56 protein-coding genes and 2 pseudogenes (1 of these 58 only partly in view) are annotated in these 56,413 nt (G+C 68.4%); 35 read left to right on the top strand and 23 right to left on the bottom strand.

What is annotated here, in order from left to right; translation table 11 throughout:
- From O5O46_RS24120 to O5O46_RS24095, 6 genes are all read left to right on the top strand, one after another.
- Positions 1-255, top strand: the end of a protein-coding gene (locus O5O46_RS24120; protein WP_269857641.1) for a CYTH and CHAD domain-containing protein. Its footprint begins 1,350 nt before the window's first position; the window shows 255 of its 1,605 coding nt (coding positions 1,351-1,605); its start codon lies beyond the left edge, outside the window; it ends in the stop codon at positions 253-255.
- Between the two features lie 695 nt (positions 256-950).
- Positions 951-1,556: a GTP-binding protein gene (locus O5O46_RS24115; RefSeq protein WP_269857640.1), complete on the top strand. Its 606-nt coding sequence runs from the start codon at positions 951-953 to the stop codon at positions 1,554-1,556.
- 69 nt (positions 1,557-1,625) lie between these two features.
- Positions 1,626-2,030, top strand: coding sequence for a hypothetical protein (locus tag O5O46_RS24110; RefSeq protein ID WP_269857639.1), 405 nt, complete (start codon positions 1,626-1,628; stop codon positions 2,028-2,030).
- On the top strand, positions 2,027-2,788 hold the full coding sequence (locus O5O46_RS24105) for a transcriptional regulator (RefSeq protein WP_269857638.1): 762 nt from the start codon (positions 2,027-2,029) through the stop codon (positions 2,786-2,788). The genes O5O46_RS24110 and O5O46_RS24105 overlap by 4 nt, the downstream gene beginning before the upstream one ends.
- Positions 2,789-2,822: 34 nt before the next feature.
- On the top strand, positions 2,823-3,257 hold the full coding sequence (locus tag O5O46_RS24100) for a roadblock/LC7 domain-containing protein (RefSeq protein ID WP_269857637.1): 435 nt from the start codon (positions 2,823-2,825) through the stop codon (positions 3,255-3,257).
- 92 nt (positions 3,258-3,349) lie between these two features.
- Positions 3,350-3,727 (top strand): hypothetical protein, encoded by a 378-nt coding sequence (locus tag O5O46_RS24095; RefSeq protein WP_269857636.1) that lies wholly within the window; start codon positions 3,350-3,352, stop codon positions 3,725-3,727.
- Between the two features lie 230 nt (positions 3,728-3,957).
- Here the strand turns inward: O5O46_RS24095 and O5O46_RS24090 are convergent.
- Positions 3,958-4,562: pseudogene (locus O5O46_RS24090) on the bottom strand (response regulator).
- Between the two features lie 595 nt (positions 4,563-5,157).
- Here O5O46_RS24090 and O5O46_RS24085 point away from each other — a divergent pair.
- Positions 5,158-5,406: a hypothetical protein gene (locus O5O46_RS24085; RefSeq protein ID WP_269857635.1), complete on the top strand. Its 249-nt coding sequence runs from the start codon at positions 5,158-5,160 to the stop codon at positions 5,404-5,406.
- Between the two features lie 11 nt (positions 5,407-5,417).
- Positions 5,418-6,623 (top strand): SPFH domain-containing protein, encoded by a 1,206-nt coding sequence (locus O5O46_RS24080; RefSeq protein WP_269857634.1) that lies wholly within the window; start codon positions 5,418-5,420, stop codon positions 6,621-6,623.
- 565 nt (positions 6,624-7,188) lie between these two features.
- Here the strand turns inward: O5O46_RS24080 and O5O46_RS24075 are convergent.
- The gene (locus O5O46_RS24075) at positions 7,189-7,722 is read right to left on the bottom strand and encodes a hypothetical protein (protein ID WP_269857633.1); all 534 of its coding nucleotides are present in this window, start codon (positions 7,720-7,722) and stop codon (positions 7,189-7,191) included.
- Between the two features lie 605 nt (positions 7,723-8,327).
- On the opposite strand from O5O46_RS24075, the gene O5O46_RS24070 reads away from it, so the two are divergent.
- Positions 8,328-8,768, top strand: coding sequence for a hypothetical protein (locus O5O46_RS24070; protein WP_269857632.1), 441 nt, complete (start codon positions 8,328-8,330; stop codon positions 8,766-8,768).
- Between the two features lie 159 nt (positions 8,769-8,927).
- Here O5O46_RS24070 and O5O46_RS24065 read toward each other — a convergent pair whose 3' ends face one another.
- Positions 8,928-9,257, bottom strand: coding sequence for a hypothetical protein (locus O5O46_RS24065; RefSeq protein WP_269857631.1), 330 nt, complete (start codon positions 9,255-9,257; stop codon positions 8,928-8,930).
- A 307-nt stretch (positions 9,258-9,564) separates the two neighbouring features.
- Here O5O46_RS24065 and O5O46_RS24060 point away from each other — a divergent pair, with 307 nt between their 5' ends.
- Positions 9,565-9,774, top strand: coding sequence for a hypothetical protein (locus O5O46_RS24060; RefSeq protein WP_269857630.1), 210 nt, complete (start codon positions 9,565-9,567; stop codon positions 9,772-9,774).
- Between the two features lie 456 nt (positions 9,775-10,230).
- Positions 10,231-10,512 (top strand): hypothetical protein, encoded by a 282-nt coding sequence (locus tag O5O46_RS24055; RefSeq protein ID WP_269857629.1) that lies wholly within the window; start codon positions 10,231-10,233, stop codon positions 10,510-10,512.
- 46 nt (positions 10,513-10,558) lie between these two features.
- Here O5O46_RS24055 and O5O46_RS24050 read toward each other — a convergent pair whose 3' ends face one another.
- The 3 genes and pseudogenes from O5O46_RS24050 to O5O46_RS24040 all read right to left on the bottom strand — a co-directional run.
- Positions 10,559-10,705: a hypothetical protein gene (locus tag O5O46_RS24050; protein WP_269857628.1), complete on the bottom strand. Its 147-nt coding sequence runs from the start codon at positions 10,703-10,705 to the stop codon at positions 10,559-10,561.
- Positions 10,706-10,901: 196 nt separating this feature from the next.
- Entirely contained in the window at positions 10,902-11,474 is a 573-nt protein-coding gene (locus O5O46_RS24045; RefSeq protein WP_269857627.1) for a class IV adenylate cyclase, read from the bottom strand.
- 27 nt (positions 11,475-11,501) lie between these two features.
- A pseudogene (locus O5O46_RS24040) lies at positions 11,502-12,206 on the bottom strand (DnaB-like helicase C-terminal domain-containing protein); the annotation flags it as partial.
- Positions 12,207-12,252: 46 nt separating this feature from the next.
- Here O5O46_RS24040 and O5O46_RS24035 point away from each other — a divergent pair.
- The gene (locus O5O46_RS24035) at positions 12,253-12,432 is read left to right on the top strand and encodes a hypothetical protein (RefSeq protein ID WP_443072609.1); all 180 of its coding nucleotides are present in this window, start codon (positions 12,253-12,255) and stop codon (positions 12,430-12,432) included.
- 185 nt (positions 12,433-12,617) lie between these two features.
- The gene (locus tag O5O46_RS24030) at positions 12,618-13,739 is read left to right on the top strand and encodes a right-handed parallel beta-helix repeat-containing protein (RefSeq protein WP_269857656.1); all 1,122 of its coding nucleotides are present in this window, start codon (positions 12,618-12,620) and stop codon (positions 13,737-13,739) included.
- A 300-nt stretch (positions 13,740-14,039) separates the two neighbouring features.
- Here O5O46_RS24030 and O5O46_RS24025 read toward each other — a convergent pair whose 3' ends face one another.
- From O5O46_RS24025 to O5O46_RS24010, 4 genes are all read right to left on the bottom strand, one after another.
- Positions 14,040-14,828, bottom strand: coding sequence for an ABC transporter permease (locus O5O46_RS24025; RefSeq protein WP_269857626.1), 789 nt, complete (start codon positions 14,826-14,828; stop codon positions 14,040-14,042).
- Positions 14,825-15,802, bottom strand: coding sequence for an ATP-binding cassette domain-containing protein (locus O5O46_RS24020; RefSeq protein ID WP_443072608.1), 978 nt, complete (start codon positions 15,800-15,802; stop codon positions 14,825-14,827). The genes O5O46_RS24025 and O5O46_RS24020 overlap by 4 nt, the downstream gene beginning before the upstream one ends.
- Positions 15,803-15,877: 75 nt before the next feature.
- A complete protein-coding gene (locus O5O46_RS24015) occupies positions 15,878-16,726 on the bottom strand; it encodes a DUF4097 family beta strand repeat-containing protein (protein WP_269857624.1) in 849 nt (282 codons plus the stop codon).
- Between the two features lie 83 nt (positions 16,727-16,809).
- Positions 16,810-17,328, bottom strand: a complete 519-nt coding sequence (locus O5O46_RS24010; protein ID WP_269857623.1) for a hypothetical protein — start codon at positions 17,326-17,328, stop codon at positions 16,810-16,812.
- Positions 17,329-18,206: 878 nt separating this feature from the next.
- On the opposite strand from O5O46_RS24010, the gene O5O46_RS24005 reads away from it, so the two are divergent.
- The 7 genes from O5O46_RS24005 to O5O46_RS23975 all read left to right on the top strand — a co-directional run bounded on the left by O5O46_RS24005 (position 18,207) and on the right by O5O46_RS23975 (position 25,663).
- Positions 18,207-18,818 carry a hypothetical protein gene (locus tag O5O46_RS24005; RefSeq protein WP_269857622.1) on the top strand — a complete coding sequence of 204 codons (612 nt, stop codon included), beginning with the start codon at positions 18,207-18,209 and terminating at the stop codon, positions 18,816-18,818.
- Between the two features lie 447 nt (positions 18,819-19,265).
- The gene (locus O5O46_RS24000; RefSeq protein WP_269857621.1) at positions 19,266-19,496 is read left to right on the top strand and encodes a hypothetical protein; all 231 of its coding nucleotides are present in this window, start codon (positions 19,266-19,268) and stop codon (positions 19,494-19,496) included.
- A 558-nt stretch (positions 19,497-20,054) separates the two neighbouring features.
- The gene (locus O5O46_RS23995; RefSeq protein WP_269857655.1) at positions 20,055-20,435 is read left to right on the top strand and encodes a lipocalin-like domain-containing protein; all 381 of its coding nucleotides are present in this window, start codon (positions 20,055-20,057) and stop codon (positions 20,433-20,435) included.
- Positions 20,436-20,548: 113 nt separating this feature from the next.
- Complete coding sequence (locus O5O46_RS23990; protein ID WP_269857620.1) at positions 20,549-21,424, top strand: fumarylacetoacetate hydrolase family protein; 876 nt, start codon at positions 20,549-20,551, stop codon at positions 21,422-21,424.
- 100 nt (positions 21,425-21,524) lie between these two features.
- Positions 21,525-22,445, top strand: a complete 921-nt coding sequence (locus tag O5O46_RS23985) for a VOC family protein (protein WP_269857619.1) — start codon at positions 21,525-21,527, stop codon at positions 22,443-22,445.
- Between the two features lie 17 nt (positions 22,446-22,462).
- Positions 22,463-24,115, top strand: a complete 1,653-nt coding sequence (gene mhpA / locus O5O46_RS23980; RefSeq protein ID WP_269857618.1) for a bifunctional 3-(3-hydroxy-phenyl)propionate/3-hydroxycinnamic acid hydroxylase MhpA — start codon at positions 22,463-22,465, stop codon at positions 24,113-24,115.
- Positions 24,116-24,376: 261 nt separating this feature from the next.
- Entirely contained in the window at positions 24,377-25,663 is a 1,287-nt protein-coding gene (locus tag O5O46_RS23975) for a PucR family transcriptional regulator (RefSeq protein ID WP_269857617.1), read from the top strand.
- Positions 25,664-26,212: 549 nt separating this feature from the next.
- Here O5O46_RS23975 and O5O46_RS23970 read toward each other — a convergent pair.
- The 3 genes from O5O46_RS23970 to O5O46_RS23960 form a co-directional block, all read right to left on the bottom strand.
- Positions 26,213-27,052 carry an SAM-dependent methyltransferase gene (locus tag O5O46_RS23970; RefSeq protein ID WP_269857616.1) on the bottom strand — a complete coding sequence of 280 codons (840 nt, stop codon included), beginning with the start codon at positions 27,050-27,052 and terminating at the stop codon, positions 26,213-26,215.
- Positions 27,053-27,256: 204 nt separating this feature from the next.
- Complete coding sequence (locus tag O5O46_RS23965) at positions 27,257-28,030, bottom strand: SDR family NAD(P)-dependent oxidoreductase (RefSeq protein ID WP_269857615.1); 774 nt, start codon at positions 28,028-28,030, stop codon at positions 27,257-27,259.
- 321 nt (positions 28,031-28,351) lie between these two features.
- Positions 28,352-29,164, bottom strand: coding sequence for a maleylpyruvate isomerase family mycothiol-dependent enzyme (locus tag O5O46_RS23960; RefSeq protein WP_269857614.1), 813 nt, complete (start codon positions 29,162-29,164; stop codon positions 28,352-28,354).
- 289 nt (positions 29,165-29,453) lie between these two features.
- On the opposite strand from O5O46_RS23960, the gene O5O46_RS23955 reads away from it, so the two are divergent.
- A complete protein-coding gene (locus O5O46_RS23955; RefSeq protein ID WP_269857613.1) occupies positions 29,454-30,359 on the top strand; it encodes a cyclase family protein in 906 nt (301 codons plus the stop codon).
- A gap of 233 nt (positions 30,360-30,592) precedes the next feature.
- The gene (locus O5O46_RS23950; protein WP_269857612.1) at positions 30,593-32,149 is read left to right on the top strand and encodes an FAD-dependent monooxygenase; all 1,557 of its coding nucleotides are present in this window, start codon (positions 30,593-30,595) and stop codon (positions 32,147-32,149) included.
- Positions 32,150-32,223: 74 nt separating this feature from the next.
- On the opposite strand, the gene O5O46_RS23945 is transcribed toward O5O46_RS23950, so the two are convergent.
- A complete protein-coding gene (locus tag O5O46_RS23945; protein WP_269857611.1) occupies positions 32,224-32,376 on the bottom strand; it encodes a hypothetical protein in 153 nt (50 codons plus the stop codon).
- A gap of 403 nt (positions 32,377-32,779) precedes the next feature.
- On the opposite strand from O5O46_RS23945, the gene rho reads away from it, so the two are divergent.
- On the top strand, positions 32,780-33,949 hold the full coding sequence (rho, locus tag O5O46_RS23940) for a transcription termination factor Rho (RefSeq protein WP_269857610.1): 1,170 nt from the start codon (positions 32,780-32,782) through the stop codon (positions 33,947-33,949).
- A 1,158-nt stretch (positions 33,950-35,107) separates the two neighbouring features.
- Here the strand turns inward: rho and O5O46_RS23935 are convergent.
- Positions 35,108-36,394, bottom strand: a complete 1,287-nt coding sequence (locus O5O46_RS23935) for an MFS transporter (protein ID WP_269857609.1) — start codon at positions 36,392-36,394, stop codon at positions 35,108-35,110.
- A gap of 484 nt (positions 36,395-36,878) precedes the next feature.
- Positions 36,879-37,520 (bottom strand): MBL fold metallo-hydrolase, encoded by a 642-nt coding sequence (locus O5O46_RS23930; protein WP_269857608.1) that lies wholly within the window; start codon positions 37,518-37,520, stop codon positions 36,879-36,881.
- A 72-nt stretch (positions 37,521-37,592) separates the two neighbouring features.
- On the opposite strand from O5O46_RS23930, the gene O5O46_RS23925 reads away from it, so the two are divergent.
- A complete protein-coding gene (locus O5O46_RS23925; protein WP_269857607.1) occupies positions 37,593-38,093 on the top strand; it encodes a MarR family winged helix-turn-helix transcriptional regulator in 501 nt (166 codons plus the stop codon).
- A 245-nt stretch (positions 38,094-38,338) separates the two neighbouring features.
- On the opposite strand, the gene O5O46_RS23920 is transcribed toward O5O46_RS23925, so the two are convergent.
- Positions 38,339-40,432, bottom strand: coding sequence for an NEW3 domain-containing protein (locus O5O46_RS23920; protein WP_269857606.1), 2,094 nt, complete (start codon positions 40,430-40,432; stop codon positions 38,339-38,341).
- A gap of 1,044 nt (positions 40,433-41,476) precedes the next feature.
- Between O5O46_RS23920 and O5O46_RS23915 the strand changes: the two genes are divergently transcribed.
- From O5O46_RS23915 to O5O46_RS23900, 4 genes are all read left to right on the top strand, one after another.
- On the top strand, positions 41,477-41,626 hold the full coding sequence (locus O5O46_RS23915; protein WP_269857605.1) for a lasso RiPP family leader peptide-containing protein: 150 nt from the start codon (positions 41,477-41,479) through the stop codon (positions 41,624-41,626).
- Between the two features lie 134 nt (positions 41,627-41,760).
- Entirely contained in the window at positions 41,761-43,680 is a 1,920-nt protein-coding gene (locus O5O46_RS23910; protein WP_269857604.1) for an asparagine synthase-related protein, read from the top strand.
- The gene (locus O5O46_RS23905) at positions 43,677-43,934 is read left to right on the top strand and encodes a lasso peptide biosynthesis PqqD family chaperone (protein ID WP_269857603.1); all 258 of its coding nucleotides are present in this window, start codon (positions 43,677-43,679) and stop codon (positions 43,932-43,934) included. Before O5O46_RS23910 ends, O5O46_RS23905 begins: the two co-directional genes overlap by 4 nt.
- Positions 43,931-44,380 carry a lasso peptide biosynthesis B2 protein gene (locus O5O46_RS23900; protein ID WP_269857602.1) on the top strand — a complete coding sequence of 150 codons (450 nt, stop codon included), beginning with the start codon at positions 43,931-43,933 and terminating at the stop codon, positions 44,378-44,380. Before O5O46_RS23905 ends, O5O46_RS23900 begins: the two co-directional genes overlap by 4 nt.
- 474 nt (positions 44,381-44,854) lie before the next feature.
- On the opposite strand, the gene O5O46_RS23895 is transcribed toward O5O46_RS23900, so the two are convergent.
- Positions 44,855-45,430: a DinB family protein gene (locus O5O46_RS23895; protein WP_269857654.1), complete on the bottom strand. Its 576-nt coding sequence runs from the start codon at positions 45,428-45,430 to the stop codon at positions 44,855-44,857.
- 99 nt (positions 45,431-45,529) lie between these two features.
- On the opposite strand from O5O46_RS23895, the gene O5O46_RS23890 reads away from it, so the two are divergent.
- The 4 genes from O5O46_RS23890 (at position 45,530) to O5O46_RS23875 (ending at position 48,759) form a co-directional block, all read left to right on the top strand.
- Positions 45,530-46,540: a helix-turn-helix transcriptional regulator gene (locus O5O46_RS23890; RefSeq protein WP_269857601.1), complete on the top strand. Its 1,011-nt coding sequence runs from the start codon at positions 45,530-45,532 to the stop codon at positions 46,538-46,540.
- A 230-nt stretch (positions 46,541-46,770) separates the two neighbouring features.
- The gene (locus tag O5O46_RS23885; protein WP_269857600.1) at positions 46,771-47,244 is read left to right on the top strand and encodes a flavodoxin family protein; all 474 of its coding nucleotides are present in this window, start codon (positions 46,771-46,773) and stop codon (positions 47,242-47,244) included.
- A 172-nt stretch (positions 47,245-47,416) separates the two neighbouring features.
- Positions 47,417-48,406, top strand: a complete 990-nt coding sequence (locus O5O46_RS23880; protein WP_269857599.1) for a pirin family protein — start codon at positions 47,417-47,419, stop codon at positions 48,404-48,406.
- On the top strand, positions 48,403-48,759 hold the full coding sequence (locus tag O5O46_RS23875; protein ID WP_269857598.1) for a tetratricopeptide repeat protein: 357 nt from the start codon (positions 48,403-48,405) through the stop codon (positions 48,757-48,759). The genes O5O46_RS23880 and O5O46_RS23875 overlap by 4 nt, the downstream gene beginning before the upstream one ends.
- A gap of 65 nt (positions 48,760-48,824) precedes the next feature.
- Here the strand turns inward: O5O46_RS23875 and O5O46_RS23870 are convergent, their stop codons facing one another.
- Both O5O46_RS23870 and O5O46_RS23865 read right to left on the bottom strand, forming a co-directional pair.
- Positions 48,825-49,064 (bottom strand): hypothetical protein, encoded by a 240-nt coding sequence (locus tag O5O46_RS23870; RefSeq protein WP_269857597.1) that lies wholly within the window; start codon positions 49,062-49,064, stop codon positions 48,825-48,827.
- Positions 49,065-49,221: 157 nt separating this feature from the next.
- The gene (locus O5O46_RS23865) at positions 49,222-49,635 is read right to left on the bottom strand and encodes a DUF6010 family protein (RefSeq protein ID WP_269857596.1); all 414 of its coding nucleotides are present in this window, start codon (positions 49,633-49,635) and stop codon (positions 49,222-49,224) included.
- Positions 49,636-50,051: 416 nt separating this feature from the next.
- Between O5O46_RS23865 and O5O46_RS23860 the strand changes: the two genes are divergently transcribed.
- Both O5O46_RS23860 and O5O46_RS23855 read left to right on the top strand, forming a co-directional pair.
- Positions 50,052-51,119, top strand: coding sequence for an SAM-dependent methyltransferase (locus O5O46_RS23860; protein ID WP_269857595.1), 1,068 nt, complete (start codon positions 50,052-50,054; stop codon positions 51,117-51,119).
- Between the two features lie 294 nt (positions 51,120-51,413).
- Entirely contained in the window at positions 51,414-51,758 is a 345-nt protein-coding gene (locus tag O5O46_RS23855) for a hypothetical protein (RefSeq protein ID WP_269857594.1), read from the top strand.
- Between the two features lie 84 nt (positions 51,759-51,842).
- On the opposite strand, the gene O5O46_RS23850 is transcribed toward O5O46_RS23855, so the two are convergent.
- Positions 51,843-52,064, bottom strand: coding sequence for a LysR substrate-binding domain-containing protein (locus tag O5O46_RS23850; protein WP_443072607.1), 222 nt, complete (start codon positions 52,062-52,064; stop codon positions 51,843-51,845).
- Between the two features lie 354 nt (positions 52,065-52,418).
- A complete protein-coding gene (locus O5O46_RS23845; protein WP_269857593.1) occupies positions 52,419-53,201 on the bottom strand; it encodes an alpha/beta fold hydrolase in 783 nt (260 codons plus the stop codon).
- Between the two features lie 268 nt (positions 53,202-53,469).
- On the opposite strand from O5O46_RS23845, the gene O5O46_RS23840 reads away from it, so the two are divergent.
- The gene (locus O5O46_RS23840; RefSeq protein WP_269857592.1) at positions 53,470-54,414 is read left to right on the top strand and encodes a helix-turn-helix domain-containing protein; all 945 of its coding nucleotides are present in this window, start codon (positions 53,470-53,472) and stop codon (positions 54,412-54,414) included.
- A gap of 342 nt (positions 54,415-54,756) precedes the next feature.
- On the opposite strand, the gene O5O46_RS23835 is transcribed toward O5O46_RS23840, so the two are convergent.
- Entirely contained in the window at positions 54,757-56,316 is a 1,560-nt protein-coding gene (locus O5O46_RS23835) for a flavin-containing monooxygenase (protein ID WP_269857591.1), read from the bottom strand.
- Between the last annotated feature and the right edge of the window lie 97 nt (positions 56,317-56,413).

Below are 56,413 nucleotides of genomic sequence, written 5' to 3'. Positions count from 1 at the left end.
GTGTTCGGCAAGTCCGCCAAGCGAATCGCCAAGCGGGCCAAGGCGGTTCAGGACGTACTGGGCGCGTACCAGGACGCCGTCGTCGCCCGGGCCGCGCTGCCCGGGCTCGCCGATCAGGAGCACGGCGCGGGTCGCGGCACGTTCCTGTTCGGGGTGCTCCACTGCCATCAACTGCGCGAGGCGGAAAAGCAGTTGGCGCGGCTGCCCAAGCTGTGGCGCAAGGCCGCCAGGCCGAAGTCCTTTCGACTGCGGTGACGGCCGCGGGCGGCGGGAGACCGCCCACGGCGGTGGCGGAGGCACGGCCCTGGGCCTGGCAGGGTTCGCCCGACCAGGCCCGCTCCGCCAAGTGCCGTGCCACTACCCCTTAGCGGTGGGGGGTGTGTCCGAACATGGGAACAGCCAACTCCGCAACAAGCCATGCGAAAAACAGGGCGACGGCCACCACGAGAACCGCGGTCGTCACAGTGACGGGATGGCGGATAACAGGCCTCTTCACGGCTTCCTCCGTCCTTCGTCCGGGCCGGCGTTCATAGCCGATCTTGTGGCTCACTCCTCCCCACGGAATCGCGGCCTATCCCTGTGAAGCCGCCAAAGGCGAACCCTGGCGGTCGGCGTTCCAAACGTCCGCCAAGACAGCAGCGCCGCGACACGAGCCCATGCCAGCGAACAAAACCGCGCAGATTCGATGGCAGGGCGATCAACAATCAGAGAAGGAATGACACCGGGACGGCCGCCAGTTCACACTTCCCGTCACATTGTGAATCCTCTGTGGATGACCGGCGGAGGGTTGGTACGACTACTGCCCTGACGCACGGCATCGGTCACACGTGCTGCGCACTTCCGTTCGCATACCAACGATCAAGGGCGGTGAGCGAGATCAGCGGGACGCTTCGCTGGCGCCACACCGAGGCATGCCGTCCTTCGGCTTCACCAGAGGCGGCTGACCAGACATGACACTGCTCGAAAGGCGCTCAGCGGACTTCGCACCCTCCAGTGCTGTGGTGCTCCGCTCCACCACCTCGGCGAAGATCGTGGTGGCCGGTGGCTTCGGGGTGGGCAAGACCACGTTCGTCGGGGCCGTCTCGGAGATCAGCCCGCTACGCAGTGAGGCCGTGCTGACCTCCGCCTCGGCGGGCATCGACGACCTGACCCACGCGCCGGAGAAGACCACGACGACCGTGGCGATGGACTTCGGCCGCCTCACCCTCGACGACGACCTGGTGCTGTACCTGTTCGGTACACCCGGCCAGGACCGCTTCTGGTTCATGTGGGACGACCTGATGCGCGGCGCGATCGGCGCGGTGGTCCTGGTGGACACCCGGCGGCTGGCCGACTGCTTCCCGGCCATCGACTACTTCGAGAACTCCGGCCTGCCCTTCGTCATCGCGCTCAACGGGTTCGACGGCCACCAACCCTACGCTCCTGACGAGGTACGAGAGGCGCTGCAGATCAGCCACGAGGCACCCGTCGTGAGCACCGACGCACGCCAGCGCCAGCAAGCCAAGGACACACTCATCGCCCTCATGGAACACGCTCTGCTGACCCGACTGCGCTAGCGCGCCCTGACGGCCCGCGCGGCATCGGATGCTTCGACCATCAATCCGCGATAGACACAGGGAAGACTCGTGCCCGGAATCGAAGAGTGCCTGTCCGACGCGATGACGCTGCCGGGCGCGCGCGGCGCCGCCATCGTCGACTGGAGCAGCGGACTCGCCCTCGGCACCGCCGGGGACGCGCCAGGTGGCGAACACGAGGTAACCGCCGTGGAAGCGGCGGAACTTGCCCGGCTGGCCACCGAGCAGACGGCCTTTCGACCACCTGTGGAAGCCGCAGCGGAGGTGCGCTGCGCCAGCCCCTTCGTGGAGGACGTCATCGTCACAACACGTACGGACTTCCACGTACTGCGGTTCATCGAGACCAGCTTTGACGGCAGTGTCTTCCTGCACCTGTGGCTTGACCGCCACGAGGGCAACCTGGCCCTGGCCCGGTTACGCCTTCGCAGCCTGGCGACGGAGCTGGTGCTGGTATGACGTCCAGTACGGCTGCGAGCCTGTTACGGCTCGCGGCAGAACGCGCCACCGGCGCCCTGATGGGTAGGGCTGGAACGCTGTTTCTCGTGGACGGCGCGGTGGTGCACGCCGAGAGCCCGGCCGCCACCGGAGTCGACGTCCTGCTGACCACCGGCGGGCGGCTCGCCTATGACAGCTGGCAAGCCGCGGTCGATCAGGCCGGGGCACGTCGCAGCGTCGGCCGCTTCCTGGCGGACAGCGGTCTACTGGCCGTCGGCGAGCTGGAGATATGCCACCTGTCCGCACTCTTCGACGCCAGTTACTTCGTTCTGAGCGATGAGGGGGCCACACGCTTCCGCCACGGCGCCGAGCACTGGTTCGGTCCACTACGTCCCGTGCGCGCGAGCCTGGTCGAACGGGAGAGCCGGCGCCGCAGACAACTGCTGGAGAACCTGTGGCCCTTCCCGCAGGTGGACACCGAACCCGTGATGCCACGCCGGGTCGCCGAGTCTCCCGCGCTCAGCCACCGGTCACGTCAAGTGCTCGACCTCGCGAACGGCGAGCTAACCGCCAGTCACATCGCTCAACTACTGGGCCGCCCCACGTTCCACGTCCTGGTCGACGTGCGGCGGCTGGCCGCCATAGGGCTGGTCGACACACCGTCCGCCACACCGCCAGGTCCCGTTGCCCCTGTGGGGCCCTGGACCGCCGATGCCCCGGTCGATCCCGATGTGGAGTTGCTGCGCCGGGTCCGCGACGCCTTGGAGGCAAGACTGTGAAACGTGGTTCCGTCCGTTCGATGTCCGCCGCGTCATGAGGCGCCTGTCGCGTCAAAGCGCCGAAGGCAACCAGCACTTGACGGTGCCAGCAGCAGTGAACGACGAGCTGCGCAGCCTGAGGGCGCGGGTACCGCACCTCACCGGGGCGCTGGTGGCGAGCGTCGACGGGTTCGTACTGGCGCGTGACGCGGCCACCTCCGAGGCGGAGGGCATCGCCGCGCTGACCGCTGTCGCCCTCGGGGTGGGGATACGACTCGCCGAGGTGACAGGGCAGGGCGGCTTCCGTGAACTGCTGGTGCGAGGTGAGCAGGGCTACGTCGCCACCTACGCGGCCGGAGCCTCGGCCGTGGTGACGGTACTCGCGCAACCAAGCGTCAACGTCGGCCGACTCCATCTGGAGGCGCGCCGCTCCACCGTCCGCGTGGCGGAACTGGTCGACGCCGCACTCGCCCAGTCAGACAAGCCCTGATGCGCCGTCAACCCACCGGGGACTTACGGCAGTCAACGCGGCTGCCTCGGAAGCATCAGGGGCATCTGCCAACGAAAGGAAGATCCCGCAACATGGCCAGTAACATCGAACCCATTCTGAAGGACGCGATGACCTCCATCGAGGGCGCAATCGGCGTGGCGCTCGTGGACTACACGAGCGGTATGGCGCTGGGCACCATCGGCGGCGGCAAGGACCTGGACCTGACCGTCGCCGCCGCCGGCAACACGGACGTGGTCCGGGCCAAGGTCCGCACGATGGAGATGCTCGGCCTCAAGGACGAGATCGAGGACATCCTCATCACCCTGGGCACCCAGTACCACCTCATCCGGCTGCTGAACAAGCGGCAGGGCCAGGGCATGTTCCTGTACCTGGCCCTGGACAAGGCACGTGCCAACCTGGCGATGGCCCGACACCAACTGAAGGGCTACGAGGGAGAGTTGGAAGTCTGACGCACAGCGGAAGATCGCCGCCGCGGCCATTTGACCGCGCTACGGCGTCCCTCTCCGCCAGCCCGCCACCGGGGATGCCCGGTGGCCGTCAGGCGGTGTCAGACGGCAGGAAAGCGAAGGTCTGGCACCGCCGTGATACGGAAGGGGGCGGATCCGGTGCACGGATTCCAGCCCGCCTGGGGCGAGTTCAAGGGGCGGGAACAGGCGGCAGCAGCTCACGGGACAGCAGCTCAGGTGTCTTCCGGGTCATTGGCGTCGTGAACAAGCCACGCGATCTGGACGCGGTTGTTGAGACCGAGCTGGGTGAGGATCCGGGACACATGTGCCTTCACTGTGGGAAGTGCCATGTGCAGCTTCTGGGAGATCTGTGCGTTGGAGTGCCCTTGTCCGATCGCCCGGGCCACTTCCCGCTCGCGTTCGGTCAGTGGTGCCAGGTGGGCCCGCGCGGTGGCGGCTCGGTCGTCCTGTCCGCTGTCGTCCGCTACTTGCCGCATGAGTTGGCGGGTGACGCAGGGGAGAGCACCGGGTCGCCGGCGGTCACCGTTCGGATGGCCGCGACGATATCCGGCGGCGGGGTGTCCTGGAGGAGGAATCCCGCGGCTCCGGCGCGCAGTGCCTGCAGTACGTGTGTGTCGGTGTGAAAGGTCGTCAGGCCCAGTACTTCCGGAGCGTCCGGCTGCGCCCGCAGCTCCCGGGTGGCGGTCAGTCCGTCGACGCCGGGCATCCGGATGTCCATCAGCACCAGGTCGGGTCTTGAGGTGGCGGCCAGCGTGGGTACCTGCGCGCCCTCGGACGCCTCCGCCACGACTTCGATGTCGTGGGCGCCGCCCAGCATGAGCCGTAGCCCGGCCCGAACGATCGGGTCGTCGTCGACGAGCAGGACACGGATCACCTGCGCTGCCTTCCCTCACTCGTGGCCTGTGGGCGCGGTGTCTGCCACACCGACGACACCGCTGCCCAGTACTCGGCCTGGTCGCCGTACTCCCCCCGAACCAGCGAACCAGTGCTGGCGCCGCCGCCGTCCGCGCCACGCCCGACGCGCCGGCACACCGTCATGGACGGCGGTCCAGGCACCATCCGCGAACGTCATCGCCCGGCCGGGCGAGTAGGCCGACATCCCATTCCGGCCCACCGGACACTCCCCCGCCGTGGCAGCCGCCACCAGCTCCAAAAGCCCGGGCGACGACCGCAAGGTCGCAGCCAAGCAGGCGGACGCGTCGTCAACTCCGCTGCATCGGGAGCTGTTTCGAGGACGGCGATGGTTGGGGAGGACGCCGTGATCGGCGTGCTGTGAGCGGCGTGGGGAACCTGGAACCTCAGACTGTCGACACGCACCAGGGCGCTGGGCAGCCGACCTAGGGTAGGCCGACGGTCGCCGTAGCGCTATGGTCTGGCTTTCAGGATCGAAATGGATGAGGGGGCGGCCGTCAATGGCGTCGGACGAGGCCGTAGTCGGCTGTACAGGTGTGCTGCTTATCGGTACGCGCGGACCGGCGGGCCCTGGAGAGGTGCTGGCGCGGGTCAGAGGCGGCACTGAGACCTTCCTCGCCTGGTCCGCCGAGCCCCTGCCGAAGGGGGCGACCGTGCTCGTAGTCGAGTCCCGTGGCACGCGCCAGGTCGACGTCATCGAGTGGGCCGATCCGTTGGACGCGTTCGTCGGCGATGCCGACGCCGGTTGAGGAGACGAAGTATGTTCGGTTACCGCGTGCCCGCCCCCGATGAGGCCATGCTGATCTCAGGAGGCCGGCGTGGACAGGGGGGCGCGCCGTTCCGTGTCGTGACCGGGCACGGCAAGTTCGTGCTCCCGATCTTCCGTAAGACCCGCTTCCTGACGCTGGCGATGTGCGAGGCGGAGGTCGCCGAGACCTGCGTGACCCGGCAGGGCATCGCGCTGACCGTGCGCGCTGTGATCGCCTTCAAGGTCGGCAACGACACAGAGAGCATCGTCAACGCGGGCCAGCGGTTCCTCTCCGACCAGGACCAGATGTCGGTGCTGACCGGCCGGATCTTCGCGGGTCACCTACGCTCCATCATCGGCTCAATGACGGTCGAGGAGATCGTCACCGAGCGGCAGAAGCTCGCCATCGAGGTGCTGGAGACCTCGAAGGCGGAGATGGCGAAGATCGGTCTGATCGTCGACTCGTTGCAGATCCAGTCGATCGACGACGGCGACACCGGCTACATCGAGGCGATGTCCGCCCCGCACAAGGCGGCCATTCAGCGGCAGGCCCAGATCGCCCAGGCGCAGGCCACGCAGCAGTCGGTCGAGGCGCAGCAGGAGGCGGCGCGCAACCAGGCGGAGTACGCCCGGCAGACCGCCGTGGTGCAGGCGCAGTACAGCGCCGAGGTGGACCGCGCGCAGGCCCAGGCCGCGCAGGCCGGGCCGCTGGCGCAGGCGCACGCCCAACAGGAAGTGCTCGCCGCGCAGACGGAGTTGGCGCAACGTGCGGCCAAGCTCCGCCAGCAGCAGTTGGTCGCGGAGGTCGTGAAGCCAGCCGAGGCCGAGGCCGAGCGGATCAGGGTTCTGGCGATGGCCGAGGCGGAGCGGATGAAGATCCAGGCCGAGGCCGCCGCCTCGTACGACCGGGTGGCGCTGGACCGGATGCTGATCGACCAGCTCCCGCAGATCGTCAAGGAGGCCGCCAGCGGCCTGGCAGGTGCCAACGTCAACGTGCTCAACGGCGCCGACGGACTGGGCGAGATCGCGGCCGGCCTGGTCAGCCAGGGCCTGACAATCCTCGACTCGGTCAGGCGGAACCTGGGTACGCCCGACGACCGCGAGCAGAAGGACGACGGCTCCCGCAAGCTCGACAGCGGCCCCGTCGAGATCCAGCGGATCCTGGGGTCGACCGACAACCGCGGCGACAAGGACGCTGGCCCGGCCGACGCTCGGTAGTGGGATCGGCCACGCGGAGCCCTACCGGATTTCCGGCGCTGAGGTGAAAGCTCCCGCGGATGATCGTCAGGCTGCGGGACGTGGGGCTGCGGTGACGTCGTAGCCGAGTTACTGGGTGGCAGTCCGCTGCGGTGGGGTCGAGTGAACGCTCCGCACTTGCACGGGAGTTGGCGCGGACTGCCACCGCCACTGCCACAGAGATCTCATCGCGCACAGTTTGACCGCGACTGGTCGCCGTCCGGCAGTACCCTCAGCTGCGCTTCGAAGCGGTAGCCCCCACCTGTGCCTTGGTCGGTTCGATGAAGTCACCCAGCCTACGGGCGACCAGCCGGTCGACTTCTCCTTCACGACAACTGCCGGGGTGCGTTTCACAGTCGTCGCCATCGGCTAACGCGGCTACCAGGACAGCATCGGTTCCGCACCGCTCCAACGCATCGACAACTGCGCGGGTGCCGTGGTGAGTTCTGCGGCCAACGAACTCACCACGACAAGGACCTCGCACGGCTAGCAGGATGAACGGATATGCGGGGCCGTGACAGACACCGCACCGGTCACCCGAGGTCGGTCAGTCCAGCCCCAGGCTGGACTCGGCGGTCGTCCAGTCGTTGGCGATCGCCTGCCGGGCATCGTCCAACGTGACCGTGTCGTTGCAGACCGCCCTCTTCAAATCGTTCTCCACCTTGTCCTTGTCGGCCGAAGTGCCCCCTCCTGCGTCGTACCGAGGCTCGGGCCACAAGTTGTTCGGGTCCTTGGGCGCGCCGCCGAGTTCCAGCGGGACGAGGTGGTCCTCCTCGTAGTCGGCGGTGGAGGTGTCGCTGTACCCGTAAGCCGCGATCTGCTGCACCTTGAGCTTGTTGGTGTACGAGGCGGGCGGCCGAACGGTGGACGTCCAGCCCGACACGCATATGGTGGAGTCGATGGTGTCCTGCGTGACGTCGGGGTTGTATGCGCCCGGCGTACAGGACGGATCAGGCAGCGGCAGGTAGGACTGGGAGCAGGACGCAGTGGAGGCCTGCGCGGGGCGGGCACCATAACCGACACCCGCGGATACCAGCGTCAAGGCGCAGGCGACCAGGGCGAGTTGATGTATTCGTGTCATGTGGGGGGATCTCTTCCACGAAGGTTCCGACCTCGGCGCCGGAAGTTGTGCACATGACACACTCGAAAGGGGCTACGCGGGCAGACTCCAGGGCGTGAATTCCCTGCGACCGCCCCGCATCAGCGAAGCCAACACCCCGTACGGGAACAAGCCACGGTAGGAGACGCTGTGGCCGGGGCGAACTTCAGACGCACGGCACCGCCATGTGCTCCGAAGCCTTGCGAGCGCCCAGATAGCCCGTAATTTTGAACGCCAGTTCGTGAGAGCCCGTTCCCGGCGTGGGCCTGCCGCAGCACTACCTTGGTGGCGGCCACGACACCCTGCTCGGGCTGGCTCCACTGTGCCTTGCTCCTCGCCGAATGGCCGAGCCGGTCCAGTTCTGGCTCTTCAGTCTGCCTCTGCGCGCCCCGATGACAACGCTCGTCCGGCTCGCGAAGCTCCGCTGGCTCATCGAGCACGACTATCGATAGATGAAAGAAGCCCTGGGGCTTGCCTACATCGCTCAACCTCTACATCAACGTAGGCCCCTCAAGGGGCCACGGGCCCACCCGGCCGCCTGCCCGCGTCCGGCAGGGGCCGACCCCGTGTATATCAAGGGGCACTCAATGGATCCGCTGCCCGTGGACGAGTACACCGGCATGGCGAACCTCCGAGAGGCCTTCTACATCCTGTCAATCGGCGGGCACGACGGCGTCGCCATCCCAGAAGGGCCCGGCTGGGTCACCGTCACACCCGGCGGCGGCAGCGTAACGGTCGTAGCCGCCACCGAGTGGGACGCCTTGAAGATCACATTCGCTGCTTACGACGAAAAACCTGAGCCCCTGCCCGTCGACTGGACGCACACCGAAGAATTCGCCTTCACCGCCAACGACCGCCCCGCCGACTACACCAGCGGCACCTCCACCTCCAGCATGGTCGAAAACCCTCTGCCGCCCGAGTACTTCTTCGCCCGCGAAGGGGAACCCCCGTACCACTGGAACGCCCGGCTCCACGTCGCCGCCTACGAAGTCGAGGAACACGCTATCCAGTTCTGGCGCCGCGGCTGACAGCGGCCACGCCCGAGAACGCGCCCGTCACGCCGTCCGGCTCGGCTCCCACACCCCGACGTCCGGCACAGCGTCACCCTTGGCCGTCCGCCGCAACCGGGCCGGCCATCGCTCCCCACGGCCGGGCTGGCCGGCGGCCTGGCCGAGCCGTCGGCAACGTCACCAGCGGTCGATGCCCATGGTCCGCGCCGCGTCGTGGATCGCCACGTAGTGGTAGGTCGACATGCCCGACCTCTTCACCGGGACGTTTCGGTCCTTGGCCCGGAACTCGTCCCGCGAACAGGCCAGCAGGGTGGTGCCGTACCTGACCGGCACGTCGCGCGTGCCGTGGATGGGGTGCGACTTGGCTGCGGTCTCACTGCCAGCCCTTGCCAGGATGCTTCGGGCCTGGTTGTACGCGGCCGCACTGATCGTATTCGGGTTCGCCGCCAGACGGGCGCCCACCGCGTGGTCGCCGACGGTGTCCGACGCGGCAGAACGCGCGTTCACCCTGCAAAACACCCTCGCCGCCTGGCCGCTCTTGGCAGTGGTGGCGCCCGCGGGCGAGACGGCTACAGCGAGGGCTGCCGCTGCGACCACAGCGGCGAGTCCCGTGCGAATGGCTACCTTCATGACTGCAAGCCCTTTCTGGTCGAGATACGAGTCCCTGGCGATTGTGCGTTCACGTTCCGGCAGACGGGGACCGAACGCACGAGAGCGCCCGGCGAAACGCCTCGTTGGAGCTAAACAGCGAACGCGGCTTCGAGCAGACCGCCGCGACAGAGAACGCCAACGAGCCACACTTACGGCGCGAAGCTTGGATCAGAGCGCCCAACTCGCTTTGATCGCAATTCGTTTGGCGACGCCGACGGCACACCACCGTCACGGCGGCGGCGACATGTGCGTCGAATGCGGCATCACCAAAGGCAACAGCTTCGGGCCAGCCGCAGGGGTATTCGTGTTGCTGCTCGTTGTCTTCCAGGTGTTCGTGTCCGCGTTCGGAATCATGCAAGCGGTCCTCCACTGACGGCGCGCCCGCCCGCCCCCCACGCGCCTCACCGCCCCCGACGCCACCCCGCGACCGGAAAGCAGCTATCCCGGCCCGGCGACGAGCCCCGATCGTGAACACGTGCATGCCAACCACACGGAGGGGAAAAGATGGCACGACACCACCGCCGCAGCTACCGGCGCAAAGACGGTACATTCGTTCGAGGCGCCAACGTCCGCGGCCGGAACCCCAAAGCCGGCTGCCAGATGTGGATGATCGGAATGATCGGGATAGCCGCAGGAGTAGCAGCTACACGGCGGGCAGGGCGCCGCCCCTGACCCGACACGCACCGGCCCGCCCACCGGGCTGGTGCACCACATCGCGTCACCGCAGCACGCCATCGAGATACACCTGGATCCGCCGATCCGGGCGCTCCCATCCGTGTCACGGACGGTAGTGCTCTGCAACAAAGCACTACGGACATACCCTCATGGTGTGAACCTGCGCATGGACTGGTCATGGGAAGCAGACGGCATCGCGGGAGCCGAATTCGCGACCGTCGACGACGCCGTCACCACTCTCGCCCGCCACCTGGACCGAGCGGCAGCCCACTTCGGCACCGAGCGACAGACACGAGTAGCACAGGCGTGCCTGGCTCCAATGAGCGCCTACATGTGCACCGACGGAGTCCGTGCACTCACCCAGGGCCGCGAATGGACGCACGAATGCGGGGGACTACGTGTGACACTGACCCCCGTCGAGGACCCGAAGACCTGACGCGAGCACACCAGTCCCGTACCTGCCAGACCGGTGCCCCCGACGGTCACCGCAGCACCCCATCCAGGTACTCCCCAGCGGGCCCGTACACCCCGCCGGGGATCAGCTCGGTGAGTCGACTGCGGTCAGCCCAGGCCACCCCCGCCATCTCCCACAGCGACGCCGGGCTGGCCGCACTGTCGGCATCCCCCAAGCCGTCGTGCGCACCCAGCGGGGACGCGGATGGGTCGAGCGGTTGGCGCGCCCCGGACGGGCCGCCACGCCGAGCTACGCATCGTCCAGCACCTGGCTGACCAGGACTAAGGACTGTCCGGCGGGTCCCGGAGGGGCCAGATCGCTGCCAGCCTCCGGTAACTCCGTGCGCTCTGAGCCGTCCGCATCCTGCCGAATCACGAAATCCTCGCCTCGCCGAGCGCCAAGTCCCGGTACGGCAAGTCCACCGCAGGGCTGTCCAGCAGGTCGAGCTGTGTCTCGACCTGCCCCACCAGCTCAGTCGCTGCGGCGGCATCGGTACTCAGAACCTCGACCTCCACGAACGACCCGACCCCGGCCACGGTGTCGACCGCGACCACGACTTCGCGGTACGCCGTATGCCGGTAGACCGTGCGGCACTTCTCCACCCGCACGAGTTGCCGCATCCCGACGCACTCCAGCAACTGCTCCGCCGCTGCGGCCTGCCCGGGGCCGAGGACCACGTTCGTCTCCGGCTTCGAGATCACGTGCGTCGCACCGTGAGTCTCCTCGTCTGACGGCGGCTTGTACGTCAGCTCTGCGGACTCGCCGCGGCGCCGCACCCTGAGACACTCGATCGTCTCCACGTAGTTCACATCGGAGCGCGAGTAATACGTGTCGACCTCCGCCACCGGCGGCCCGGCCTCCCAGCCCAGATCGGCCAACAGCCCCGCCAAACGCTCCCCGCCGTCGGGAAGCTGCCGCTTGCGCTCCACCTCGATCAGCTTCATCCGGTCTCTCCGATCAGTTGGTTCGGTTCACTCCGGCGCCCTGCCCCCGTAGCTCGAATAATGGCCCTGGAAGGCCACAGTGATCGTGCCGGTGGCGCCGCCGGTTCCTACCGACGATCAAGTCCGCCTCGCCCGCCCGCGCGGACCCCTTCTCGTAGGCGTTCTCGCGGTGCAGCAGGATGACCATGTCGGCATCCTGCTCAATGGATCCCGACTCACACAGGCCCGACACCATGGGCCGCTTGTCCGCTCGCTGCTCCGGCCCACGGTTCAACTGTGCCAGGGCGACGACGGGCGCCTACAGCTCGTTTGCGAGAAGCTTCAGTTCAGGCTGAGGTAAGAAACCTCGACCTGCCGGGACTCGAAGTTCCGTGACGTGCCCCCTTCGAGCAACTGCATGTAGCCGATCAGCACGATTCGCAGGTCATGCATCTGCCGGAGCCGACGAAACTTGGCGCGGATGTCGGCCAGCGTCAGGTTCAGCGACTCGTCGAGGAACAGCGGCGCCGAACTGATCTCCGGCATCCGGTGGGCTGGCTATCCGCGCCCAATCGTCATCGTCCATGTGCTCCGAGCGCCTGAGGTGGAGACCGACCCGCGCCTCAGCGGACAGGATCTTCACGTTGACCTCGTCGCGGCCATCTCCAACGAGAAGCCCACGGAGGGCAGTTGATCCTTGACCGCCCCAGCCCGCAGAATATCGCTCACAAGGGGTCGACTTCCCACCGCCGGGTCTCGGCCGCGATGATGAGCTAGCCGCCCTAAAACCCTGCATCAGGTGGCCGAGATCTGCGTCTCGGGCAAGAAGAAGCAGAAGAACATCAAGAAGCCCACCGTGACCAGCGACAGCAAAGGCCGACTGCTGCGGACCTGGGCGATCCGTCCCGGCCGCATGCACGACCACACCGCCGACCCTTGCGGTCAGGTCAAGACCCTCCGCCCCGGTCCAGCCGGTTAGCTGACGTGCCAACTGCCAGTCATCATGAAGTTGATCAACACCCTGCAAACTCGAACGGAGCATCAACTCACCCTTCATCAAGGCCACCCCACCTGCGAGAACGAAGTTGGGGTCACGATCGCGCGGTACTCCATTCGGCGGCGTGTCACGCGCGCACTTCACAGCAACGTCGTAGCGTGCCGAATATGAAGAAATGCCATAGTGCATACCTCGCATGCACGGCGGCTCTCCTGGGTACGGGGCTCGGCGCCACCCCGGCCGCCGCCGCTCACCACACCCTCGTGGTGCGTCCGGGTGGGTCGATCCAAAAGGCGGTCAACGCCGCCCGCCCCGGCGACACGGTGCTCGTGCTCGCCGGCACTTTCCACGAAAGCATCACGGTGAAGACCCCCGGCCTCACTCTGCGCGGCGTTGGCCGCCGTACGGTAATCAAGCCGAGTACGAAGAAAGCCGCACCGCACCGGAGGAAGGGCTGCCTTGAGAGCGGCGAAGGCATCTGCGTGATCGGGCAGAGGAACTCTCCCGTCCCGAACATCACCATCTCCGACCTGACCGTGACCGGGTTCTCCCAGGACGGCCTGTGGTCCATGGCGACCGATCACCTCACCGTGCAGCGGGTGACCGCCGCTAACAACGGGCGGCGAGGCATCTCCCAAGAACATTCCACTCGCGGCGTATTCCGGGACAACACCGCCCGCGACAACCGCGATGCCGGCTTGTACCTCGCCAACACAACGAAGTCCAAAGCGGGCGCCACGGACACCCACGGCACAGTGATCGAACGAAACCACCTGATGGGCAACCGATCAGGCCTCACTATCCTGCGCCTACGCAACCTCACCATCACGCGCAACTACCTCACCGGCAACTGCGCAGGAATGTTCGTCGTCAGCGACGAGAACAAGCCCAAGGCTGGCTCCCTAGCCATCAGCAAGAACATCGTCAGGCAAAACAACAAGTACTGCGCAAAGATCGCCCGGCTGCCCTTCCTGCAAGGTTCCGGCATCGTCCTAACCGGCGCCGAGAACACCTTGGTGACGGAGAACCTGATTACCGGCAACTCCGGAAAGTCCCCGCTATCAGGCGGCATCGTCCTGTTCAAGAGCTACGTGGGCGCCAAGAACGAGCGGAACAGGATCAGCGGCAACCAACTGGCGAACAACAACCCAGCGGATCTGGTAAACCAGGAAGCCGCAAAGAGCAACAACACCTTCCAGGGAAACTCCTGCCAGGCCTCCAAACCCACAGGGCTGTGCTCATCCAACAGCCACGGATCCACCCGGTTTGGGCATAACAACCGGACCTAGCGTGACCGCTCCTTCCGAGGGGTCGCCGATCGTGCCAGCGGACGCCGGCCGACTTTGCAAGGTATGCCCGGCGGCAGCCTCGGCCGGACAACGACGCCGCCGGGTCGGCCCTACTGCCCCGCGCTCGCACGCCGGGGCTCGGGCCCGACGAAGTCGCGCGCTCCAGATCCGCACCGATCATGCTCAGCTCGGGACGGGGTCGGCGGACGCGCGCAGGGGCGGCGTACTCCGACGCCGTGTCGGAGTACGCCGCCCTCGGGCGGGACGAGTTGCGGAAGGCGGCCCGCGCTGTCGTCTCGGCTACTTCGGATCGCGGTTGAAAACCGCCTTCGACCAGAAGTAGCCGAGCACGGAGAGAACCAGGCACCAGGCGACCGCGAGCCACCCGTTGTCGCCGATCTCGCCACCGAGCAGCAGGCCGCGCAGAGTCTCGATGGCCGGCGTGAACGGCTGGTACTCGGCGATCGGTTGGAACCAGCCCGGCATCGCGTGGATCGGGACGAAGGCGCTTGAGATGAGCGGTAGGACGATCAGCGGCATCGCGTTGTTGCTGGCCGCCTCGGCGTTCGGGCTGACCATGCCCATCCCGACCGCGATCCAGGTGAGCGCCAGGGCGACCAGCGCGAGCAGCCCGAACGCCGCCAGCCAGTCCAGGGCCGTGGCATGCGTGGGCCGGAAGCCGATGGCCACGGCGACGGCGCCCACGAGGACCACGCTGGCGACCGACTGCAGCACGCTGCCGAAGACATGCCCGATGAGCACCGAGCCGCGGTGAATCGCCATCGTGCGGAAGCGGGCGATGATGCCCTCGGTCATGTCGTTGGAGACGGACACCGCGGTCCCGACCACGGTGCCTCCGATGGTCATCATCAGGATGCCCGGCACGACGTAGGCGATGTACGCGGAACGGTCGGTGCCACCGCCCATGCCCGCGCTCATCACGTCACCGAAGATGTAGACGAAGAGCAACAGCAGGACGATCGGCGTCAGCAGCAGGTTCAGGGTGAGGGACGGGTAGCGCCGCGCGTGCAGGAGGTTGCGGCGCAGCATCGTGGACGAGTCGCGCACGGCGAGAGAAAGGGAGCTCATCGGACAGCCTCCTTGGGCTGGTCGGTTCCGCCGGTCAGGGCGAAGAACACGTCGTCGAGGTCGGGGGTGTGCACGGTCAGCTCGTCCGCCTCGATGCCGGCGGAGTCCAGCCAGGCGAGGATGGAGCGCAGCTCACGCTGGCTGCCGTCACTGGGGATCTGCAGCGCCAGCGCCTCGTCGTCCCGGGTGCCCTCGCGCAGCGCGACAGCGGCGCTCTGATAGGCGGACGGGTCGGAGAAGCGGAGCCGGACGTGCCCGCCGGGGATCAGCCGCTTCAGCTCCTCGGCGGTGCCCTCGGCTGCGATCTTGCCATCGTTGAGCACGGCGATACGGTCGGCGAGCTGGTCCGCCTCTTCCAGGTACTGCGTGGTGAGGAAGACGGTGACCCCGTCGGAGACCAGCTCGCGGATGATCTGCCACATGTTGTGGCGGCTGCGCGGGTCGAGCCCGGTGGTTGGCTCGTCGAGGAAGATGATCCGCGGTTTACCGACCAGCGTCATGGCGATGTCGAGGCGGCGCTTCATTCCGCCGGAGTAACTCTGGGCGGGCTTCTTCGCCGCCTCCACCAGGTCGAAGCGCTCCAGCAGTTCGGCTGCGGTGCGGCGACCCTCGCGCTTGGACAGGTGGTGCAGGTCCGCCATGAGGAGCATGTTCTCCTCGCCGGTGATCAGCCCGTCCACAGCGGAGAACTGCCCGGTGACGCCGATCGCGGCACGCACCCCGTCCGGTGACGTGGCCACGTCGTGGCCCGCGACCTGGGCCTGGCCGCCGTCGGCGGTGATGAGCGTGGACAGGATCTTCACGGCGGTGGTCTTGCCGGCGCCGTTGGGTCCGAGCAGCGCGAACACGGACCCGGACGGGATCTGCAGATCGATGCCGTCGAGGACGGTCTTGTCGCCGTACGACTTGCGCAGACCGACAGTGGAGACGGCGGTCGGCGACGGGTGACCGTCGCCCTGCTTAGACATGGGCATGACAGGAGAAGGCATGGGGCCCTCCGTTCGAAGGCTGAAGTAGTGGGAGGCGCGGCCGGTTTGAGGATGTGGCGCTCAGGCCTTGGCGCGGCGCACGTCGATGTTTCCGTGCCGGGTGCGGGCGTGGATCTTGACGGTCTCCTCGGCCTGCTCCGGGGTCTCGGAGGCGGTGAGCGTGTTGCGCACCTGGCCGGAGCCCGAGCTGACGTCGAGCCAGGCAGCCGTGCCTTCGCGGACGCCGACCTCGATGGCGCCGTAGGAGGTCTCCAACTGGACGGTGCCACGGGCCACTTCGCCCACGCGCAGGGTGCCGTGGGCGGTGGTGGCGGCGACAGAGCCTTCGGCGCGCCGGATCTCGATGTCGCCGTTGGCCCCGCTCACCCGCAGTTCGCCGGACGCGGCGCCGACGGTCGTGGTGCCGTGCGAGTTCTTCAGGACCGCGGGACCGTCGACGGTGCCGACGCGCAGGCTGCCGGAGCTGGTGGTGATCTCGGCCATGCCCTCGATCCGGTCGACGGTGATCGAGCCGTGGGAGGCGGTCAGCTGCAGCGGCCCGGTGGTGTCGAGGCGGACGTCGCCGGACGAGGTCTTCACGCGGACCTCGCCGAGCCGGCCCTCGCCGAGCACCTGGACCCAGGCGCCGGTCATGTCGATGCGTGAACCCGTGGGCAGTTCGACCGTCACATCGACGGTGCCAGTGCGGCCGAGGCCGAACAGATTGGGCTTGGGCGTCCTGACAGTCAGGACCCCGCTCGCGTACGTGACCTCGGTCTGGTCGGCCGTCCGCACGTCCTGGTCCTTCTTCGGGTCGCGGGGCCGCACCTCGACGACGGTGGCGAGGCGGTCGCCCGCGGTGAACTGGATGGAACCGGCCTCCACGTGCGCCGTGGCCGAGATCGGTTCGGGAGTGTCGAAAGAAGGCATGGCTGTCCCGTCCTCATGGGTCTCGTGGTCGTCCCCGCTGGTGGGGACGTGGGGTGGGTGAAGTGGTACGGGCGCAGGCGCGGCTAGCGCACCCAGCCCGTGAAGCTCTGTCCGATGGTCTGGGTCTTCTCCGTCGTACGCGGCCGGGTGCCGCCGTCGACCGCGGCCGACACGGCGCGCACCAACCACGCGTTGACCGACAGGCCCTCACAGCTCGCGGCCTCTTCGGCGCGGGCCTTGAGGTGTGCCGGCAGACGCAGGTTGACGCGGGCGGTGCCGCCCTCGTCGCCGTCGGCCAGGGCCGTGGCCTTGAACGGTTCGACGGGCGCGGCCGACTCCGCGGGGGCGCCGCCGCCGGTGGGCGGCAGCGTCACCACGAAGTCGGGGTCCAGCCCGCGCAGCCGTAGGTCGACCGAGCCGGGGGCGAGCTCGCGGGTGATCTCGTCCATCGCGGCGGAGAGGACATTGAGCATGGTCAGACGGGTCGCCGACTCCAGAGGAGCGGTGAGCCGCTCGGCCAGCTCGCGGGCATCTTCCCCGCCAGCTTCGGCGGCCGCCGCCAACTCGCGGCGGAGGGTGTCGACGTATGGCGTGAGGTCCATGACGTCATCATGGCATCACTATGGCGCCACGCGCAAGCACGAGTGGCACCTGGCGCAGGGTGGGCTTGGGACCGTGGCCCCACCTGGGCAAACGGGAAGAGGGCCACCCGAGCCCCGTGGCGCCATGCGCGCCTACTCGCCTTTCGGGAGCCGGAACGGCGTCACATGTCACCGGTGGCACCGCCTGGCTCCATCTGGCGTCATGTGACGCCATGGGGTGTGCCGCAAGAAGGCGACCTCTCGATGAGCTGATCCGCATCGCCAGCAGCCGGTGGGCGATCGAAGAGTCCTTCCAGACCGCCAAGCAGGACGAGTTCCCGGCAATCGTCGAGCCCGCCCGCCGAGCCGAGCGTTGACGGCGCGGCGCTCGGCCCAGGTGCCGGCGCGGGCGACGTCGCCGGACCCCACGCCGTCGGTGACGGGGTCGGCGTCCCGTCGTTCGCCGTGCGGGTGCTTGATGCGGTGGGCGGTGGTCGGTGGGCGATGCTGATGTGCGCGTGCCAGCCATCGCCTATCGCGGCGACGGTACGTGGGTTGATGCTCAGCGAGGTGGCAAGGGGAAAGGCGGCCGCGTCAATGCATGCCCGTACTCCGCTGCGTAGCAACACAGTTGCCGTTTTCGACTTTCGACGCGTTGCCGCGCACGTCGGCCGCCTGCGCGGCCGCGGCCGGGAGTGCGAGAAGCGCCGGAGTGGCCACTGGGTTGTACGCCCGGCCGCGCCTGGGGGTGGAGAGAATCTCCACCCCCAGATACTGTCCTCGCCGCACGACGCCGCTGCTCACCGCCAATAGCTTTATCCACAACACGAAAAACATCGAATCCGCAGCACCGAGTAATCCGGATTCGCACCAACGCCGAGTGGAAGGACCGAATTCCGATGAGCTACGTGCGCGGCTTCGCCCCCTGGATCGTCTACGCCCTCCTCTCCGCCATCGGCTGGCAGTGGGGTGCCCTCGCCGCCCTCGTTGTCGCCGTCGTCTCCCTGATCGCCGACCGCCGCAAGGGCGTCGCCCTCGACGCGCAGATCCTCGACTTCGGCTCGCTCGCCTACTTCGCCGGCCTGACCGCCTTCTCCTTCGCCGACACCAGTTCGCCCATCCAGCACTTCGACGGCCCGCTGGCCTCCGCGTGGCTGGCCCTGATCGCCGTCACCAGTCTGCTCGTCCGCCGGCCCTTCACCCAAGGCATCGCCCGTCGCAAGGTCAGCGCCGAACTCGCGGCCGACCCGCGGTTCGTGCACACCAACATGGTCATCACCAGCATCTGGACCACCGCCTTCGCGGCCAGCGCCATGGTGGGCATCGTCGCCGACATCCTCAACACCGGCACCATGGTCGACATCGCCCGCCAGGTCCTCGGCCTTGCCATCCCGATGTACTTCACCCACCGTTACGTGACCCGGATCCGCGCCCGCAAGGCCGCCGCCGCTGAACACACCGCCCTGGTTACAGCCCCCAACGCTCAACTCCCCACCGCGGTCAACGCCTGACCCACCACCACCCTCGCCCCCACCCCATCCCACGACGCCCGGACCGACACCGTCGGCCCGGGCGTCGTGGTGACGAGCCGCGGTGGGGCCGCTCGGCGTGCTGAGCGGGGGGCGGCCCGCCCTCAGCGGTGTGCCATTCCATGGGGCGGCGGTCAGTAGTTCATCGTGTCAGTTGAGAGGTGACGGGCCGTCTGTTTCTGCCTGCCGCTCCCTCGTTTCCGTGCCCTGCCGCCCCTTCGACCGGCTTCCGGGGCGAATTCGCAGGCCGGGCGGTCAAGATCGCAGGGTGCGCAGTGAGCCGGGCAATGTTGCCATTTGCCACTGTGATGCTCGGTGTTCGACTCGGCGGTACGGGCTTGCTGCACTGGGTTCAGCCCGCCGCCTTCCGTCCTCTGGTACCAGACTGGATGCCGCTGCCCCGCGCCATCGTCGCCCGCGTCGGGTGCTTTGGAGATCGCTCTGACCGCCGACCTGGTCCTGCCGTCGGCCCGCGCGGCGGCGGCACTGGGAGCCGGTGCCCTTTTCCTCGTCTATCTGGTACCTCATGCCGACGCGTTCCGGCACGTGTCCCGTGCGACGACCTGGCACGACCGGCCCGTCGGTGTTGCCGTTCGGCTCGCCGTCAACCTCGGGTATGCCGCGTGGGCGTTTGCCGTGGCACGTGAATTCCTTCGTTGACCTCCACGGCAACGTGCGCTACAGCAGCATGCGATCGGCTGTGCGGGACGGCCGCGGAACGCGAGGCGATGCCCTCACCTCGTTCCAGAAGGAACTCTGTGAGTCCGTCGACCGGCCGCGCGACCTCGTCGATCTGCGGGAGGAGAACGCGATCACGGCCCCTGAGACGCCGGCCGACTGTCTTCCATGCCGACCGGCCACACCGGTTGCGGATTTAAGTGCGGATTTAAGACCTACCGCAGACTTGCCAAAGAGATGACGTCCTAATCGCCGATGGCGCAAGAAACGGTAGGCCGTACGGCATCGCCTGCCTCGACTCCGGCACCGGTGCCGTGCAATCCAGCCGCTCGGCATCGGCCGTCCTGCTTCACGGCATGCGGGCCCGCGGCTCAAAGACGAGGCGGTTCTTTGGCCTCTCGGACCGAGAGCTGCAGCGAGGGGCGAGGTTCACTCGAATCCGTGGCCGACGAGGTCGGTCACGTGGATGAGGCGCCGAGCAATTGCCTGCCCCATTTCCCGTGGCTTCCGTGAGCGACATGCGAGGCGATTGTGGACGAAATGGTTGGAACGTGGGTCCTGGAGGATTTCACGGTTGAACGCGGAGGAGTGACCTCCCACCCGTTCGGGGAACGGCCTGGCGGGATGCTTTTGTACACCGCAAGCGGTTGGATGAGCGCCCTGCTGACCACCGACCCCGCCCGGAATGTGAGTGCTTCCGAAGAGCCGGAAGCTGCCGACGGGACCGTGGCGTACGCCGGTCGCTGGGAGCGCGCGGCAGACGGGGCGGTGCTCCATCACGTCATGTACAGCCACTACGCGCCATGGCTGGGTACGACCCTGGAACGCCGTGTGCGTCTTCTTCCGGAAGGTCTGGAGTTGACGGCCACTTCACAGGGCGGTTCCAAGTCGATGCTGCGCTGGCGTCGGCGTGTGACCTGAACCTCCGCTCGGCGCCCTGCCACCGTCGGCCGAAGGTTTCGACTTACGGAATTCACGGCTGAGCCGGCCGAACCGATCAACGAACTCTGATTTCCTTATGGAGGAGACGCGCCATGCGCACAGCCAATCTCAATGGCCGTCTGGTTATCGTCTACGACGACGGTGTCGTGGACGTGGAGAAAGCCAGTGACGGGGTGTTCCCGTCCGACCCGCAGGCCGTTTTCGACCGCTGGCGGCAGTTCCATGACTGGGCACGGTCCCAGGCCCCGGCCGACTACGAGCGTGCCGCGTTCGACGAGCGGCAGTTCGGCCCGCCCGCGCCACGCCCGCGGCAGGTCTTCGCCGTTGCCCTGAACTACGCCGACCATGTGGCGGAGTCGGCCTCCGACAAGCCTGCGCAGCCGACGATTTTCACCAAGTACCCCACCTCCGTGACCGGCCCCTACGACACGATCGCACTGCCCAGTGAGACCGTGGACTGGGAGATCGAGCTGGTGGCGGTCATCGGAACACGCGCGCACCAGGTCGCGGCCGCGGACGCCTGGGGGCACGTGGCCGGCCTCACGGTCGGCCAGGACCTGTCCGAGCGCCGTGTCCAGTTGCAGGGTTCGCCGGCACAGTTCTCGCTCGGCAAGTCCTTCCCGGGATTCAGCCCGATCGGCCCGGTGCTGGTGACCTCCGACGAGTTGGAGGACCCCGACGATCTTCCACTGGGCTGCGCGGTCAGCGGCGAGACGATGCAGGATTCCCGGACCAGCCACATGATCTTCTCGGTGTCCGAGCAGATCGCCTGGATCTCCGGGATCTGCCCGCTGCTCCCCGGCGACCTGGTGTTCACCGGCACTCCCGCAGGCGTCGGTGGCGCCCGGAATCCGATGCGCTTCCTCCGCCCCGAGGAAGAGCTGCGCAGCTGGATCGAGGGCATCGGCGAACTCCGCAACCCGTTGATCGCCAGCCCCAGCTATCCCCACGGTCCCAAAGCGGTCTGAGAGCCGCACACCCCGAACGCGACCAGCGATCACGGGCCGCACAGCGTCTTCGCCCCATCCGCACTCACCGACCTTCCACTGGAGCATTGAGGAGCCAGTCATGTCCCTGCACCGTCTCGCCCACATCACCATGGGCGTGCCCGACGTCGAGGCGACCGCGGCCTACTACGCCGACTTCGGGCTGACCCACCTCGGCCGCGGACGTTTCGCCACCACCGACGGCGGTGAGCAACTGAAGATCGTCCACGCGCCGCGTCGCCGACTGGACGAGATGGTCCTCGGCGCCGACGACTCCGATGACCTGGGCCGGATCGCCGCCGCCTTGAAACGGCTTGAGGTGCCCTTCGTCCGCGACGCACAGTCGCTGCGTGCGGTGGATCCCGGCACCGAGGTCACCGTCAGCGTGGAGATCCAGCCGCGCATTGTCCAGGACGCTCCCGCGGCCGCGCCGTACAACGCGCCGGGGCGAATCGAGCGCGCCAACGTCCGCGCCCCCGGCGTGCTGCGCGAGAAGCCGGTGCGGCCCCGGCGCCTGGGGCACGTCGTCCTCGGTTCGACGAACCAGGAGGCGTCCCAGCGCTTCTTCACCGAGGGCTTCGGCTTCAAGGTCAGCGACCTCGTCCCGGGCGCGGCGTTCCTGCGCTGCACCACCGACCACCACAACGTCCTCGTCCAGCGGGCACCCGTGCCCTTCCTGCACCACTCCTCGTGGCAGGTGGACGACGTGGACGAGGTGGGCCGGGGTGCCACCCGCATGCTGGAGGGACATCCCGAGCGGCATGTGTGGGGCCTTGGGCGCCACCACCTGGGCTCCAACTTCTTCTGGTACCTCAAGGACCCGGCCGGCAACTTCTCCGAGTACTTCTCCGACATGGACTGCATCGTCGACGACCAGGTGTGGACGCCGGGCGTGTGGGAGGGCGCGAGTGCCCTGTACAGCTGGGGGCCGCCGGTACCGCCGTCGTTCATCCGACCCGACGATCTCGCCGCGCTGATGACCGGCGCTCACAGCACGAGCTGACCAGAGAGAAGAAAGCCATGCACACGATCAACGAGCAGGGCGCCGACAGGCAGGACGAGTACGACGTACTGGTCGTCGGCGCCGGGCCCGTGGGGCTCACCGCCGCCATCCAACTGGGTATGCGCGGCTGGCGGGTCGGTCTCGTCGAACGCTGGCCGCAGCGGTACCCGCTGCCCCGCGCGGTGGTCCTCGACCACGAGATCGCCCGCATCGTGGCATCCCTGGGCCTGGGCGACGCCCTGCGCACCTTCAGCGAGCCGGCCGAGGACTACGAGTGGCGCAACGGAAAGGGACAGACGCTGTTGCGCCTGGCGTTTGAGGACACCAGCTACTCCGGTTGGCCGTTCGTGAACATCTTCACCCAGCCTCGTCTCGAAGCGGCTTTGGAGGAGCGTGCCCGTGCCCTGCCCGTCGTGGAGATCCTGCGGGGCTGGGAGGCCGTGGACCTCGTCGAAGAGCCGACCTCCGTGCGCCTGACCATCGCCGAGAACGCCGGGGGCCGGACAACGAGTGACGACGGCGTGCGGGAACACCGCACACTGCGCGCCGCCTACGTCGTCGGCTGCGACGGTGCGAACAGCTTCGTCCGCTCCCGTATGGACACCTCGATGACCGACCTGGGCTTCCATTTCGACTGGCTGGTCGTCGACGTCATCCCCCATGACCAGGATCGCGTGTGGTCCCCGCGCAACCTCCAGCTGTGCGACCCGGCCCGGCCGACCACGGCCGTCTCGGGCGGCCCCGGCCGCCGCCGCTGGGAGTTCATGCGGCTGCCCGGCGAGACGATCGCCGAACTCAACACTCCCGAGACGGCGTGGAAGCTGCTCGCCCCCTGGGACATCCGTCCCGACAACGCCACCCTGGAGCGCCACACCGTCTACACCTTCCAGGCCCGCTGGGCGGACTCCTGGCGCCAGGGCCGCCTGCTGCTGGCCGGGGACGCAGCCCATCAGATGCCCCCCTTCGCCGGTCAGGGCATGTGTTCCGGCATCCGCGACGCCACCAACCTGACGTGGAAACTGGACCTCGTCCTCGCAGGCCACGCCGACGTGTCGCTGCTGGACACCTACACCGCCGAACGCTCCCAGCAACTGCGGCACGCCATCGACACGTCGGTGTACCTGGGGCGGGTCATCTGCGAGAACGACCCGGCCGCGGCCGCCGAACGCGACAAGCGGATGGTCGCCGACCAGCGGGCCGGCAGCGCCCAGCTGGCGAGGATGCTGCCGGGCACCCTCACCGGTGGCCTGCTGGCCTGCGACGCAAGCGGCGTCCCCGTCGAGCCTGCCGGACAGCTCGGCCGCCAGGGCCAGGTGCGTTTCCGTGGAAGGACCGGCCTGTTCGACCAGGCCGTCGGCACCGGATTCACCCTGCTGGCCGCCCAGGACCCGCGAGAGGTGCTGGACGACGACGCTCTCGGCTGGTGCGAGCGGCTCGGGATCCGGCTGCTGCGGATCACCGACGACCACACCGCAGAGGGCCCGGCCGACGTCGTCGATCTCGACGGCGCGTACCGCGCTCACGTGGCCGCCACCGGACAGCAGGCCCTGCTTGTGCGCCCGGACTTCTATGTCTTCGGCGGCGCTGCGCGTACGGATGCCGTGCCCGGCCTGGTAGCCACGCTGCGCGACGAACTCGCCACGGGCAGCGTGCTGGCCTCTGCCCGATGAGCCGAGCAGAACAGACGTGGACGGGCCCGCCGCGTCCTCACTCCGCCCGTCATGCGCGGGACTTGCCGCCACCTCGGGCACCGCACGAGCAGATGCCCTGCTCGTGCGGTGCTCTTCGGTCGTATTTTTGGTATCGAAGGTGGCGCTCCCGCGGTCGCTGCACCTGACCGCCGGGGACATGATCACCGGACCTGGATGGCCCTGCCGGGTGACGGGCGCGCTCCGCGCGGTCACGCGCCGTACAAGATATCGAGGCGGGTTGTGACGCGAGAGTGGCTCCTTGCGCTTCGCCCGGCCCCCGACCGGGCGGTCGACCCCGTCATGCCGCGGGCGGCCGAGGCCGCCGCGGCAGAGACCCTCGGGGCGGAACCGGTCCGGTGGGCGGTGCAAACGGCTGCCGCCATGGCGGCGGAGATCCTCGACGAGGTTCCCGAGCACGGCGGCGGTCAAGCCCCCATGACCACCCTGCGGCGCTCCACTGAATCCGCCGTCCTCGCGGCCTTGCAGCTGCTGCTGGCAGAGCACCCACGGCCCGACGCCGTCTCGACCGAGGAAACACTTGAAGGATGCCGCGAGTTCGCCCGCCGCGGCGTCCCCCTCGACCGGGTCCTGCGAGGCGTGCGGCTCGGACATGCCCGGCTGGCACGGGACCTGGCGGCCGCGATCGAGGAACATGTCCCGTTCGACCAGCGCTTGGCCGAACTGCGTGAGGTCGACGAGTTGCTGTTCGCCTACGCCGACGCCCATGCCAGCCAGATGGCCGAGGAGTACATCGCCGAGCGGGACCGCTGGCGCGGAAGCGACGAGGCCGCCCGTCGCGCCATCATCGACGACCTGCTCGCCGGACGCCCGGTCGACGTACAGGCCGCCATCCGGCGCCTGCGCTACGACATCAGCCGCACCCACGTCGCCGCCGTGCTGCGGTGCGACCACAGCGAGGTCGGCCTGCCCGCACCAGAACGGCTGCAGCGGACCGCGACCTCCATGGCCCGCGCCGTGCGAGCACCAGGAATGCTGCTCATCCCCGCCACAGACACGTCAGCCTGGGTGTGGCTCGCGCTGTCCAGTGAAGAGACCGCCGACCAGGCCGAGCACCTGCGGGGCACCCTCGACCCCCCGGCGGGGGTACGGGCGGCACTCGGTCCGGCCGCGCACGGCCCGCAGGGCATGCGCCGCAGTCATCTGGCTGCCCTGCAGGCCGAACGAATCGCCCTCCAGGGCAGAAGCGACTGGCTGTGCGACTACCAGGACGTCCGTCTGGTGGCCCTGGCCACCGCCGAGCCAGAACACGCGCGCTGGTTCGTGCAGGACGTCCTCGGTCCGCTGGCCTCCGAGGGCGCCCGGATGCAGGAGCTGCGCGAAACCTTGCGCGTCTACCTCTCCGAGGAACACGGTCTGCGGACGACGGCCGAGCGCCTGCATGTGGCGCGCAACACCGTCACCTACCGAGTCAAGCGCGCGCAGGAACTGCTGCCCACGCCGATCAACGCCGACAACTTGCTGGAACTACGCCTGGCACTGGAGATCGCGCACACCCTGTACGGCTGACAGACCACGCCGCCAACGCGCCGCCTCGGGCCAAGATCCGGACCCTTCACGGACCAACTGACGGTGACGGCCGTGGCGGTGGCGGCCCGCTTCCGGAGCCGCTTGCGGAACTCGGCCGCCAGCGGGCACGTACCCGCGATCCCCGGTCGGCGGCTGTTTGCGCTCGCCCTTGTGGTAGCACTCTACCGACCGCTGGGTGACACCGAGTTCCTGGGCGACGGCCTTGGTGGTCTTCAGCCGCCTGAGCGGAAAGTTGATGCGAGCCTGCAAGCCCTTGGACGGCTCACGGGTGAATGCCTCATGGCTGGCGCGCTCCAACGCCTGGCGGGCTTCCATGGGTTACCGCCCCTTGATGACGGCGTCGTGGCCGTCCCCCTTGCTGTGCTGGACCGACCCGATCCCTCCAGCCGTGAACGTCCGCTGCTGGTACCGCAGTTGGTGTGCCTCTGGTGCGGCGACGTTTTGAGCGGCCGCTAAACGTGCTCACACGTCTTGTGCGCGCCGCGTGTATGGGCCGGGCGCGCGGCTGTTCCGCTGCCCGGTACGCCATCACCGGCGGCCGTGAAAGATCCCCCAGGACAAAAGGCCGTCCTCGCAGGCGTGGACCCACAGGGGCAGATTCGCTCGCAGCCGGTCCAGGTACTCCTCGCCGACGGCGCCGGTGAGTTCCTCGCCGCTGCGCCGCACCTGCTCGGTGAGGCGGGCGTAGTGCGGGAGCAGGTTCTCGCTCAGGTCGTCGAAGCGCACCTGCCCCAGTCCGAGGCGGGCGAGCTGGATACGGACAAAGTCCGGCGTGGGGAAATCGGTGACGTTGAGCCGCTCGCACACCGGGCGCAGCGCCTCCTGGTGGGTGTCGTCGGCCGCCATGACGTCGGTGAGGACCAGGGCGCCGCCGGGGGCCAGGACGCGCACCGCCTCCGAGAGCATGTGCGCACGGTCGCCGCTGTGGACAAGGGCTTCCTGGGTCCAGACGACGTCGAACCGCCCGTTTGGCGCAGGGATGTCGTCGAAGGATCCGGTGACCACGTCGATGAGCGCGTCGAGTCCGTGGCGGGCGTTGAGCGCGCGGTGCCGCCGGTTCTGCACGTCGCTGATGTTGAGCGCGACGACGCGGCAGCCGAAGCTCTGCGCGAGGTAGCGCGCCGCGCCACCGTAGCCCGAACCGAGGTCCAGGACGGTGCGGCCCGGCCCGAGCAGGTCGGCCACCCGGGATGCCACCTCGGCATCGGCCCGCCGGGTGGCTCGGGCGACCGGCTCGTCGGGGTGCTCGTAGACGCCGGTGTGGATGTCCTCGCCGCCCCACACACTCGTGTAGAAGCCGTCGACATCGGCGCAGTTGTAGTAGTCGCGGGCCGCATCCGCCGCATGCATGGTCGCGTCATCACCCATGCCCACATCCTCCGCACAGCGCGGAGAGCGCAAACCTCACGAGAAATTGCCGCCGTCCGCTCAAGTGGTGAGCGAACGCCCAACAGCCCACACAGCGTTCAGGCTTATCGCACTCTCAGCCGCTCACGGTGCCTGCCAGCGGGAGGCGCGAAGACTGCGCTGCTGGCCGGTGACACGCAGCGAACTCGGGCGGAACGGTCGCTCTCAAAACATTCGGGGCTGGCCGGAGGACGCACGGAGACCACCGTCAACCGGGATGTGGGCCCCGTTGACGAATCGGGCGTCGTAACTGGCAAGGAAGGCGATGACGTCGGCGACTTCCTGGGGCTCGGCCGGGCGCTGCATGGGGATGCGCTGACGGAACGCGGCAAGAGCTTTTTCGTTCTCCAGCATAGGTGCGGCCATCTCAGTGGCGGTGAGACTCGGATGCACCGCGTTGACCCGCACCCCCTCATTGGCGTGGTCGAGCGCCATGGCATTGGTCAGGTTGACCACTGCGCCCTTGGCCGCGTTGTAGGCGGCCAGGCCCCAGTCCCCGCCGAGACCGGAGACCGAACCGACGTTGACGATGTTGCCGCCGACGGCACGCAGGTGCGGCACTGCGGCTCTCGACGCGTAGAAGGTGCCATCGGCAATAACAGCCATGACCTGGCGCCAGCTGGCCGTGTCCGTGTCCGTGACGGCGCCTACCGCGGCGACAGCCGCATTGTTGACCAGCACATCCAAACGGCCGTAGTCCCTGGCCACTCCATCGATGAGGGAGGTGATCGCTGACTCGTCGGAGACGTCCGCGACGCGCGCGACGATCGTCGAACCGGCAGGCGCCGCGGAAACCGTCCTCTGCAACTTCTCCTCGGTACGCCCGACCGCGATCACGGTGGCGCCCTCACGTGCGAAACGGTGCGCTGCGGCAGCACCGATGCCCGATCCGGCACCGGTGATGATAACGACCTTGCCAGCGAAGCGATCCTCGGTCATGAATGCTCCCTCTTCGATGGTGTGTTACAGGGCGCAGGCTAAGCGGCCTCGGTGAACTTCGCTACAGCTCCTTTTGGTTGCCGATGCCCGGGTGCGGGTGCGCTGCCGGGCCCGGGCCTGGTCGAACGTCGAAGCGCCTTCATAGACCCACCTGCTGTTGCCCACACAGCCAAACTCCGAGAGTCCTTGCGAACCATGCCGAGGGCGTCAAGGAACCTTGGGATCGCGCCGGTTGCACACTGGCTGTGAGGAACGGATTGGCGAAGCGAACACTTCAACGCAGGGCCAACGGGTTCCCGCTTGCGCTCTGTCCGGCATGGGTCAAAAGGCCGTGTGGGTGAACCAAGTGTCGAGTAGCGGCGGCTCGCCGGAGACGTCGAAGGCGCTCTCCTTGTACGACCCTCGCCCGTAGAGCAGCAGCAGGAGGTCCGCCGCCCGCCCTCGCACCACCGCCTGTGCCTCGGATGGTGTGCCGTCGGCTCCCGCCCGCGGCACCAGACGAAGACCGTCCGTCTCCAGCCGCACCCGCCACTCCTCGCTGATGCCTTCGGCGGCGTCCGTGCACTGGAAGGCGATGGTCTCGCCAGTGCCGCGCAGCTCGGCCACGGCGGGGGCGAAGACACCCGCGTAGGGCAAGTTGACGAGGAATTCGTCCACTCCGTCCGCCGCCAGCACGGGGTCGATCTCCGACTCACGGCCGACGGCACGCTCCGCGTCCACCCGGTGCACCAACGTCTCGAACAGCATCCGACGGGCCCAGAACCTTGCATGCTGGTCCTCACCCCAGGCCCACATCGCCGCATGCGGATCCGTGGCCCGCAGCACGGCGGCCACCGCTGGGACGCCGGTGGCCACCCAGTCGGCATACTCCTGCACGCGTTCCGGTAGCCCCAACTCCACATCACGGCTGCGCGGCCGCTCCTGCACCAGCCCGCTCAGCAGCGTGCAAAACCAACGCTGCAGCGATCCCACGTGCCGGGTGAGTTCGGCCAGCGTCCACTCAGGGCAGGAGGGCACGGCAGTCGCGGGATCCGCCCCTTGGACCACCTCGGCGAAGCGCAGGGTCTCCTGCTCGACCGCCTGCCGGTAGGTGTCGTACGGCAAAGGGTGCCCCGCCCGGCTCGTCGTCTCCATCAACTGCTCCCTTTCTGTCCGCGTGCAGCACGGATCCTGTCGTGATCAGTGTGAAGGCTGGAGTCCACTCGAAGGCAAATCCGGCCCCAAGGCCACGTGCTATCCGTCCAGGGCACGCGCGAGGGACTGCACGCCACTGGCTCCGGGCCCCCGCCTCAGCCACCCGCCACGATGCACGATGGCTGACGAGCCGATAAGTCTCCCCGTTCGGGGCGAGGCTGGTTCAGGGCAGGAGCGACGAAGCTTGACTCGTGTACGCCCAACTCCCCAACTCTGTACGGTCACTGGTATGGAAGCACGACACGTAGACACCGCCACGGACGGCGCGGAGAACCTGCCGAGCAACTGGGGCCGGTGGGGCCAGGACGACCAGCGAGGCACACTCAACCTGATCACTGAGGAGACCCGAGCCAGGGCTGCCGCTGAGGTCCGTACGGGACGGGCGGTGTCGCTGGCGCTGCCGATCCAGCCGACACCGCTGATCAGCGGACCGTTCGCGCCCTCCACCGAGGACGCTTCGCCGGTGCAGCAGGTGATGGTGTACACCGGCTCTCCGGCGATGGCGACGGCGGACGTAATGATGGTCACCAATCACCACCCGCGCTCGACACATCTGGACGCGCTGGGGCACATCCCGCGCGACGGACGCGTCTACCCGGGGCGCCCTCTGAAGGAGAGCGTGACGCCGGTCGGCGTGCGGCACGGCTCGACGACGGCGTTCGCCGCCGGGATCACCACCCGCGGAGTCCTCCTCGACCTGGCGGTCGACGGCCCACTGACCAGTGGCTATGCGGTCACATCAAGGGACTTCGAGGCAGCGGAGGAGCGTCAGGGCGTGCGACTGGAGTCCGGGGACGCGCTGGTGGTGCGCTGTGGGTGGAGCATGACTCCCGACCCCGATCGGCCGATGCCGGGCATGAGCCTGGACGCGGTGCGATGGATGCACCGGCGTGGGGTGTCGATCTACGCCGGTGACATCGGCGACGCGCACCCAGCACTGGACGCCGCCTGCCCCTCCCCGCTGCACGGGGTCGCCCTGCCGATGTTGGGCATGCCCCTGATCGACGCCGCCTACCTGGATGAGCTCGTCGCCGTCTGCGCCGAACTGGACCGCTACGCCTTCCTGCTCACCGTGGCGCCGCCGCGTATCCACGGACTGACCGGGGTGCCCGTCAACCCGCTCGCCGTCTTCTGACGGCCGCCGGGCCCTGTGGTGGGCTGTTCGACCAGGGCTCGGGGTGCGAGCGAAATCCGGCGACCGTGGACTACGGCCTCCTGCAGGCGTTGTGAGGCATGCGGCTTCGACCTCGGGATCCGGTGGCTGGTGGCGCGCGGCGCTCTCTCTGGTTCACCCATTACTACAGCTTGACACGAACGCCGTTCGCGCATAGAACAGCGTTCGTGGCAATGGATGTGAAGAACCAGGCTATGGACGTGACTGTGGTTGGAGCCGGGCCGGTGGGACTCGTGCTCGCCGCGGAGCTGGCGCTCTCCGGAGCGACGGTGCAGGTACTCGAGCGACGGGCCGCGCCGGACAAGGCGATGAAGGCGGGGGCGATCAACGTGCCGACGGCCGAGGCACTCGACCGCCGCGGCCTGCTGCCTGCCGCTGAACAGGTGCAACGAGAGATGCTCGAGCGGGTGGGGTCGTTCGCGCGCATGGTCGACGACCAACCGCCCGGTGGCGGCCAGGCAGTGCGCGAGTCGCGGTTCACCGGGCATTTCGCCGGAATGGTCCTCGACCCCGACCTCGTGGACTGGTCCGATGCCGACCTGGCCGCGCACGCCGCGGTCGCCGGAGCAAGGTTGGTGCCGCAACGTGAGCTGGAGGAACTGCTGACCGACCATGTCGCGCGACTCGGCGTACCGGTACGTCGCGGGGTGGAGGTCACCGCGCTCGAAGACACCGGCAACGGCGTGCTCGTCGGCACCACTGCCGGCATGGTGCGCACCGGGTGGCTCGTCGGGTGCGACGGCGGACGCAGCACCGTGCGCCGCCTCGCGGGCATAGACTTCCCCGGCACCGACCCCGAGCTCACCGGACACCTGGCGGTCGTCGACATCGCCGACCCGGAGAAGCTGGCGAACGGATGGGCGTGGTCGACCCGCGGGGCGTACCGATATGGGCCGCAGCCCGGACGGGTGGTCACCGTGGAGTTCGACGGCGCTCCTGTCGACCGCTCGGCGCCGGTCACCCTTGAGGAGTTGCAGACCAGCCTGCGCCGGGTCTCGGGCACCGACGTCACGCTGACCGCGCTGCGCGGCACCGCGACCCGCTGGACCGACAACGCCCGTCAGGCCGCGACCTACTGGTCGGGGCGGGTGCTACTGGCTGGCGACGCCGCGCACGTGCACTCGCCGTTCGGCGGGCAGGGACTCAATCTCGGAGTCGGCGACGCGATGAACCTCGGTTGGAAACTCGGTGCCGTGGTAGCCGGTTGGGCGCCCGAAGGGCTGCTCGACACCTACGACACCGAGCGCCGTCCCCTTGGCGCCTGGGTGCTGGACTGGACGCGGGCCCAGATCGCGGTGATGCGTGGGGACGCCAAGTCGGCCGCGCTCCGGGAGGTCGTCGCCGATTTGCTGAGCACTCGGGCGGGCACGACCTACGCGGTCAAGAAGATCTCCGGCGTCACGCAGCACATCGACCTGCCCGGCGACCATCCGCTGGTCGGCCGGTTCGTCCCCGACCTGTGGCTGAGGGACGGCACCCGTCTGGTCGACCACGGTCACGGCGGAGGGTTCCTGCTGCTCGACCGCACTCCGGACGGCGCGTTCGCCCGCCTCGCCGCTGCCTGGGCCGGGCGAGTGAGCAGCGTGACCGACGGCCACGCGACGCCGACGGGGGTGTTGGTACGCCCGGACGGGGTGGTGGCTTGGGCCTCCGACACCACGGACATCGCCGCCGTCACCGGCCTCGAAGCCGCCCTGCACCGATGGACCGGCGCGCCGTCATCCTCACCCGAGCACGAGCCGGTGGGCTGAACCCCCGTCAGCGTCGGCTTCAGCCGTCTACTGCCGGATGACGTCGATCATCCAGGTGACGCGGAAACGGTCGGTCAGCGTGCCGCATAGGGGAGAACACGGCGGGGGTCGAGGAGTTCCTCGACGGTCGCGCCCGCGCCGAGAGCGTTCCAGCAGCCGGTGACCTCCTCGGCATCCGCGCCGGGCGAAGCGAAGTAGAGGGAACACTCGCCCGATCCCCAGGACACATCTCCCAGCTGAGGCGGGGATGCGTCCCTCATCCACATCGCCGCGCCGCCGTTCCTTCCGATCCCGCCGCAAGCGGTGTCCTGCACTGGACTGGTGTGCCTTCCGAACCATGGTGCTAGCCTGTCTTCAGCACGTGAGTTCGCCCAACAGTGGCGCCAGTGCTTTTTCGCTTCACCCATCAGCGCGTTCTGCCGCCCGTCCTTCTCGACCGGCTCGCGGGAATGCCGCAGATCTTCCTCAACGGCCGTCGGTGGGCGCACCCGCCTCCGCGCCAGGCGGCTTTCGGCAGCCCACAACCAACAGCGTTCGCCTCACACCGCTGCCTTCGCACGCGGCGCCGCCGCTCCCCCGTCAACACACACTCCTCCACTACCCCACTACCCCTGCTAGCAAAGGGCGTTCATGACCACCACCGCATCACATGCCGAGCACCGGCATGACAGCACGCTCGTCCCGGTCGCCGGGGTCTTCGACCGGTCCGGCAAACACGGCTTTCTCCGAGTGGACGGCTACCTGGCCGGACCACATGACGTGCCCGTGACCGCGTCCCTTGAGGGCCAACTGGGCCTACGCAAAGGTGACTTCGTCGAAGGGACCCGCGACACCCAACGTCACGCCACCGGCAACGGGCAATGCCCCGGAACGCGCGGGCTCGTCCGGGTGGACCGTGTCAACGGCCTCAGCGCGCAAGAGGTTTCGCGTCGGCCGCACTTCGCCGATCTGATGCCCGTCTTCCCGACCGAGCGGCTGCGCCTGGAGACCTCCCCGAAGGTTCTGGCCACCCGTGTCGTGGACCTGATCGCGCCGGTAGGTAAGGGCACCCGGGGGTTGATCGTGGCGCCGCCGAAAGCCGGGAAGACAGTGCTCCTCAAGACACTCGCCGAGGCCGTGGCCGAAAACCATCCGGAATGCCACCTCATGGTCGTCCTCCTCGACGAACGGCCAGAAGAGGTCACCGACATGCGGCGTTCCGTACGCGGCGAGGTGATCTCCTCAACCTTCGACCGACCGGCCGCAGACCACACCGCCACCGCCGAGTTGGCCGTCGAGCGCGGCAAGCGGCTGGTGGAGCAGGGTCGAGACGTGCTGATCCTGCTGGACTCGATCACCCGCCTGTGCCGTGCGTTCAACAACAGGGCCGGAGGCAAAGGCCGGACACTCAGCGGTGGCGTTGACGCGGCGGCCCTTCTCGGCCCCAAACAACTCTTCGGAGCCGCTCGCAACATCGAGGCGGGTGGGTCGTTGACGATCCTGGCCACAGCCCTGGTCGAAACCGGATCACGCGCCGACGACTACTACTTCGAAGAGCTCAAGAGTACGGGCAACATGGAGTTGCGGCTCAGCCGCGCCCTCGCCGACAGTCGGATGTTTCCCGCCGTCGACGTAACCCCTTCGGGCACCCGCCGCGAGGAGTTGCTCGTCCCGGCCGACGAACTGGCCGCACGGCGCAGGCTGCGTCGGGTGCTGACCGCCCGGGACCCCCACCAGTCCACCGAACTGCTCCTGGACCACCTGCGGCGCACTGCGGGAAACACCGAGTTCCTCAACCGGATCACGCAGCAGGCGCTTTAGCGCACGGCAATTCACAGCGTCCAGCGGTCCGCCTCGCGGATCCTCGGCGAAGCACGTCACCAGGTCATCGAGTGCCACCGACCATGCTTCGGCCACCAAGACATGAGCACCGGGTTAGCCGCGAACTGCGGCTCGCCAGTTGCTCTGCCATGTAAGCGGCAGGGCGCTGCGCGTACTGCCGGTCGCGGCGTATCGTTCCGGGACGCACCTTCCTCAAGGATGGCCTGCACCACCACACCACAGACGCCGATGGGATGCATCCACCCTCGCTTGCCGCCGCGCGCGGCCGTGCGGCGGAGGACCTTGCAGGACAAGCGTTGGTGTCCAGACGTCTGCTGGTACACGCTGTCTGTCTGGTCGGACTACGCAGCGTTCACGGCGGTGCACGCAAGTCATCACAAGGAGTCGCGATGCAGTGGTCCAGGAGCTGGCTGGACCAAAAGGAGACCGGTTTGCATCTCATTCCCTACTGAGACTCAGGTGTTGATGGGAAATTCCGGGGGCCGTCCCGTGCCCGTCGAGTGACGCAGACCGGTCGCCTACGCATATCTCGCCAGGCCGGGCCGCTTCCACGACGCTCCCGGCAAGCCGATGGTCAGCGGCCCTACTTCCAGCAGCTTTTGCTCATCCTGCACTTGCGCTACCCGTACTGTCACCAGCCCCACAGAGCTGGCCGAGGAGGGCACCACGGCCGCCCGCCACTCCCCCTACGCCGCCGACCACTACGGCCAAGGGCGATGCAAGGGCTCCCGGCAGAAGCCGCTGCCCGACCCGAGTACCCGTGGTCGCCGACATCGCGCCCGCATCCTCACCTGCGGCGTGAGGCACCGAGCCGGGCAAGAAGTGGGTGGATCCCGGCCTGCCGGCTTCCCTGCGCCAGGTGGGATGGTTGCAACGCCACTGAGGGCGGCACAACCGACCTCGGCTTCGACCACAAAGGGCCGGTCGTCCGAGGAGGAGCCTCCAAGGCATCCAGCCGCCGGACTCCTCGCCTTTGACTGCCCGTGAGACATACCAGCCCCCAGAAGCCGTCTCGGCAGCCGGAGCCACTCGGGACGGTTTAGGCGAGTGCATTCCATTTGGCGAACGCCGCCGACCGAAGTGCTCAGTCACACCCCGGTCGCCCGGCGTCCAGCGCCTCATCACTCGCGGCCTTGATCAGTGAGAGTCCGCCGCCACCTGCCGCATCAGCACCGCGTGCTCGTCGGCCCGTACGTCGTACGACATCAGCTTGGGCAACACCGCGGCCAGCAGCCCGACGACGGCCACGCAGGCCACGCCCCCGGACCACACCGACGTCCGTACCGACGTCCACGCCGCCATGGAGCCCGCGCGGACCTGGCCCAGCTGCGGACCAACGGAAAACGACAGCAGCTCGATCCCGGCGAGACGGCCGCGCAGCTCATCCGGGATCGTCTGATTCCACATCGCCGAACGGAAGATGCCGCTCACCTGGTCGCAACCGCCCGCGAACGCCAGTGACAGCAACACGAGCCAGACATTGTGTATCCCTCCAGCCGCCGCCATCGCCATACCCCACGCGGCCGCCGCCCCGACCACCATCCGCCCGTGCCGATGCACCCGCGACGACCAGCCGCTGGTCATGCTCACCGCTAGAGCTCCCGCGGGCAGCGCCGCATACATCAGCCCCAGCGACCACGGCGCCCTCAACTCATCGGCCAGGAAGGGGAAGACGGCCGTCGGGAACGCGAAGAACATCGCCACGATATCGACGACGTACGTACCGAGCAGTTCCTTGCGGCGCCAAGCGTAGTGCGCGCCCTCCGCGAGGCCGCGCCAGGACGGCCGCTCGGCGTCGTGCGCAGCGGGCGAGGGCCGCAGCCCCAGGCTCAGGGCGACCGAGACGACGAACGACGCGACATCGATCCCGTACGCCCACGCAGTCCCCGAGCACGCGATGAGCACCCCCGCGAGCGACGGCCCAGCGATCGCCCCCAACTGCCAGCGCAGGGAGTTGAGTGCGGCGGCCGCGGTGAGTTGCTCGTGCGGGACGATGCGCGGCACGATCGCGTCGATGGCTGGTCGCTGCAGCCCGCTCAACGCACTTGACAGCGCCGCTACGACGTACAGCGGCCACACGGCGGGATGTGGCAGCAGTGCGTTGACGAGCAGCGCGGCGGAGAGCAGTCCGAGCGCGCCCTCGCAGTAGACGATCAGCTTCCGCCGGTCCACGGCATCGGCGAGCGCGCCGCCGTAGAGCCCGAAGACGATCAGCGGCACGAGCTCCACCGCTCCGACCGCCCCGACTGCCAAAGCCGTTCCCGTCAACTCCTTGACCTGGACCGGCAGGGCGACAAACGTAAGGAAGCTGCCGAAAAGCGTGACCACACCCGAGCACCACAGCAGCCGGAAGTCACGGGAGGAACGCCAAGGCGCGAGGTCGGGGAGGAACGCACGCGAGCGCGATTGATCACCATCGGGCACGAGTCGCCATGTTGCGCCCGCCAACGCCCCATTGGCAACCGAATATTCCCTATCTAACTGGCCAGGCCTTGCACCCAGCGGGCGACTTGAAGCGCTCGGTCGCATCCGGCGCGGTCTCCGGGCCGTCGCGTGGGACTGCGGGCGCCGCTGGACTGGGCACCTGCCGCTCGCCGTGGATCAGGGTGATCCGCGGCGAGATTCGGCTGAGGGCTGGGCGCGAATACGCGGGGAGCAGTCCGCCAGTTGGGTGTTCAGCTTCCGCCAGCCTCGCGACCGTCACGCCATCGAGGGCGTTGTGCCATAGCCGGGCGTCGAGCCTGTGCAACAAAGATCCGTCCAGCCCATTGTCAAACGGGACCACCACTCGGATGCTCGCGGTGCCGTCTGCGCATCAGGGAAAGGCCTCCAACTCGGCTGACTGCGCGGCGGGTTGCGCCGCGCGGTGCCTGCTGTGAAGAGGGCAGCCACAGGCCTGGTGACCGGCTCAGACTGTGATCGTGTCTCCCGCCGGAACGATGGTGAGCGGCACCTCGGTCAGCATTTCGGGACTCAGGAATCGTGCCATCGACTGCTGTCCGATTTGGCTGAGCATGATCTCGTGGATCTGGATGAGCCGTCTGGGCGCGACTTCGCGCACATAGTCCGCCGCCTCGCCCAGCTTGGTCCACGGCCCGCTGGTGGGCAGCAGCAGCGTGTCAATCGGAGCGGACGGGACGTGGTAGGCGTCGCCGGGGTGGTAGAGGCGCTCCTCAACGAGGTAGCCGACGTTCACGACGCGGGGGATGTCGCGGTGGATCGCGGCGTGCAGCTCGCCGAACACCGCGATGTCGAAGCCCGCGACGGTGACACGGTCGCCAGCCGCGACCGCGGTGACCTGACCGCGCCGGGCGGACCAGCGCTCCACCACGCTCAGCGGTCCGTACACCCGCAGGTCGGGACGGGCGTCCAGAGCCTGGCAGATCAGGTTCTCGTCGAAGTGGTCGAAGTGCTCGTGGGTGATCAGGACGGCTTCGGCGGCGGCCACCGCTGCCGCCGCGTCCGGGGTGAGCGTGCCCGGGTCGATGACGATCCGCCCGTCGTCCTTGACCAGCGACACACAAGCGTGGGCGTGCTTGATCAGCTGCACTGTCGGCTCCCATCCAGGATATGTACAGGTACACCTGTACAGTATCACCTGCACACCTGATAGCCTGACAGCATGAACAGCGCGCTTCCGAACAAACAGGCGCCCTCGCCCGATGAGTTGGCCGCACACCTGAGGGCGGCGGTCGGCGCCCTGGTCCGCAGCACTCGTACCGTCGACCGGCTCGCACCCATCCCGGCGGCAGTGCTCGACCTGCTCGACGTGCGCGGCCCCATGACCACGGCCGACCTGGCGGCGAGCCGCGGAGTGCGCCACCAGACGATGGCCGCGACCGTCAAAGAGCTGACCGATGCCGGCTTTCTGGCCGTCGGCGCCGACCCGGACGACGCCCGCAAGAAGATCCTCACCCTGACCACAGCCGGGAAGAGCGCGATCGACGCAGACCGCCGGCAGCGTGTCAGCGCGCTCGCCGAGGCGCTGGACGCGGCTCTGGACGAAGACGATCGGCGCGTCATGGCCCACGCCCTGCACCTCATCGACCGGGTCACCGCGACCGTCGCAGAGGCTCGCCCCTCCCCCACCGGCGGGAACGAACCGCTCACCGGAGCCTGGTGACGATGCGATTGGAAGGCGTGCCCGCGCCACCCCTCCGCAGCGCCGTCATCAGCGAAGGCAAGGCCATCGCGTGACATACGGTTCCGGCAACGGCACGAAACGCACGGCTACGCGTTCAAGCGGCGTTGCGGGCGGCGACGGTCAGCACCCATCGCGCGGAGGGCGGCGCAGCGGTGGGGCGCTGCGCCGCCGGGAGTCGCCCGTGGGTGACGTTGGTGTCGGCCCCGGGGACTGGTGAGTGGGTGTCAGTGCTGGGTGAAGTCGGAGAAGTCGGCCTCGCCAGGGGTGCCGTCACTGTGGGAACTGGTGAACACACCCACGTCCTGCGCCGCCGTCGCACCCGGGACCGTGGCGGTCGCCAGGCGCGTCCAGGTGGTGCCGTCGGTCGAGTAGTAGCCGGTGAAGGTGGTACCGGCGCGGACCAACTTGAGCCAGCTGGGGTAGACGGCGGTGGCCGTTCCCTGGTTCGGTGGGGCACTGTTGGAGTCCAGGTGGCCACTGCCGGTGCTGTCCCACTGCAGGACGTATCCCTTGCCCGGGGCCTCGGCCAGGATCAGATAGCCGGGAGACGTGCCGGGGGCGGTGATGTCGTCACGCACCATGATTCCGGCCTTCGCCCACTCGCTCGTGCGGCCTTGGGCCGCCACCTCGACCAGGGTGGTGGAGCCGTCGTGTTCCGCGGCGTGCTGGTAGATCGCACTGTACTGGTCCGTGTCTCCCCACAGATCCGCGCCCGCGCCGTCGACGGCGAGCCTGCCACCCTGTGCGCCGAAGACGGCGGTTGTGTCGGAGAAGGTGTGGAACGGGGGCTTGACGGGGGCGGACAGCTCCACCGGTCTTGATGCGGTGGCCAGCCAGGTGCCGCCGGGTGCGTGACCGGAGGCGGTGCCGCTGACTGTGCTCCGGGTGATCGGCGCGGGAAGGACGGCGGGGGCGGTGACCCGGAACGTGGCCACCGCCGTGCCGCCGCGGGGTATCCGGGCGAAATAGGTGCGGCTCAGTGGAGTGACGGCCCATCGGGTCGGTGCGGCGAAGCCCAGCCGGACGTCCGCAGCGGTGCCGACGCCGTTGTTGGTCAACGTTGATGTCACCGTCGCGGAAGTTCCCGCCGACCAAGCGGGGGCGGTGGTGGTCAGCATGACGTGGGGCGGGTAGCGGCCTGGCGTGCTGGTCGCCGCGACCCGATACAGCACCGTGCCATGACCGGGTACGAAGGCCTGAACAGGCCCGGCGGTGGCGGTGGTGGTGTGCGCCCACACGTCCCGCACCGTGTAACCGTTGGCCGCGGGCAGTCCAAGCGCGGACGCGGTTGTGGAGATCTTGGCCGGGGCGGCGTTCTCGTTGAACAACGCCACGGCTACGCTGTGGTCGGCAAGCGGCTTGGCCAGCACGTCCAGTCCACCGGTCATACTCACCGGCCTGCCTTGTCGGCCAAGCCGGTCCTGGTCGATGGCGATGACTTCCTTGTTGCCGTAGGTCGCCAGAGTGGTGGCGCTGGCATGGCGCAGATCGGTGCCGGCGATCAGCGGAGAGGCCATCTCGGCCCACAGGGAGAACTCGCTGCGATCCTCGGTGGCGGTCATACCGTTGCCCACCTCCAGCATGTCCGGGTCGTTCCACGCTCCCGGTGAGGCCGCGTCAGCGAGCCCCACGTTCTGATGGAAGATGGACAGCATCCGCCCGTAGGTAGCGTCGATGTCGCCAGTGGTACGCCACAAGTTGCCCACCGAGCCGCCCCAACTCGCCACGTTCTCCTGGCCCCAGTCACACAGGCTGTAGACGATCGGACGCCCGGTACGGGCCAACGCGTTCCCCATCGCCTGGTAGCGCTGACGTGCGGGTATGCCCAGGTTGTTGCAGTTGTCGTACTTGAGGTAGTCAACTCCCCAGGCGGCGAAGGAGTTGGCGTCCTGTTGCTCGTGGCCCAGGCTTCCCGGGTAGCCGGCACACGTCATGGTCCCGGCGCTTTCGTAGATACCCAGCTTCAGTCCGCGAGCGTGCACGTAATCCGCCACGCCCTTTATGCCATGCGGGAACTTCACCGGATCCGGCACCAGATCGCCCGTGGCGCTGCGGGAGCCGGCCATCCAGCAGTCATCGATGTTCACGTACTGATAGCCAGCGGAGCGCAGCCCACTGGACACGATCTTGTCGGCGGTCTGCTCCACGAGTTGCTCGCTGACGTTGCAGCCGAAGGCGTTCCAGTCGTTCCAGCCCATCGGCGGGGTGAGCGCCAGGCCGTTGCCGAGCGCGACGGCCGGAGGAGCGGTGAGAGGAGCGGCCACAACAGGCGCCGTCCCCAAGAGGACCGCGACCACGGCGGCCCACGACTTGCGCATGGGATCTCCTGAGTCCGAGAGGAGTGCCGGACAGTGCGGTGGATCTGATGCCTAGCGCAGTGCAGGGAAAGCGAACCAAAACCAACACAATGTGTCAATACACAACGCACAGCTAGGCGATCGACAACCGGAAATCCACAAAAGCAAAAGGCTGGACCTCGTCGGCCGGCAGGACCTGTGGCCCTCTCGCCCGACGAGGCGTCACCTTCCAACTGGCCAAGTCGTGGGCCTCAGTCGGCGGCTCATCGGCCAGTTGGCACCGGGAGCGTCGCGCCCCGGTTCAGCGCAGCTGCCATATCGTGGGGCAACGCACTCATCCCGGGTGAGGGCCTGCAACCATCTGGAACAAGCCAGCTGAGGCGCTCGACCACAAGTCCCTGCGGCGCCGGGATCTGCCACATGGGCCGCAAGCGGCTGCCAGACCAGAAACAAGTACGGACGCGCCCCTCGGCCGACGCAGATGATTTTGTCGGCACCCGCAGGGTCCGCAGCCATTGAGCGGCCGTGTCAAGCAGTGCTCAAGCCGAAACGCGCTGCTATGCGGCGGACGCACTTTGACCGGGCCGCGACTTCCCCCACGTTGCTCGGGCGGCTCGCCGACGCCGTCGACGCGGCGCGGTCACCCTGCGGCGACTGGGTTGATCGGGCCGGGAACCAAGCGCCGCCCGGCCCGCGGCAAACCCCTCAACGGATACGAAAGAGCAGCGCGGATTTCGGCGAGTACGCCTCCCGGCCCGTACTCGCACCCCACATGGTCCAATCGCGCGATGGCCGAGTCGGCGCTCCGCCAACCGCACGAAAACGCGGTCAGGCCCTGCCGTGCTCGGCCCTCCCTACACCCCCCACAGACCGGCCCCCACCAGGGCTGACGGGATTGTCAGCATCGTCGGCCGATAAACGTACCAAGCCGTTTTCGCTGCTAATTGACGATAGGTGTCGGCCGCTTGAGTGGTTACATGCAACGCTGTGTAGCGCGGTTTGTGCTGCTCGGGTCTCATTGGTCCGGAGGGGAGCGGAAATCCCGCTCCCGATAACCGGAGGGATGTGATCACCGTGAACGAGGCACTGGCCATTGAGTCCGCCGACGTCTACGAGCCCCCGCTGCTGGCGGAAGCGGGCGACTACGCCGAGCTCACCCAGGGCGTCGAAGGCATTACACCGGAAGGGTGGCATGCCCACTGGGTCGGCGTCTGAATTAACGCGCCGGGTGCTGGCTTCGCCCCGCGCGAGCGAGGGGCTGGCACCCGGCCGCGACCCGCGCGGCTTGTTCTGAAGTCGCCTTCCATTTCTGTTCCACTCCTGCCCGTCTCACCGCTCAGGACAGGCCCATGGGCTCCGCCCCCACCTGGTTCGTCGTTCTTCCGGACCGCGAGATCCATTCCGATGTCATGCGGCAACTGCGGCAGCGGGCCGTCCAGGTCGTCTCCCATCCCTCTGGGCGTCCATGGCTGGTCGGCGCCTGGTCCCCCGACGAACTGACGTTCGCCGCCGCGGGGGAGGTACGGCTCGCCGTCGCCGGGATGTGCTTGCTCACCACCGAGGAGCTGGCCATACGGGCCAGGCGCGTGCACAGCCTGGCCGCCGTCGAGAGTGCGCTGGGTAAAGCCCATGGCAGCTTCCATGTCATCGCCTCCGTGGGCGGCCACACCTACGTGCGCGGGACGCTGTCCGGGGAGCGGCGGGTATACCTGACGGCCGTCGAGGGCGGCGTCATCTGTGCCGACCGCGCGCGTACCCTGGCCTGGCTCACCAGCGCCGAACTGGATACCGCACAACTGGCCGTGCGCCTGACAGGGTTCACCGCGCCGCATCCCTTGGCCGGTGGCGCGTTGTGGCGTGGGATCCGCAGAGTCATCCCGGGTGAGGCCCTGCACCTGGACCCTGGCGGCCAGTGGCGTACGGCCCGGTGGTGGCAGGCGCCCGAGGGCGAGCTGCCGCTCTCGGAGGCCGCCCCCGCCCTGCGGCAGGCGCTGCGCGAGGCCGTGGCGCTGCGGGTGCGGCCGGGTGAGGTGCTGGGCGCCGACCTGTCCGGAGGCATGGATTCCACTTCCCTGTGCTTTCTGGCCGCCGAGGCAGGGGCCCGCCTGGTCACCGCCACCCTGCGCTGGACGGCGCCCGGCAACGAGGATCACGCCTACGCTCAACACGCTGCCGAACACCTGCCCGGTGCCGAGCACTTGGTGTTCCCCTCCGCCGAGTTGCCTGCCCACTTCACCGGGCTCGATGACCGCCGCGACCCCGGCGACGAGCCGTCGGCCGCCCTGCGTGACCGAGCCCAACAGCACCATCTGGCCGAGGCGATGCGGGCGCGCGGGGCCGTCCGCCGCCTGTCAGGGCACGGTGGTGACCACGTGGTCCAGCCGCCGGACGCCTACGTGCACGGGCTGCTGCGTCGCTCCCCGCTGGTGGGGCTGCGGCACGCGGCCGGGCTGCGCGCCCGCCGCCGCTGGCAGCTTGCAGCTGGTGCACGCATGCTGCTCGACGGGCACGCGTACGGAACCTGGCTGGCCAGGACCACCGGTCAGCTGCGGGCCGCCCCGGCACGCCGTGTGGTCCGAGCGCCGCAGGGGTGGGGGCTGCAGCCGCAACTGCCGCCGTGGGCGAGCGACCAGGCCGTCGACCTGGTCGGCGAACTGCTGCGTGCCGCGGCCCGCAACGTCGAGCCGCTGGCCGTCGAGCGCGGTCGGCATGCCTGGATCCACCAGGCGCAGGAAGCGGGAAGGATCGCCGGGCACCTTGCGTACGGGACGGCGGCCGAGGGCCTGCCGGTGCACAGCCCGTTCTGCGACGACGCCGTGATCAACGCCTGTCTGGCGACCCTGCCCCACGAGGCAGCGACTCCGTGGTCGTACAAGCCGCTGCTCGCCGCTGCGATGCACGGCCTGGTGCCAACTCGCGTTCTACACCGGACCACCAAGGACCACTGCGGCGTGGAGTGGCAGCACGGCCTACGGTTGCACCGGCGCGAACTGGCCGCGTGGGCTGAGGAGTCCCGGCTGGTTGCCTCGGGCGTCGCCAACCCGGAACTGCTGCGGCGGGCCCTGCTCTCCCCCGGCCTACTCCGCGGCGGATCAGCGGAGTTGGAGTCAACGCTCGGCGCCGAGGCATGGCTGCGGGACCTTGAGGCGCATCCGGCGCCGGTCCACCTGTGCCATCCCGGTGCACCCCAGCCCGATCCGGACCGGGCTGCACCGATCCGCTCCCTGCCGCCCGAGCACGACAACTCTCTTAAAGGAGCACCAAGTTGAGCCGACTACACGCCGATGTCACCGCGTGCCCGACCGACGACGGCATGGTTCTGCTGGACGAGCGCCAGGGACGCTACTGGCAGCTCAACGGCACCGGCGCCGTCGTCGTCCAAGCCCTCCTGGACGGCGCCACCCTTCAGCAGGCGGCCGATCAACTCGCCCAGACGCAGCCAGTGAGTCGAGAGCGCGCGGCCGCCGATGTCGCAGCACTGGTGGACCAGCTCAGACAGGCGAAGCTGGTGACCACCCCGTGAGCCAAGTCCTTGACACCAACGGGACAAGGCCTCGGCGGGGCCGAAGTCTCACCGCCCGCACGGCCGTTGGCGCCGCCAGACTCATCGCCAGGTTGCCACCGCGCCGCATCCGCACGGTGCTGCGCGTGGTACGCCGTGGAGCCAAGCCGGCCGACTACGCCGAGACGCTGCGGGCGCGCCAGGACGTGACGGCCATCAGCACTCTGTGCGCCGGGCGCTACTGCCTGCAGCGTTCGCTGGCCACGGCCCTGCTGTGCCGACTGGCCGGCAGCTGGCCCACGTGGTGCTCAGGGGTGCGGACATCGCCGTTCGCCGCGCACGCCTGGGTGGAGGCCGAGGGCCGCCCCGTCGGCGAGCCCGAGGACACCACCACCTACCGGACGGTGATCAGCGTGCCAGCGAGGGGACACTCCGATGGTCGCGTATCTGGCGGAACCCCATCGTGACTGCAGCACATCCATGGCTCCGGTTCAGCACGATCAACTCCGCATGCCACGTGCCCGCTTGGCCCTGCGGCGCCCGAGGCAGCCACTCCGCTGGCGCCCAGGCGGTGGCCCAGCGCCCCTTTGGCCGACGCCCCGCTGGGAGCGTGCGGGGCAGAACCCGGCAAGGTTCGGGAGGTGGCGTCAGACAAGTGGATCTCTGGCGAACAGAGCCAGCGGAAGCGGCATGGAAGCACCTCCCAGGGGCGTCGCGGTCTTCGTCCGCGAAGTCAGCCGCTCCGGCACGGCAGGTGTCCGACCGTTACGGCCGCCCACCCGAGCAGCAGGGTGTTCCCACAGCAATTTGCCTTCAGCACGGCTGCCGGGGCCGCGCTGGTGACGGTTGTCGCCAGCGCGGCCGAGGACAGCCTTTACTCACACCTCCGGCGCGCAGCGCCGGTCAGGGCCACGACCCGATCTGTCAGAAACCCTCAGCGGTCAGGTCGACTTCTGCCCGTCGAGCGTCTCGCGCAGGATGTCCGCGTGCCCGGCGTGCTGGGCGGTCTCCGCGATGACGTGCATCACCACCCGGCGCGCGCTCCACACCGCCCCCCGCTCGTTCCAGGGCGCCTCCGGCAACGGGTGCGTCGCCGACAGGTCGGTGATACTGCTGATGATCTCCTCGCTTCGGGCGCCAACCTCCGCGTAGCGCTTGAGGATCCCGGCCAGCGTCTCGCCGGGCAGCATCTGGAAGTCATTCTGGTGATCGATCATCCACTGCGGGAACTCGCGTGCGGTGCCGTCCGCGATATCGGCCCAGGTGACGCCGTCGGGCAGGTCGTAACGCAGTGCCGAAGGACCATCGAGCACGAAGCGCACCCATCCTTCCTCGATGGACGCGACATGCTTGATCAGCCCGCCCAGGCACAGCGCGCTGGCTGTTGGGCGCTCGCCGGACTGTTCGTCGCTGAGTCCGTGCACCGTGCGGGTCAGGGCGGATCGCGCGGCCGCGAGTTCTGCGAGCAGGTCGGCCCGCTCACCGTCGAGGGTGGAGGTCGTGGTCGTGGCGTTCATAGTGATCGGGTCTTTCTGGTCGTTCTCTTTGGTGGGCACGACCACGGTCCCAGCAGAAGCGGACAGGATGTGGCCGCTTCACGAAGCAAGATGGGCATCATGCCGAAGACCTCAGCACGACTGCTGTCGCTCCTCTCCCTCCTCCAGGCGCGCCGGGACTGGCCGGGGCAGTTGCTGGCCGAGCGGTTGGAGGTCAGCGCGCGCACCGTGCGCCGAGATGTCGACCGCTTGCGCGAGCTCGGCTATCCGATCTTGACGATCAAGGGCCCCGACGGGGGCTATCGGCTGGGCGCCGGCACACAACTGCCGCCCCTGCTGTTCGACGACGACCAGGCCGTGGCCCTCTCCGTCGCGCTTCAGACCGCCGCCACCACAGGCGCCGGCATCGAGGAGGCCGCGGCGCGTGCGTTGAGCACCATCCGGCAGGTCATGCCCACGCGGCTACGCCATCGCGTCGACGCCCTCCAGGTCACCGCCGTCGAACGCCCGGGGACCCGGCCGCATCCGCGGGTCGACCCCCAAGTGCTCGTGACGCTCAGCTCGGCCGTACGCGCCCACGAAGTGCTGCGCTTCGACTACACCCCCGCGACCCCGTCGGCAGCCGCCGACGCCGACCCCGCCGCAATCCCGCCGCGCAAGGTGCAGCCACACCACCTCGTCCACTGGGGCGGCCGCTGGTACCTCGTCGCCTGGGACCTGCAGCGCGGCGACTGGCGCACCTTCCGCGTCGACCGCATCAGCCCGCGCACTCCCACCGGGCCTCGATTCACCCCGCGCGAACTGCCCGGAGGTGAGGTGGCCGCCTTCGTGGTCGGCAGGTTTCAGGGCTCCGGCGGGTGGCCCTGCCGAGGCGAGGTGATTCTCGGCCTGCCCGCCCATGTCGTGTCCACCTACAGTCACGACGGAATCGTCGAAGAGCTCGGCCCGGACCACTGCCGCCTCATTCTGGGCGCCTGGTCATGGCCCGCACTGGCCGCCACTATCGGCAAGTTCGACGCCGACATTCAGGTCATCGGGCCCACCGAGCTCAAGGACGCCTTCGCCCACCTGTCCCGCCGCTACGCCAAAGCCGCGGCTACCGACCCGACCTGGGCACACCCAAGCCAGTGAGCCAGGAAACGTACGCCAACTCCGTTGGCTTCACAGGGAATTGGCAGTGCCCCTCATGTGATCTATCGGGTCATGTACCGCTTGGGCGGTCACGATCCGGAGCCGACCGCGCCCCACCGGCATCCCCCTGTGATCGTAACCACATTCCCTTCCTGTCACGGTCGCCGCTCGGGTGGTGTCCTCAAGGTGTGAACGCCGCTGAAAACCGCGCAAGCGAAGGGAACACCATCATGAAGGCCATCATCGTGTGCGCCTCCGCGTCCCATGGCAACACGAAGAGGATCGCCGAAGTCATGGGACAGGTCCTGGAGGCCGTTGTTGTCGACCCTGAGCAGGTCGACATGGCGGAGCTCTCCACCTACGACCTCGTGGGATTCGGCTCGGGAATCTTCATGACGAAGTTCCACCCGCGGCTGCGCCAGTTCGTCCGGTCGCTCCCGAAGGGGGAACGACGCAGGGCGTTCGTTTTCGCCACCAGCGGACTACCCGAACCGCCGTTCCGGCCCTTCGCCCGCCCCCTTGTGCGGCTTCTCGAGCAGAGGGGCTTCGAGGTGGCTGACACCTTCTCGTGTCGCGGGTTCGACACCTGGCTCCCGTTCAGGCTTGTCGGCGGTATCAACAAGGGACGGCCCAACGCCGCCGATCTGGAGGCGGCGCGCACGTTTGCCGAAGGGCTACGAGCTCGGACCGGTGTGGCGTCCTGACCGGTCTTGCCGAGTCACCGCGTGATCCTCGGCCGTCGTACGCCTGGACGTCAATTTCGGGGTCGTCTGCGGCGCCGCCCCGTGGCGGTCGTACGGAGGGACGGGAATACGGGTCGGTGGTTTAAGGTTCAACCATATGCGTCGGCTTCGACGCCCGCCCGAGGAGGATGCAATGCCTGCTGTGACCGCAGAGAACACACTGTTGCTGCCACGCGTCCCGGAACCGGCCCCGCAGGCGGCCACGCAGCGCGCCGTGCGCTCGGTGACGAGTGCGCCGCAGGGCTACGAGGGCGAGGGATTCCCCGTATACCGTGCCTTCGCGGGGGTGCTGCTGCGCGATCTCGACCCGTTCGTCCACATGGACCAGATGGGTGAGGTCGAGTACGCGCCCGGCGAGCCCAAGGGCACCGCCTGGCACCCGCACCGCGGCTTCGAGACCGTCACATACATGATCGACGGCCTGATGGAACACCAGGACTCGCATGGCGGCGGAGGCACGATCACCGACGGCGCGACCCAGTGGATGACCGCGGGCAGCGGCATCCTGCACATCGAGACCCCGCCCGAGGCCCTGGTCGCCTCCGGAGGCCGGTTCCACGGCGTCCAGCTGTGGGTCAACCTGCCACGCGCCAACAAGGGCAACCCCCCGCGGTACCAGAGCATCGAGGGCCAGCAGGCGGTGCTGCTCTCGTCGCCGGACGGCGGCGCGCTGGTGCGCGTCATCGCCGGCGACGTGGCCGGGCACCACGGGTCGGGTGCCACCTTCACGCCGATCACCATGATCCACGCCACGCTCAGCCCCGGCGCCCGTCTGGTGCTGCCCTGGCGGCCCGACTTCAACGCGCTGGTGTACGCGCTGTCCGGACGCGGCGCGGTCGGAGCCGAGCAGCGCCCGCTGGACACCCACCAGCTGGCCGTCTTCGGGCCGGGCGCCGCCCTGACCGTGGCCGCCACCGCCCAGCCGGACAACCGGACGCCCAACCTCGACGTACTGGTCCTCGGCGGTCGGCCGATCCGTGAACCCGTCGCGCACTTCGGGCCGTTCGTCATGAACACCAAAGCCGAGGTCATCCAGGCGTTCGAGGACTACCAGAGCGGCAGGCTGGGGGTCATCCCCGCCGAGCGCGTTCCCCACACGACACCTGGCGAGGAGCTCAGTTGACCGACACCACGTACCCGTACCCGCAGGAGAGCACGGCCCAGCGCTGGGCCCGCGCGGGCCTGTTCTTCGAGGCCAAGGACTATGCCGAGGCCGCCCGGCTGCTCGTCGGCATCGTCGAGGCGGTCCCCGAGCAGGTCGCGCCGCGCCTGCTGCTGGCTCGCGCCTACTACCACTCCGCGCAGCTGCGGAAGGCCGAGGAGCAGCTACGCGAAGTCATCGCCAGGGACCCTGTCGAGAGTTACGCCCACCTGATGTTGGGGCGCACCCTGCAGCGCCAGGGGCGTCCGGACGAGGCCACTCCCTGGCTACGCGTCGCCGCCGCGCTCGCTGGAGAGTTGGCGGTCGAACACTGACGACCCGCGCCGAGGACCCCTTCCACGCCGGGCGCCAACGCCAGGCGTTGGACGGCGCGTGATGGTCAGGGCCGGTCATAAGTGAAGGGCGTTTCGGCGCCCACCCTCCGGCAGCAGCCCTGATCACCGGTTACCACGCGGAGATCAGCCTGCCTGCTCTCAACCGGCACGTGCAGGCGCTGCTGCACGTCCAGGTCCGGCCGCTCAGCCGCGAGGTCATTGAAGGATTCAAGCAGTATGTGACCGCGCTGCCCGAAGTCCTGCCGGTGTTCGACGTGGCCGGCGGAGACGACTTCCTCGTCCATTGTCGAAGGCGCGAGGCTACGGCGCGAAACCCTTGAAGCCATTGGGCTTTCGCGCCACCTCAATGCGTCGCCTCTGCGCGGCCCCGCCGCCTGGCGTCTCCTCCGGCCCCGCCGCTTGGCGTCCCTCGTCCTCCGGCTCCGCCGTCTCCAAGGCTGATCACTTGTCAGAGACTGCCGGTCGGCTGAGATTGCCGCGGAGGAGTTCGCGGGGTGAGGGGCCGCCCCGGAAGCACCATAGTGCGATGACCGGATCACAGATGGCGCAGCTGAGTGAGGAGTTGTGATCGAAGGTGAGAATGGGATGGCCCTTGAGATAGTGGACGATGTCCCATGCGGTGTGGAGCAGCCAGCCGATGCCGACGAAGGTCCATGACTCCAGACCGCGGTAGGCGACGTAGGTGGCTACGGCGGTGAACGCCAACTCCCAGCCGCCCAGGCCGCCGCCACTGAGGTAGGCGGCTCCCGCACCGGCCACCATGATCGCGTTGAAGCGTCGGCGGTGCGGTTCGCGGATGAGGGACATCACCAGCGCGTAGAGGATGCCGACGCCGATGGGCGTGACGTACTGCATGCGTGAGCCTTCCGTGGAGTGTGGTGTAACCGTCGGACGCGTCACGCGGCCGACCCGGCTCACAACGGTATGACCGGCCCCGCCCACCCCCCAGCGGCATTATCGACAGGCTCCAACGGGTTGTCGCCATGGGGAGGTTGCGCGTCGGATCGGTGACGCTCAGACAGCCACCCCCGGCCCAGCCCCGGGCACCTCGATGAGGCGGCTGTTGGGCGGTGCGCGCTCACCCGCCTTCGACGCGCGACAGCCAAGGCTCGCAACACCACGCCCAGCACAAGGCGGGTTTTGCCAGCCGTTGCCATCTGAGCCGCTGTGTAGGGTTGCCCCGTAAAGCGCAGTCAGTTGATGGCCCTCGCCATCCCGCTGGGCGACGGGGGCACGGTGCCTGTGGCGTCCTCGACGTGATGGGAGTGGCAGTGAACAGCCAGAGTGTGGATGAGCAAGGGCTGGATCGGCTTCGGGCCGCGTTGGCGGCGCACTCCGCGATAAAGAGCTGGTCCGAGGGAAGGGAGCTCATCGAGCTCCTCCGGGCAGCCCATCACGCGGGATGGCTCGACCGTCTACACCGCGAGACCACCGCCGACGAACTGGCCACCGCGACCGGTGTCTCAGTCGAGCAGGTCTCCAACGTGCTGGCAGTGCTCACTTCGGCTGGTGTGGTGCAGACAAGGAGCACCAGGTTTCAGCTGAGCCCGACGTTCGATGCCCTTGTCGTCGGCGCCTCCGGTGTCGATATGTCCACCGTGCTCGGCGCCGTGGACCTGACGCGTGGCCAGTTGGAGCAGGCGGTGCAGCCGGCCGGTCGCTCGCGTGGTCTCGATGGTGCGCAGGCGCTGGCGCTCGCCCGCGACTGGGGAGTTCGGGCCACGCCCGGCGCCCGGCAGTTGTACGGGACGCTCTATCAGGCACTCCCCGAGTATCGGGATCGACTCGAACGGGGCGGTCCGCTGCTCGACGTGGGCAGCGGTGTAGGCGGCGCGCTGCTCACGACGCTCACCTTGTTCGAAGAGTTGCGGGCGGTTGGCGTCGAGGTCGTCCCGGAGGTCGCCACCGAACTACGGCGCCGCGCACAGGAAGCCGGCGTCGACGGCCGCGTGGAGCTTCGGGCCATCGATGCACGCACCTTGCGTGACGAGGCGACGTTCACGGTTTCCTACTGGGCTCAGGCTTTCTTCTCCACCAGCGCTCGTACGGAGACCCTTACGGCGATCTTCCGCGCCTTGCGCTCCGACGGTCTGCTGCTGATGCAGGAGCTCTTCCCGCCGTCGGCCACGCAGGACCAGCCCACCGTTCGCGGTCAACTCGATCAGCTCTTCTACCGGCAGCAGGAAGTCGCCTACGGGCTCTCCGCTGAAGCTCTCGCCGCGGAAGCAAGTGCGGCTGGGTTCCAGGACGCCCAGATCATCGACAGCCCGCTGGGGCGACTCGTCATCATGCGCAAACCGGCGGTTGACCAGCTCCAGAGCCTGTCCGGTGGGTCATGAGTGAAGCCACGACACTCCACAGCCGAACAGCACGACTATCTACTTATCTGACCTATTTGCACTGCGGATAGCTGGTCTTTCGATGGGCAGCCTGATGACATGACGAGCCTCCGTAGAGCCGGGCTGGCGGATGGTGCCGGTGTACCAATCGGCTGGCGCCACCAACTGCGACCCGGCTTCGCAAACCCTCTTCTGCCGGTACACGAGGCGGGGTTGCGACGGGCCGGTGCGCTCTCAGCCGTACTTCCAGCAGTGGCCTGCGGGAGCTGCTGACCCGTCGAGGGAAGAGAGATCATGAGGCCGAAAAAGGCACTGTGCCGGTTCCGTAAATCCGTCCTGGCAATCGCCTCGGCGCTCACGCTGCTGGCGGTACTGCCCGGCAGCGCACAGGCCGCGTCCGGCACCTACACCTACGTCACACCGTCCGGGCAGAGCATCCAAGGCCAGGACCCGTCCAGCGACACGTGCGTCCCGCTCACCGGGGGTGCGGTGAAGTTCTCCAACGACACCACCGATACCGCCTTCCTGTACGCCAGCGGATCATGCAGCGGAGGATGGGGCGACCTCGTCGGTACCGGCGCCACATGGGACGCGCCCACGGGCGCCCAGGCCCTGGCCGTCAGGTTCGGCTCCGCGTAATCCTGCCCGCTTGCCGGGGAAGATCGCATGGCCTGCTCGCCCGCCGCGTTTCCCCCGGCTGGCTGGCTGCTGGACGGTTGCGAGTCACTCGGCACTGGCGGCACGGGCGAGCGCGGCGGTGGCGCTCGACCGGGACGTTTGCGGCCACGCGATCACCATTGTCGCTGGCGGCGCGTCCACGACATCGCGGTAGACGACACCAGCACGCGGGTAACGGTTGACGACGGATTCCGGCAGGAGTGTGATCAGTTCACCGAGTTCGACGAGCAGACAGTGGGAGCAGTTGGAGCATGCCGCGGAGTTCAACCTCCTCACCGATCAATTCGTCTCGCACTGCTGATGGTTGCCCGAACTCTCTGCCGGGGGTGACCGCGCAAGCCAACAGGCGACTGTGAACGTGGGCAGCCTGTTTCGGCATTCGGGTTGCCGTCAGCCGCACGATCCAGTCAGCAAGTAGGCGGTCCGTCGCCCCACGATGATGTCGCGCGTGGCGTTGATGGAGGGCTGGCGGCGGCCATGGTGCGGATCCTCCTGCAAGCGCTGGACATCGACACGTGCCTCTGCGGCGCCCGCTGCCGGAGACCGCGCCTGTCGCCGGGCCGTGTGCCCGGCCCGGGACGGCGCGCGTCCCCTGTGCGGACTACGTTCCGCCGGTGCCGCTCATGCGCTGTGCCGCAGGAAGGCGCTCAACGGGCCGTTGACTTGGTCGGGGTGGGTCAGACTCGGGGTGTGTCCGGCGCCTGGTACCACGATCAGTTCCGATGCTCCCGGCAGACGGTCACGGAGCATCTGTCCCAGAGGCAGCGGGACCGGCTGGTCAACCTGGCCGTGCACGATCAGCGCCGGCTGGGTGATCTCGCCGAGGCGGGCAGAGATGTCGTCGACGCCCATGAGCACGGCCACCGCGTCGGCCAATCGGTCCTGCGGCTGCTCCTGCCAAGTGCGCAGCCAGTCCTGGTGGATCTCGGGCTTGCCGAGCAGCATGCCGAGCACGGCGGGGGCCACCGCATCCGGTCCACCGGTACGGAAGCCCTCGCTGACGCCGCTCATTTGGGTCAGTGCCTCCTGCGGCCAGGCCACCGCCGCGGTGTCGATCAGGACCAGGGCCTTGATCCGGTCGGGCGCGCGCAGAGCCGCGCGGAGCGAGAGGAAGCCGCCCTGGGAGTGCCCGACCAGGGTCGCCCGCTCGACGCCGAGGTGGTCGAGCAGGCCCAGAAGGTCGTCGGCGGAGTCCCAGTAGGTGTAGAGAGCGCCATCGTCCTTGGTACGGCCGTGCAGGCGCTCGTCCCAGACCACACATCGGAACTCGCCACGCAGCGCCTCGACTTGCGGTACCCACATCTGGCGGTTCATTAGGTTGCCGTGACTGAAGACGACGACGGGGCCGTCGCCTCCGGTGTCCTCGAAGCACAACTGCTGACCGTTGACTGACGCGAAAGGCATCGGTTATCTCCTAGCGGGGTAGCTGGTTCGCTCGGCGTCCCGCCTCCGAAGGGCGGCCCGTCGAACGCCTCCAATATGCCGGGCGCGCCCTTGGCGGGGTTTGTCCTCGCGCGCACGGCTGATTGTCGGTACGCGCACGGGAATCCACTGGCTGCGCGGGGCGTTCCCCAGCCAGGCGAAGCTGAGGCGATCGCCAACGGGCATACGCGGCGGACGCGAAGGAGAGGGCGAGACCATGACCGTCGTCCTACGGACGCAAGACCACCCGGTGGAGGAACGGCGCGCGTTCTGGCAGGACGTTGTCTGTGACGGTTTCGTGCCCGTTCACGTCAAACCGCTTCAGGATGAGCCGTTCCGCGGAGTCATCAGGGCCGACCGTCTCGGTGCCGTCCGGGTGTCCGAAGTGTCGGCCGATGCCAACCGGGTCGACCGGACGCCACGGCTGATCGCTCGCTCGGATGCTGAGTACCTGCTCGTGGGCGTACTGGAGCGTGGCCGCGCGGTGATCGGTCAGGATGGGCGCGAAGCGGTTCTGCGCCCCGGGGACATCGCGTGCTACGACACCACCCGCCCCTACACGCTCTTGTGTCGCGAGGACTTCTCGATGCTGGAGTTCGTGCTTCCGCATCGACTGGCGCATCTCGACAGTGGCGAGACCGTTGGGGTGACTGCGACCCGTTTCCCCGCCACCGAAGGAGTGGCCGCCCTGGTCTCTCCGTTCCTCACCCGCCTGGCCAGGCACTCCAGTGACTACGTCGACAGCGCCGAAAGTCTCTCCCGGACCACCGGTGACCTGCTCGCCACGATGCTCGCCGAGCAGCGGCCACGTCCAAGCAGTGATCTGCAAGCCGCTCGTCGTACCACGCTGCTGCGCGTCCGCACCTACATCGACCAGAACCTGGCAGACCCCGATCTGTCCCCAGAGCGGATCGCCAACGCACACCACGTCTCGCTGCGGTACCTGCAAAAGCTTTTCTCCGAGGAGCAGACCACGATCGCGGCCTGGATCAGGCAGCGTCGTTTGGAGGGTTGCCGACGCGATCTGGCCGGTCCGTACGCGGCCGACCGCACGGTGGCATCGATAGCAGCCCGCTGGGGCTTCATGGACCCTGCCCACTTCAGTCGCATCTTCAAGGCCGCCCACGGCCTCAGCCCCAGCGACTACCGATACGCCCACAGGACGGCGTTCACCCGCACGCCTCGGGGGGCCTAGTTCGGCGGCCCAGGACTTGGTCAGGGAGTGCAACCCGGCTTTGCTCGCACCGTAGAGAGCGAAGGCGGCCTGGCCGATGGAGCCGACGATCGAGTACGAAACTTGTAGCGAAACGGTTGCGCCAAGCTGGCACACACAGGCGACCACATGGGACTGTGCTGCACTGAGGCTACGTCAAACCAGTACCGCTGAAAGCCATTTCACCTCTGACAAGCCCTCGGCATGCAACGCTGCCTTACTCCTCTGCCCCCAAACGACCATCCACATAGCAGCCCGCCAGGTGAATCGGTCACCGTAGAGGCTGACACTCCCGCGCGAGGACCTGTCGGGGCCTGCCGGTGGTCATTCGGGCAGGTGGGAAGGTGGGCGTCGGAGTTGGGGTTCCGTCTGGGCGGTTGCCGGAGCATCGCGCTGGGCTGGGAAGGCGGCGCGCGGGTACCACGTATAGGCGGCGGGATCGAAAGCGGCAAGGCTGCGGCGCAGGCGGCGGGTGGACCAGGGCCAGCAGAAGGTGTTCAGGCCCGCGCCGTCGAAGTAGTAGCTGGCATGGTCGGTTGTGTACACGGTCGTGGTCAGCGCCGTGTGGAGGGCGGCGTTGTGTGCGTGTTGGACCTCACGCCGCACATCCAGTGCGGCGTGGTCGCCGCCACGCAAGTGGGCGAGGGCGGCGGTGATATGGCGTAACTGGGCTTCGACGACGGTGGGCACGGCCGTGGTGCCGTTGAGGATGTTCGGCCCGGGCAGTAGGAAGAGGTTGGGGTAGCCGCTGACGCTGGTGCCCAGGTAGGCGTGGCGTCCGTCGCGCCAGGTGTCCGCCAGGCGTTGACCGCCCAGTCCGTGCAGATGGGCGGCGATGGGCAGATGGCCGATGTGGAAGCCGGTCGCCAGGATGACGGCGTCCGCACCGATTCGTCGTCCATCGCCACCCACGATGTCGTTCCCTTCCACCCGCGTGGCCCGGGTGGGGTGTAGACGCACATGGGGCTGGCTGATGGCCCGGTAGTAAGTGTCGGACGTCAGCAGGCGGCGGGCGCCGAGTCGATGAGTAGGGGTGAGGTGCTGACGCAGCTCGGGGTCGGGGACCGATCGGCGCAGGTGCAGGCGGGCTGCGGCCTCCAGGGGCGGCAGCATCCACGGGTGCCGCAGGGTCAGGCCAATGGCTTCCTGTGTCCCGGCCTGCAGCCCCCGCGCAAGCCGTCGGAGGGCGGGGCGTCGATACAGAAGGTTGCGCAGGCGCTCAGGGAGGGCGTGGTCGGGTTTGGGCAACACCCACGGGGCGGTGCTTTGGAAGATGTCGACGCGCGCCGCATGACGCTGGATGGAGGGCAGGAACTGCACGGTGGAGGCCGCATTGCCGATCACGGCGACGCGGCGGCCGGTCAGATCAGCCTGGTGGTCCCAGCGGGCTGAGTGGAAGACGGCACCGGGGAAGTCTGCCATGCCCGGCAGGTCGGGGTAGCGGGGCCGGTGCCAAGGGCCGGTGGCCACGATAACGGCACGGGCGGAGTACGTGCCTGCGCTGGTGTCGAGATGCCAGTGGCCGCTCCGGGCGTCCCAGCGTCCGCCGCGGACCTCGACTCCATAGCGGATCATTTGCTCGATGCGGTGCTCGGCGACGGTGGAACGGAGGTAGGCCAGGATCTCCGGCTGACTGGCGAAGGTCCGCCGCCAGGGACCGGGCGCGAAGGAGTACTCGTACAGCAGGGACGGCACGTCGCAGCCGCAACCGGGGTAGGTGTTGTCGCGCCAAGTGCCGCCCAGCTGGTCGGACTTCTCCAGCACGACGACGTCCTCGAATCCCGCCCTGCGCAGCATGACGGCCGCGGCAAGGCCGGACAGACCGGCACCGATGACTGCGACCTCCGCCTGGTAAGAGGTATCCCGACCGGCAGCATCGACCACGTGTGTTCCCCCATATCGCGATCGCCAAGGGGCACAGAACGTAGCAATGCTCAGGACCGCGCGGCACCACACGGACCCACGTACGGGTGGGGTCTCA

The sequence above is a fragment of the Streptomyces sp. RPT161 genome (genome assembly GCF_027533845.1).
GTDB lineage: Bacteria > Actinomycetota > Actinomycetes > Streptomycetales > Streptomycetaceae > Streptantibioticus_A > Streptantibioticus_A silvisoli_A.
The sequence above is the reverse complement of the archived record's forward strand: the minus strand, read 5'-3'. Positions and strand labels throughout refer to the sequence as shown.

Excerpts from the sequence above, each read along its gene's own strand:
- O5O46_RS23950 (WP_269857612.1), top strand. The coding sequence starts at position 30,593 with ATGGACGTGACTGTGGTTGGAGCCGGGCCGGTGGGACTCGTGCTCGCC.
- O5O46_RS23960 (WP_269857614.1), bottom strand. The coding sequence starts at position 29,164 with ATGGAGACGACGAGCCGGGCGGGGCACCCTTTGCCGTACGACACCTAC.
- rho (WP_269857610.1), top strand. The coding sequence starts at position 32,780 with ATGACCACCACCGCATCACATGCCGAGCACCGGCATGACAGCACGCTC.
- O5O46_RS23955 (WP_269857613.1), top strand. The coding sequence starts at position 29,454 with ATGGAAGCACGACACGTAGACACCGCCACGGACGGCGCGGAGAACCTG.
- O5O46_RS24020 (WP_443072608.1), bottom strand. The coding sequence starts at position 15,802 with ATGCCCATGTCTAAGCAGGGCGACGGTCACCCGTCGCCGACCGCCGTC.
- O5O46_RS23925 (WP_269857607.1), top strand. The coding sequence starts at position 37,593 with ATGAACAGCGCGCTTCCGAACAAACAGGCGCCCTCGCCCGATGAGTTG.
- O5O46_RS23970 (WP_269857616.1), bottom strand. The coding sequence starts at position 27,052 with ATGGGTGATGACGCGACCATGCATGCGGCGGATGCGGCCCGCGACTAC.
- O5O46_RS23910 (WP_269857604.1), top strand. The coding sequence starts at position 41,761 with ATGGGCTCCGCCCCCACCTGGTTCGTCGTTCTTCCGGACCGCGAGATC.
- O5O46_RS23865 (WP_269857596.1), bottom strand. The coding sequence starts at position 49,635 with ATGCAGTACGTCACGCCCATCGGCGTCGGCATCCTCTACGCGCTGGTG.
- O5O46_RS23985 (WP_269857619.1), top strand. The coding sequence starts at position 21,525 with ATGTCCCTGCACCGTCTCGCCCACATCACCATGGGCGTGCCCGACGTC.
- O5O46_RS24015 (WP_269857624.1), bottom strand. The coding sequence starts at position 16,726 with ATGCCTTCTTTCGACACTCCCGAACCGATCTCGGCCACGGCGCACGTG.
- O5O46_RS23870 (WP_269857597.1), bottom strand. The coding sequence starts at position 49,064 with ATGGACGAGGAAGTCGTCTCCGCCGGCCACGTCGAACACCGGCAGGAC.
- O5O46_RS23920 (WP_269857606.1), bottom strand. The coding sequence starts at position 40,432 with ATGCGCAAGTCGTGGGCCGCCGTGGTCGCGGTCCTCTTGGGGACGGCG.
- O5O46_RS24045 (WP_269857627.1), bottom strand. The coding sequence starts at position 11,474 with ATGAAGCTGATCGAGGTGGAGCGCAAGCGGCAGCTTCCCGACGGCGGG.
- O5O46_RS24075 (WP_269857633.1), bottom strand. The coding sequence starts at position 7,722 with ATGACACGAATACATCAACTCGCCCTGGTCGCCTGCGCCTTGACGCTG.
- O5O46_RS24100 (WP_269857637.1), top strand. The coding sequence starts at position 2,823 with ATGAGGCGCCTGTCGCGTCAAAGCGCCGAAGGCAACCAGCACTTGACG.
- O5O46_RS23855 (WP_269857594.1), top strand. The coding sequence starts at position 51,414 with ATGAGGCCGAAAAAGGCACTGTGCCGGTTCCGTAAATCCGTCCTGGCA.
- O5O46_RS23880 (WP_269857599.1), top strand. The coding sequence starts at position 47,417 with ATGCCTGCTGTGACCGCAGAGAACACACTGTTGCTGCCACGCGTCCCG.
- O5O46_RS23895 (WP_269857654.1), bottom strand. The coding sequence starts at position 45,430 with ATGAACGCCACGACCACGACCTCCACCCTCGACGGTGAGCGGGCCGAC.
- O5O46_RS24105 (WP_269857638.1), top strand. The coding sequence starts at position 2,027 with ATGACGTCCAGTACGGCTGCGAGCCTGTTACGGCTCGCGGCAGAACGC.
- O5O46_RS23845 (WP_269857593.1), bottom strand. The coding sequence starts at position 53,201 with ATGCCTTTCGCGTCAGTCAACGGTCAGCAGTTGTGCTTCGAGGACACC.
- O5O46_RS24070 (WP_269857632.1), top strand. The coding sequence starts at position 8,328 with ATGGATCCGCTGCCCGTGGACGAGTACACCGGCATGGCGAACCTCCGA.
- mhpA (WP_269857618.1), top strand. The coding sequence starts at position 22,463 with ATGCACACGATCAACGAGCAGGGCGCCGACAGGCAGGACGAGTACGAC.
- O5O46_RS23885 (WP_269857600.1), top strand. The coding sequence starts at position 46,771 with ATGAAGGCCATCATCGTGTGCGCCTCCGCGTCCCATGGCAACACGAAG.
- O5O46_RS23890 (WP_269857601.1), top strand. The coding sequence starts at position 45,530 with ATGCCGAAGACCTCAGCACGACTGCTGTCGCTCCTCTCCCTCCTCCAG.
- O5O46_RS23995 (WP_269857655.1), top strand. The coding sequence starts at position 20,055 with ATGGTTGGAACGTGGGTCCTGGAGGATTTCACGGTTGAACGCGGAGGA.
- O5O46_RS24115 (WP_269857640.1), top strand. The coding sequence starts at position 951 with ATGACACTGCTCGAAAGGCGCTCAGCGGACTTCGCACCCTCCAGTGCT.
- O5O46_RS24010 (WP_269857623.1), bottom strand. The coding sequence starts at position 17,328 with ATGGACCTCACGCCATACGTCGACACCCTCCGCCGCGAGTTGGCGGCG.
- O5O46_RS24025 (WP_269857626.1), bottom strand. The coding sequence starts at position 14,828 with ATGAGCTCCCTTTCTCTCGCCGTGCGCGACTCGTCCACGATGCTGCGC.
- O5O46_RS24095 (WP_269857636.1), top strand. The coding sequence starts at position 3,350 with ATGGCCAGTAACATCGAACCCATTCTGAAGGACGCGATGACCTCCATC.
- O5O46_RS23965 (WP_269857615.1), bottom strand. The coding sequence starts at position 28,030 with ATGACCGAGGATCGCTTCGCTGGCAAGGTCGTTATCATCACCGGTGCC.
- O5O46_RS23990 (WP_269857620.1), top strand. The coding sequence starts at position 20,549 with ATGCGCACAGCCAATCTCAATGGCCGTCTGGTTATCGTCTACGACGAC.
- O5O46_RS24005 (WP_269857622.1), top strand. The coding sequence starts at position 18,207 with ATGAGCTACGTGCGCGGCTTCGCCCCCTGGATCGTCTACGCCCTCCTC.
- O5O46_RS24085 (WP_269857635.1), top strand. The coding sequence starts at position 5,158 with ATGGCGTCGGACGAGGCCGTAGTCGGCTGTACAGGTGTGCTGCTTATC.
- O5O46_RS24080 (WP_269857634.1), top strand. The coding sequence starts at position 5,418 with ATGTTCGGTTACCGCGTGCCCGCCCCCGATGAGGCCATGCTGATCTCA.
- O5O46_RS24030 (WP_269857656.1), top strand. The coding sequence starts at position 12,618 with ATGAAGAAATGCCATAGTGCATACCTCGCATGCACGGCGGCTCTCCTG.